The organism is Rhodococcus ruber (assembly GCF_016804345.1).
Taxonomy (GTDB): Bacteria; Actinomycetota; Actinomycetes; order Mycobacteriales; family Mycobacteriaceae; genus Rhodococcus; species Rhodococcus ruber.
The window spans coordinates 3673743-3730752 of record NZ_CP044211.1 but is presented as its reverse complement, the minus strand read 5'-3'; the positions used below and the strand labels follow the sequence as shown (position 1 = coordinate 3730752).

52 protein-coding genes, 3 tRNA genes and 1 pseudogene (2 of these 56 only partly in view) are annotated in these 57010 nt (G+C 71.1%); 38 read left to right on the top strand and 18 right to left on the bottom strand.

Annotation, left to right across the window (positions count from 1 at the left end):
* The 4 genes in view from F1734_RS17130 to F1734_RS17115 are tightly spaced (at most 56 nt apart) and all read left to right on the top strand, a layout consistent with a single transcriptional unit that may run on beyond the window.
* A protein-coding gene (locus F1734_RS17130; RefSeq protein WP_119700317.1) for a class I SAM-dependent methyltransferase crosses the window boundary here: on the top strand, positions 1–311 show its 3' portion. It extends 661 nt beyond the left edge of the window; the window shows 311 of its 972 coding nt (coding positions 662–972); its start codon lies beyond the left edge, outside the window; its stop codon occupies positions 309–311.
* A gap of 1 nt (position 312) precedes the next feature.
* The gene (locus tag F1734_RS17125; RefSeq protein ID WP_203010809.1) at positions 313–1470 is read left to right on the top strand and encodes a THUMP-like domain-containing protein; all 1158 of its coding nucleotides are present in this window, start codon (positions 313–315) and stop codon (positions 1468–1470) included.
* A 56-nt stretch (positions 1471–1526) separates the two neighbouring features.
* Positions 1527–1823 (top strand): ArsR/SmtB family transcription factor, encoded by a 297-nt coding sequence (locus F1734_RS17120; protein ID WP_017680832.1) that lies wholly within the window; start codon positions 1527–1529, stop codon positions 1821–1823.
* The gene (locus tag F1734_RS17115; RefSeq protein ID WP_010596602.1) at positions 1820–2200 is read left to right on the top strand and encodes a VOC family protein; all 381 of its coding nucleotides are present in this window, start codon (positions 1820–1822) and stop codon (positions 2198–2200) included. Before F1734_RS17120 ends, F1734_RS17115 begins: the two co-directional genes overlap by 4 nt.
* A gap of 28 nt (positions 2201–2228) precedes the next feature.
* On the opposite strand, the gene F1734_RS17110 is transcribed toward F1734_RS17115, so the two are convergent.
* Positions 2229–3530, bottom strand: a complete 1302-nt coding sequence (locus F1734_RS17110) for an outer membrane protein assembly factor BamB family protein (protein WP_010596601.1) — start codon at positions 3528–3530, stop codon at positions 2229–2231.
* Positions 3531–3627: 97 nt separating this feature from the next.
* Between F1734_RS17110 and F1734_RS17105 the strand changes: the two genes are divergently transcribed.
* Positions 3628–4389, top strand: a complete 762-nt coding sequence (locus F1734_RS17105; RefSeq protein ID WP_010596600.1) for an acyltransferase — start codon at positions 3628–3630, stop codon at positions 4387–4389.
* A gap of 14 nt (positions 4390–4403) precedes the next feature.
* Entirely contained in the window at positions 4404–5894 is a 1491-nt protein-coding gene (locus F1734_RS17100) for an amidase (RefSeq protein ID WP_203010808.1), read from the top strand.
* A 12-nt stretch (positions 5895–5906) separates the two neighbouring features.
* On the opposite strand, the gene F1734_RS17095 is transcribed toward F1734_RS17100, so the two are convergent.
* From F1734_RS17095 to F1734_RS17085, 3 genes are read right to left on the bottom strand one after another with little or no spacing between them, the layout of a single operon-like run.
* Positions 5907–7151, bottom strand: a complete 1245-nt coding sequence (locus F1734_RS17095) for a glycosyltransferase family 4 protein (RefSeq protein WP_010596598.1) — start codon at positions 7149–7151, stop codon at positions 5907–5909.
* Positions 7148–8698: a 1,4-alpha-glucan branching protein domain-containing protein gene (locus tag F1734_RS17090; protein WP_203010807.1), complete on the bottom strand. Its 1551-nt coding sequence runs from the start codon at positions 8696–8698 to the stop codon at positions 7148–7150. The genes F1734_RS17095 and F1734_RS17090 overlap by 4 nt, the downstream gene beginning before the upstream one ends.
* Entirely contained in the window at positions 8695–9474 is a 780-nt protein-coding gene (locus F1734_RS17085) for a class I SAM-dependent methyltransferase (protein ID WP_228287200.1), read from the bottom strand. Before F1734_RS17085 ends, F1734_RS17090 begins: the two co-directional genes overlap by 4 nt.
* 230 nt (positions 9475–9704) lie before the next feature.
* Between F1734_RS17085 and F1734_RS17080 the strand changes: the two genes are divergently transcribed.
* From F1734_RS17080 to F1734_RS17040, 9 genes are all read left to right on the top strand, one after another.
* Positions 9705–10490 carry an electron transfer flavoprotein subunit beta/FixA family protein gene (locus F1734_RS17080; protein ID WP_010596595.1) on the top strand — a complete coding sequence of 262 codons (786 nt, stop codon included), beginning with the start codon at positions 9705–9707 and terminating at the stop codon, positions 10488–10490.
* Positions 10491–10536: 46 nt separating this feature from the next.
* Positions 10537–11493 (top strand): electron transfer flavoprotein subunit alpha/FixB family protein, encoded by a 957-nt coding sequence (locus tag F1734_RS17075; protein WP_010596594.1) that lies wholly within the window; start codon positions 10537–10539, stop codon positions 11491–11493.
* A gap of 137 nt (positions 11494–11630) precedes the next feature.
* On the top strand, positions 11631–12470 hold the full coding sequence (locus tag F1734_RS17070; RefSeq protein WP_010596593.1) for a GNAT family N-acetyltransferase: 840 nt from the start codon (positions 11631–11633) through the stop codon (positions 12468–12470).
* A 19-nt stretch (positions 12471–12489) separates the two neighbouring features.
* Complete coding sequence (locus F1734_RS17065; RefSeq protein WP_203010806.1) at positions 12490–13368, top strand: lysophospholipid acyltransferase family protein; 879 nt, start codon at positions 12490–12492, stop codon at positions 13366–13368.
* A 42-nt stretch (positions 13369–13410) separates the two neighbouring features.
* Positions 13411–14637: a cysteine desulfurase family protein gene (locus F1734_RS17060; RefSeq protein WP_010596591.1), complete on the top strand. Its 1227-nt coding sequence runs from the start codon at positions 13411–13413 to the stop codon at positions 14635–14637.
* A gap of 5 nt (positions 14638–14642) precedes the next feature.
* Complete coding sequence (mnmA, locus tag F1734_RS17055) at positions 14643–15734, top strand: tRNA 2-thiouridine(34) synthase MnmA (RefSeq protein ID WP_119699864.1); 1092 nt, start codon at positions 14643–14645, stop codon at positions 15732–15734.
* Positions 15731–16783: a methionine synthase gene (locus tag F1734_RS17050; RefSeq protein WP_048770789.1), complete on the top strand. Its 1053-nt coding sequence runs from the start codon at positions 15731–15733 to the stop codon at positions 16781–16783. Before mnmA ends, F1734_RS17050 begins: the two co-directional genes overlap by 4 nt.
* A gap of 10 nt (positions 16784–16793) precedes the next feature.
* The gene (gene ligA / locus F1734_RS17045; protein WP_026137779.1) at positions 16794–18917 is read left to right on the top strand and encodes an NAD-dependent DNA ligase LigA; all 2124 of its coding nucleotides are present in this window, start codon (positions 16794–16796) and stop codon (positions 18915–18917) included.
* Between the two features lie 79 nt (positions 18918–18996).
* Positions 18997–19485, top strand: coding sequence for a GNAT family N-acetyltransferase (locus F1734_RS17040; protein ID WP_010596586.1), 489 nt, complete (start codon positions 18997–18999; stop codon positions 19483–19485).
* 9 nt (positions 19486–19494) lie between these two features.
* Here F1734_RS17040 and F1734_RS17035 read toward each other — a convergent pair whose 3' ends face one another.
* Positions 19495–20145 (bottom strand): ACT domain-containing protein, encoded by a 651-nt coding sequence (locus F1734_RS17035; protein WP_010596585.1) that lies wholly within the window; start codon positions 20143–20145, stop codon positions 19495–19497.
* Between the two features lie 290 nt (positions 20146–20435).
* Between F1734_RS17035 and gatC the strand changes: the two genes are divergently transcribed.
* Positions 20436–20735, top strand: a complete 300-nt coding sequence (gene gatC, locus F1734_RS17030) for an Asp-tRNA(Asn)/Glu-tRNA(Gln) amidotransferase subunit GatC (RefSeq protein ID WP_003936975.1) — start codon at positions 20436–20438, stop codon at positions 20733–20735.
* Entirely contained in the window at positions 20732–22207 is a 1476-nt protein-coding gene (gene gatA / locus F1734_RS17025) for an Asp-tRNA(Asn)/Glu-tRNA(Gln) amidotransferase subunit GatA (protein WP_017680823.1), read from the top strand. The genes gatC and gatA overlap by 4 nt, the downstream gene beginning before the upstream one ends.
* Positions 22208–22235: 28 nt before the next feature.
* On the opposite strand, the gene F1734_RS17020 is transcribed toward gatA, so the two are convergent.
* The gene (locus F1734_RS17020; protein WP_010596582.1) at positions 22236–23561 is read right to left on the bottom strand and encodes an alpha/beta-hydrolase family protein; all 1326 of its coding nucleotides are present in this window, start codon (positions 23559–23561) and stop codon (positions 22236–22238) included.
* The gene (locus F1734_RS17015; protein ID WP_225222834.1) at positions 23546–24124 is read right to left on the bottom strand and encodes a hypothetical protein; all 579 of its coding nucleotides are present in this window, start codon (positions 24122–24124) and stop codon (positions 23546–23548) included. Before F1734_RS17015 ends, F1734_RS17020 begins: the two co-directional genes overlap by 16 nt.
* A gap of 104 nt (positions 24125–24228) precedes the next feature.
* Between F1734_RS17015 and F1734_RS17010 the strand changes: the two are divergent.
* The 4 genes and pseudogenes from F1734_RS17010 to gatB all read left to right on the top strand — a co-directional run bounded on the left by F1734_RS17010 (position 24229) and on the right by gatB (position 28814).
* Positions 24229–25442, top strand: a pseudogene (locus F1734_RS17010) (sensor histidine kinase).
* A gap of 9 nt (positions 25443–25451) precedes the next feature.
* Positions 25452–26126 carry a response regulator gene (locus F1734_RS17005; RefSeq protein ID WP_010596579.1) on the top strand — a complete coding sequence of 225 codons (675 nt, stop codon included), beginning with the start codon at positions 25452–25454 and terminating at the stop codon, positions 26124–26126.
* A gap of 85 nt (positions 26127–26211) precedes the next feature.
* Entirely contained in the window at positions 26212–27243 is a 1032-nt protein-coding gene (locus tag F1734_RS17000) for a 6-phosphofructokinase (protein WP_010596578.1), read from the top strand.
* A gap of 59 nt (positions 27244–27302) precedes the next feature.
* Positions 27303–28814 carry an Asp-tRNA(Asn)/Glu-tRNA(Gln) amidotransferase subunit GatB gene (gatB, locus tag F1734_RS16995; protein WP_017682349.1) on the top strand — a complete coding sequence of 504 codons (1512 nt, stop codon included), beginning with the start codon at positions 27303–27305 and terminating at the stop codon, positions 28812–28814.
* 72 nt (positions 28815–28886) lie between these two features.
* On the opposite strand, the gene F1734_RS16990 is transcribed toward gatB, so the two are convergent.
* Positions 28887–29303 carry a VOC family protein gene (locus F1734_RS16990; RefSeq protein ID WP_010596576.1) on the bottom strand — a complete coding sequence of 139 codons (417 nt, stop codon included), beginning with the start codon at positions 29301–29303 and terminating at the stop codon, positions 28887–28889.
* Positions 29304–29580: 277 nt separating this feature from the next.
* Here F1734_RS16990 and F1734_RS16985 point away from each other — a divergent pair, with 277 nt between their 5' ends.
* Complete coding sequence (locus F1734_RS16985) at positions 29581–30531, top strand: linear amide C-N hydrolase (protein WP_203010805.1); 951 nt, start codon at positions 29581–29583, stop codon at positions 30529–30531.
* A gap of 24 nt (positions 30532–30555) precedes the next feature.
* Here the strand turns inward: F1734_RS16985 and F1734_RS16980 are convergent, their stop codons facing one another.
* Positions 30556–31668 (bottom strand): PQQ-dependent sugar dehydrogenase, encoded by a 1113-nt coding sequence (locus tag F1734_RS16980; protein ID WP_203011881.1) that lies wholly within the window; start codon positions 31666–31668, stop codon positions 30556–30558.
* A gap of 112 nt (positions 31669–31780) precedes the next feature.
* On the opposite strand from F1734_RS16980, the gene F1734_RS16975 reads away from it, so the two are divergent.
* Positions 31781–32572, top strand: a complete 792-nt coding sequence (locus F1734_RS16975; protein ID WP_040275066.1) for a DoxX family protein — start codon at positions 31781–31783, stop codon at positions 32570–32572.
* Between the two features lie 54 nt (positions 32573–32626).
* On the opposite strand, the gene ilvD is transcribed toward F1734_RS16975, so the two are convergent.
* Together ilvD and F1734_RS16965 are read right to left on the bottom strand one after the other, a co-directional pair.
* Positions 32627–34468 (bottom strand): dihydroxy-acid dehydratase, encoded by a 1842-nt coding sequence (gene ilvD / locus F1734_RS16970; RefSeq protein ID WP_010596572.1) that lies wholly within the window; start codon positions 34466–34468, stop codon positions 32627–32629.
* A gap of 121 nt (positions 34469–34589) precedes the next feature.
* The gene (locus F1734_RS16965; RefSeq protein WP_040275068.1) at positions 34590–35063 is read right to left on the bottom strand and encodes a PH domain-containing protein; all 474 of its coding nucleotides are present in this window, start codon (positions 35061–35063) and stop codon (positions 34590–34592) included.
* A gap of 266 nt (positions 35064–35329) precedes the next feature.
* On the opposite strand from F1734_RS16965, the gene F1734_RS16960 reads away from it, so the two are divergent.
* From F1734_RS16960 to F1734_RS16935, 6 genes are all read left to right on the top strand, one after another.
* Positions 35330–37276, top strand: coding sequence for an acetolactate synthase large subunit (locus F1734_RS16960; RefSeq protein WP_026137646.1), 1947 nt, complete (start codon positions 35330–35332; stop codon positions 37274–37276).
* Positions 37273–37776 (top strand): acetolactate synthase small subunit, encoded by a 504-nt coding sequence (gene ilvN, locus F1734_RS16955; RefSeq protein WP_010596569.1) that lies wholly within the window; start codon positions 37273–37275, stop codon positions 37774–37776. The genes F1734_RS16960 and ilvN overlap by 4 nt, the downstream gene beginning before the upstream one ends.
* Positions 37777–37826: 50 nt before the next feature.
* Positions 37827–38828, top strand: a complete 1002-nt coding sequence (gene ilvC, locus F1734_RS16950) for a ketol-acid reductoisomerase (RefSeq protein ID WP_029540232.1) — start codon at positions 37827–37829, stop codon at positions 38826–38828.
* A gap of 76 nt (positions 38829–38904) precedes the next feature.
* On the top strand, positions 38905–40683 hold the full coding sequence (locus F1734_RS16945) for a SulP family inorganic anion transporter (protein WP_010596567.1): 1779 nt from the start codon (positions 38905–38907) through the stop codon (positions 40681–40683).
* A 212-nt stretch (positions 40684–40895) separates the two neighbouring features.
* The gene (gene serA / locus F1734_RS16940) at positions 40896–42488 is read left to right on the top strand and encodes a phosphoglycerate dehydrogenase (RefSeq protein ID WP_010596566.1); all 1593 of its coding nucleotides are present in this window, start codon (positions 40896–40898) and stop codon (positions 42486–42488) included.
* A gap of 78 nt (positions 42489–42566) precedes the next feature.
* Complete coding sequence (locus tag F1734_RS16935; protein ID WP_010596565.1) at positions 42567–43577, top strand: 3-isopropylmalate dehydrogenase; 1011 nt, start codon at positions 42567–42569, stop codon at positions 43575–43577.
* A gap of 45 nt (positions 43578–43622) precedes the next feature.
* Here the strand turns inward: F1734_RS16935 and F1734_RS16930 are convergent, their stop codons facing one another.
* Positions 43623–44795, bottom strand: coding sequence for an MFS transporter (locus F1734_RS16930; RefSeq protein WP_203010804.1), 1173 nt, complete (start codon positions 44793–44795; stop codon positions 43623–43625).
* A gap of 114 nt (positions 44796–44909) precedes the next feature.
* Here F1734_RS16930 and F1734_RS16925 point away from each other — a divergent pair, with 114 nt between their 5' ends.
* From F1734_RS16925 to F1734_RS16905, 5 genes are all read left to right on the top strand, one after another.
* Positions 44910–45686, top strand: a complete 777-nt coding sequence (locus tag F1734_RS16925; protein ID WP_017680301.1) for a fumarylacetoacetate hydrolase family protein — start codon at positions 44910–44912, stop codon at positions 45684–45686.
* A 68-nt stretch (positions 45687–45754) separates the two neighbouring features.
* A complete protein-coding gene (gene gltX / locus F1734_RS16920; RefSeq protein WP_010596560.1) occupies positions 45755–47227 on the top strand; it encodes a glutamate--tRNA ligase in 1473 nt (490 codons plus the stop codon).
* 162 nt (positions 47228–47389) lie between these two features.
* A tRNA-Gln gene (locus F1734_RS16915) sits at positions 47390–47461 on the top strand.
* A gap of 92 nt (positions 47462–47553) precedes the next feature.
* Positions 47554–47629 (top strand) — tRNA-Glu (locus F1734_RS16910).
* Between the two features lie 59 nt (positions 47630–47688).
* Positions 47689–47764: transfer RNA gene (locus F1734_RS16905), tRNA-Glu, on the top strand.
* 56 nt (positions 47765–47820) lie between these two features.
* On the opposite strand, the gene F1734_RS16900 is transcribed toward F1734_RS16905, so the two are convergent.
* Genes F1734_RS16900 through F1734_RS16890 form a run of 3 tightly spaced genes read right to left on the bottom strand, consistent with a single transcriptional unit; the run spans position 47821 to position 49320 of the window.
* On the bottom strand, positions 47821–47988 hold the full coding sequence (locus tag F1734_RS16900; RefSeq protein WP_010596559.1) for a DUF5302 domain-containing protein: 168 nt from the start codon (positions 47986–47988) through the stop codon (positions 47821–47823).
* 46 nt (positions 47989–48034) lie between these two features.
* Complete coding sequence (locus F1734_RS16895; RefSeq protein WP_010596558.1) at positions 48035–48577, bottom strand: pyridoxamine 5'-phosphate oxidase family protein; 543 nt, start codon at positions 48575–48577, stop codon at positions 48035–48037.
* A 41-nt stretch (positions 48578–48618) separates the two neighbouring features.
* On the bottom strand, positions 48619–49320 hold the full coding sequence (locus F1734_RS16890; RefSeq protein WP_010596557.1) for an IclR family transcriptional regulator: 702 nt from the start codon (positions 49318–49320) through the stop codon (positions 48619–48621).
* Positions 49321–49449: 129 nt separating this feature from the next.
* Between F1734_RS16890 and leuC the strand changes: the two genes are divergently transcribed.
* The 3 genes from leuC (at position 49450) to F1734_RS16875 (ending at position 52398) form a co-directional block, all read left to right on the top strand.
* Positions 49450–50868 (top strand): 3-isopropylmalate dehydratase large subunit, encoded by a 1419-nt coding sequence (leuC, locus tag F1734_RS16885; protein ID WP_010596556.1) that lies wholly within the window; start codon positions 49450–49452, stop codon positions 50866–50868.
* 26 nt (positions 50869–50894) lie between these two features.
* Positions 50895–51491: a 3-isopropylmalate dehydratase small subunit gene (leuD, locus tag F1734_RS16880; RefSeq protein WP_017680306.1), complete on the top strand. Its 597-nt coding sequence runs from the start codon at positions 50895–50897 to the stop codon at positions 51489–51491.
* A gap of 169 nt (positions 51492–51660) precedes the next feature.
* On the top strand, positions 51661–52398 hold the full coding sequence (locus tag F1734_RS16875) for an HU family DNA-binding protein (RefSeq protein WP_048770802.1): 738 nt from the start codon (positions 51661–51663) through the stop codon (positions 52396–52398).
* A gap of 131 nt (positions 52399–52529) precedes the next feature.
* On the opposite strand, the gene F1734_RS16870 is transcribed toward F1734_RS16875, so the two are convergent.
* Genes F1734_RS16870 through cofC form a run of 3 tightly spaced genes read right to left on the bottom strand, consistent with a single transcriptional unit; the run spans position 52530 to position 56469 of the window.
* Positions 52530–53468, bottom strand: a complete 939-nt coding sequence (locus F1734_RS16870) for an NUDIX hydrolase (RefSeq protein ID WP_010594219.1) — start codon at positions 53466–53468, stop codon at positions 52530–52532.
* A gap of 8 nt (positions 53469–53476) precedes the next feature.
* On the bottom strand, positions 53477–55693 hold the full coding sequence (locus tag F1734_RS16865; protein WP_017680309.1) for an RNA degradosome polyphosphate kinase: 2217 nt from the start codon (positions 55691–55693) through the stop codon (positions 53477–53479).
* A gap of 50 nt (positions 55694–55743) precedes the next feature.
* The gene (gene cofC / locus F1734_RS16860) at positions 55744–56469 is read right to left on the bottom strand and encodes a 2-phospho-L-lactate guanylyltransferase (protein ID WP_203010803.1); all 726 of its coding nucleotides are present in this window, start codon (positions 56467–56469) and stop codon (positions 55744–55746) included.
* Positions 56470–56585: 116 nt separating this feature from the next.
* On the opposite strand from cofC, the gene F1734_RS16855 reads away from it, so the two are divergent.
* Positions 56586–57010, top strand: partial view of an NAD(P)H-dependent glycerol-3-phosphate dehydrogenase gene (locus F1734_RS16855; protein WP_010594222.1) — the 5' end (the start) only. 574 nt of this gene lie beyond the right edge of the window; the window shows 425 of its 999 coding nt (coding positions 1–425); the start codon lies at positions 56586–56588; its stop codon lies off the right edge, out of view.

The following is a 57010-nucleotide window of genomic DNA, read 5'->3' as shown; positions in this document are numbered from 1 at the left end:
CCTCGCGCGCCGCGGCGCTCGAGGCGGTCGTCGATCTGCACACCTTCGACCCGTCGGACCTGGAACGGATGGCGGCCTCGGCCGGCGCGGTGCAGGTGAAGGCCAGCAGCGAGGAGTTCGCGGCCGCGCTGCTGGGCTGGCCGGTCCGCACCTTCGAGGCCGCGGTGCCCGCGGAGAAGCTGGGCTGGGGCTGGGCGCGCTTCGCGTTCGGTGGGTGGCGGACGCTCAGCTGGGTGGACGAGAAGGTCCTCCGGCACGTCGTCCCGCGCAGCTTCTTCTACAACGTCATGATCACCGGCGTGAAGCCGTAGGGTGGGTTACGCGTTCACCCTCGCCGACGTCGCGTACCTGCGTTCGGCGCAGGGGGCGGCCGATCTCGCGGAGGTGGCCGCCCGGGAGCTGTCCACGCGCACGCGCCTGGTCGACATCGGCTGGGCGCGTACGCGTTTCGGCGACCGGGCCGCTCCGCTGATCGAGACGGTGCTGGTGCGCCGCAAGGCGGTCGCGAAGCTGCCCGCCGCGGGCGGTTGGCTGTCGACCGACGACGCTCTGCAACAGGCGACGCCGGCGCCCGTCGCCGCGCACCGGGCACGCCGGCTCTCCGGTCGGCGGGTCCACGACGTGACGTGCTCGATCGGGGCGGAACTCGCGGCCCTGACCGGGGTCGCCGAGATGGTGGTCGGCAGCGACCTCGACCCGGTTCGTCTCGCGATGGCCGAGCACAACGTTCCCGGAGTGGCGCTGGTCCGTGCCGACGCGCTGCGGCCGGTCACCCGTGGTACCACCGTGATCGCCGATCCGGCCCGTCGTTCCGAGGGCCGGCGCACCCACGATCCGGCAGCACTGATGCCGCCACTGCCCGACCTGCTCGACGCCTATGCCGGGCGCGACCTGGCCGTCAAGTGTGCCCCGGGGCTGGATTTCGATGCGCTGGACTGGCCGGGGGAGGTCGAGGTGGTCTCGCTCGACGGGGGTGTCCGTGAGGCGTGCCTGTACTCCCCGGGTCTCGCGGCGCCGGGTGTGCGGCGACGGGCGAGCGTGTTGCGTTCGGACGGTGCCGGGTTCGAGATCACCGACGCGCAGCCGGACGAGCTGCCCGAGAGGGAACCGGGAGAGTGGATCGTCGATCCGGACGGGGCGATCGTGCGTGCGGGACTGGTGCGGCACTACGCGGCGGCACACGGTCTGTGGCAACTCGATCCGCGCATCGCGTATCTCACCGGCGACGCACTCCCCGCGGGACTGCGTGGATTTCGCATCCTCGACCGGTTGAAGTACTCGGAAAAGTCTCTGCGGCAAACTCTTTCGTCGATGGACTGCGGGGCGGCGGAGATCCTCGTGCGGGGGGTCGACGTCGATCCGGCGGTGCTCCGGCCGCGGCTCAAGCTCCGCGGTTCGCGGTCGCTGAGCGTCGTGCTGACGCGGATCGGCCGTACCCCGACGGCATTCGTCTGCGAGCCCAGTCGCTGAGCGTGCCGGGCCCGATCCCGTGCGACCATTGATATGCAAGCAAAAACTTGCGTATCATGGGTGGTGTGGTCGACGTCTTCAAAGCGCTGGCGGATCCGACCCGCCGGGCCATCCTCGACGAGCTCGTCGAGCGGGACGGCCAGACGCTGTTCGAGCTGTGCACCCGGCTGATCTCGCGGCACGGCCTGGGTTCGTCCCGGCAGGCGATCTCGCAGCACCTGGCAATCCTCGAGGAGGCCGGTCTGGTCCGGACCCGCCGCGAGGGGCGATCGAAGTTCCACCACGTGGACGTTGCACCACTGCACGGCCTCGCCGACCGATGGACGGTCGCGCAGCGAAAGGAGTCGCAGTGAAGGTCACCCTCACCAGTGTGTTGGTCGACGACCAGGACAAGGCGCTCGCCTTCTACACCGAAGTCCTGGGCTTCGTGAAGAAGACCGAGGTCCCCCTGGGCGAGGCGCGGTGGCTCACCGTCGTCTCGCCGCAGCAACCGGACGGGCCGGAGGTGGTGCTCGAACCCGACGGGCATCCCGCCGTCCGCCCCTTCAAGGAGGCCCTCGTCGCCGACGGCATCCCGTTCACCTCGTTCGCGGTCGACGACGTGCACGCCGAGTACGAGCGGCTGCGCGGCCTCGGGGTGCGGTTCACCCAGGAGCCCCTCGAGATGGGCGGTGTCACCACCGCCGTATTCGACGACACCTGCGGCAATCTCATCCAGATCGCCGGCTGACCCGAATCGCCGTGCGCGGCGATTCGGGTCAGCGGAGCACGTACACCTCGCCCGGCAGGGTCGTCGTGACGAACTCACCGGACGGCCCGACCGCGGTGCCGACCGAGAAGCCGGCCGCGCCGGGCAGGGTTTCCGCGTCGAGCGTCTCCCCGCTCGCGGCGTCGAACACGAGCGCGGCCAACCCGTCGTCGGCGCGGGCCACCGTGTACCCGAGGCCGTCGGCGGTCAGGGCCGGCACCCCCAACTGGCGCACGTCGTCGCGGCGCCACACGATTTCGGCGGCCTCGCCGGTGTCGCGCAGCGCGACCAGGTCCCCGGTCCGGCCCCCCGGCGCGAGGACCAGCAGTCCCTCGGCGGACACCGCGGGGCCGGCGGAGGCCACGTACCCGAGGCCGTGACTCCACCGGGGTGCCCCGGTCCCGGCGTCGAGTGCCCACAGGGCCCCCTCGCCGTCGTGCACGTACACCGTTGCGCCGTCCGCGGACAGCACGGGACTGGTGGCCGCGCCGCCCGGCAGTTCCGTCTGCGACCATTCCTCGACCACGCGCGCATCGTCGCCGCCGGTGTAGCGCATCGACACGACGGCGGCCCGATCGGCGCCGGGCCGCCACAGGGTCACCAGAATCCGGCCGGTACCGAGATCGACCGCCGGGGTGGTGGCCACCGGGCAGTCCTCCGATCCGCCGAAGCAGGCGACCAGACCGTGGTCGTTCGGCAATCGAGGCACGTTCGTCCCGTCCGTCGCCGCGGGCGTGGGCACGAGGTCGAAGATCGGCGCCGCGTGCTTGCCGGTCTGTGGGTCGAGAACGTTGACCTGCCCGAAATGTGTGACGAACAACAGGTTTCCGTCACCGGTGAACTGTGCGGTTCCCGGCGTGCCGCTCACCGGAATGCGCCAGCGCCGCTGGCCGTGCTCGTTGAACGACACCATCGCGCCCTCTTCGCCGACGTAGATGTTGGCCATACCGTCGACGGCGGGAGTCACCCCGGCGACCCCCGGCGCAAGGCGGGTGCACCACCGCTTGCGGCCGGTGTCGATCTGGAACGAGACGAGGTTGCAGCCCACGGTGGTCGCGCCCGTGACGAAGATCTGCCCGTTGGCGGCGACGCTCGCAGGGGAGGTGACGGCGCCGCCGAGCGGGCGCGACCACGCGGGCGCGACGTCGCGCAGCCCGTCGGCCTGCGCGGTGCTGCTGTTGCGGGCGTCGGCGTACCGCCCCGGCCACGCCCCGGCGGCGAAGACGTCGACCGGGCCGCTGCTGCTGCCGCATCCGGTCAGCACCAATGCCGCCGAGGTCGTCAGCATCACCGTCCGCAGGGCAGCCCGCATCACTCATCTCCTCGCCGTGGCTCGAATGACCCGATGTGCCACACTATCGGGCCGGGTGGCGCACTCCGCGCACGAGGCGGACCGTACGCTGGCAACCATGACGAGCATGTGGGGCGCACCGTTGCGCACGAGGTGGCGCGGTTCCCGGCGGCGGGACCCGGACCAGGCCCGATTCCTCACCGTCGCCTCGCTGCGATGGGTGCTGGCGCACAAGGCGTACACGCCGTGGTACCTGGTGCGGTACTACCGTCTGGCCAAGTTCAGGCTCGCGAACCCGCACGTCGTCCTGCGGGGCATGGTGTTCCTCGGCAAGAACGTCGAGATCCACTCCACCCCGGAGCTGTCCAGGCTCGAGATCGGGCGGTGGGTGCACATCGGCGACGGCAACGCCATCCGCTGCCACGAGGGGTCGCTCCGCATCGGAGACAAGGTGGTCTTCGGCAAGGACAACGTCGTCAACACCTACCTCGACATCGAGATCGGCGCCTCGACGCTCGTCGCCGACTGGTGTTACATCTGCGACTTCGACCATCGCACCGAGGACATCACCTATCCGATCAAGGACCAGGGGATCGTCAAGGGCCCGGTGCGGATCGGACCCGACACCTGGATCGCGACGAAGGTCACGGTACTGCGCGGCACCCGCACCGGACGCGGCTGCGTCCTCGGTGCGCACGCGGTGGTCAAGGGCGACATCCCGGACTACAGCATCGCGGTCGGAGCGCCGGCCAAGGTGGTCAGGAACCGTCGCACGGACTGGGAGTCCGGGGCCGCCGACCGCGCCGCCTACGTCGCCGCGCTCGAGGACATCGCGCGCAAGAAGGCCGGCCGCGAACCGGCAGCGGAACCCGGATCCTGATCAGGGGTCCTGCGATGGACTACGCCGACTACCGCCACTACGACGCCGTGGGGCTCGCCGAGCTCGTCGCCGGTCGTGAGGTCACGCCACGCGAACTGCTCGACGCGGCCCTCGCCCGCCTCGAGGCAGTGGAACCGACGCTGAACACCGTCGTACGCCGGCTCGACGAGCAGGCGCGCCGCCGGGCCGACGAGCCGCTCGAGGGCCCGTTCGCGGGTGTTCCGTTCCTGGTCAAGGATCTGCTCCAGGACATCGCCGGGTTACCGACCGGCAGTGGGAGCCGGTCCCTGGCGACCCTGCCCGCCGCGCGCAACGCGGTGGTGGTCGATCGTTGGCTGAGTGCGGGACTCGTCGTGTTCGGTAAGACGAACACCCCGGAGTTCGGGACGAAGGGGGTCACCGAGCCCGTGGCGAACGGCCCGACCCGTAATCCGTGGAATCCCGCGCACACCCCGGGTGGGTCCTCCGGCGGATCGGCGGCGGCAGTCGCCGCCGGCGTGGTCCCGGCGGCCGGCGCGAACGACGGTGGCGGCTCGATCCGCATCCCTGCTGCCTGTTGCGGTCTGGTCGGCCTGAAGCCGGGCCGGGGCCTGGTGCCGAGCGGTCCCGCGGTGGACGAGGACCGGCACGGGGCGGTCAGCAACGGAGTCGTCACCCGGACGGTGCGCGACGCGGCGGTCATGCTTGACGTGCTGGCCGGCGCCGACCCGAACGGACCCTATCTCCCGGCGGTATCGCCGGAGTCGTATGCCTCCGCGGCGAGCGTCCCCCCGCGGGCGCTGCGCATCGGATTCGCGACGGAGTCCCCGATCGGCACGGGGGTCGATCCGGAGGCCGTCGCGGCGGTCGAAGACGCCGCGACGCTGCTCGGCGAGCTGGGCCACGTCGTCGAGCCCGCCGCGACGGGAATCGACGAGCGACGGCTGTCCACCGACTGGCTGACGATGTGGTTCGCCTGGCTCGCCGCCGACGTCCGGCAGGCGCGCCGGAGCACCGGGTGTGCGCCCGAGGCGTTCGAGCCGGACACGCGGTTCCTCGCCGCGCTCGGCGACTCCGTCCGGCCGTCGGACTATCTTGCGTCGCTGCGCCGGTGGAACGAGTACACGCAGCAGCTCGGCGCGTTCCACGAGCGGTACGACCTGCTGCTCACTCCGACCCTGGCGTATCCGCCGGCGCGCGTGGGGGAACTGGCCACACCGCCCGCGCTGCAGCGCGCCGCGCGCCTGATCGTGACGGCACGGCTCGGCCGTGCGGCGCGGTGGGCGGGGTTGATGGACCGCATCGTCGACGAGAACCTGGCCCGGACGCCGTACACCCAGCTCGCGAACATCACCGGGCGCCCGGCGATTTCGGTGCCACTGCACTGGACCGCGGCGGGATTGCCGCTGGGCGTGCAGTTTCTCGGGCCCTTGGGCTCGGAGGGACTGCTGCTCTCGCTCGCGGGTCAGCTCGAACAGGCCCGCCCCTGGGCGCACCGCGAACCCCCGCTGCTGCCGGCCCGGTGAGACGGGCCGGCGCTACCGGTCGGGGAGGGGGCGCTGGGGAATCGTCGGCCGTGAAAGCGGTTGGCGCACACGTCGTTTCGCTTCCGCGTACACCTGGGCGGTCTCGGCGGCCACCAACCGCCAGTCGAAGTCCTCCGTGAGACGCTCGCGCGCCGCCCGCGCCCGCATCTGGGCGGCCGCGGGATCGTCGAGGGTCCGCCGGACCGCCGATGCCAGCCCGGCGACGTCACCGGGGGCGAACGCGAGTCCGGTCTCGCCGTCGACCACCGCCTCCCCGAGGCCGCCCGCGGTCGATGCGACGAGCGGTGTCCCGGCGGCCGCGGCCTCGAGCGCGATGATCCCGAACGGCTCGTAGCGACTCGGCAGCACGATCGCGTCGGCGCGGTGCAGCCGGCCGAGCAACTCGGTGCGGTCGAGGTTGCCGACGAACGTCACCGACCGCGCGACGCGGTGCACACGCGCCTGCTCGCGCAGCCACTCGAACTGGGTGCCCTCCCCGGCGACGACGAGCGTGGTTCCGGGGTGCGTGCGCCGGATCCGGGGCAGGGCGGCGATCGCATCCTGCACCCCCTTCTCGTACTCGAGCCGGCCGACGAACAGCAGTTGCGGCGGCCCGGAGCGCGGCGCCCGCTCCCGGTAGGACCAGGCGGTGACGTCGATTCCGTTGCGGATCACCGTCGCCGGCGGCAGCTCCGGTCCGTAGAGCGCGACGACCTCCTCGTTCATCGAGGCCGAACACGTGATGAGCCGATCGGACTCGTTGGCGAGCCACCATTCGATCGAGTGCACCTGCCGGTTCATGCGGCTCGACAGCCAGCCGCTGTGCCGGCCCGCTTCGCTCGCGTGCAGGGTGGACACGAGCGGCACGTCGAAGTACTCGGCGAGCGCCACGGCCGGGTGTGCGACGAGCCAGTCGTGCGCGTGCACCACATCCGGGTACCAGCCGTCGCCGATTCCGCCCTTGGTCAGATTCAGGCCCGCCCGCACCATGGCATGGCCCATCGCAAGCGTCCAGGGCAGCATGTCCTCGCCGAACTCGAAGTGCGGCGGATCCTCGGCGACGGCCACGACGAGCACCCCCTCGGCGATGTGGCCGATCGTGGGATGGGTACCGGCATCCGTGCCGGACGGCCGGCGCGAGAGCACGACCACCTCGTGCCCGGCGGCGGCGAGTTCGGTGGCGAGGTGGTGCACGTGCCGGCCCAGGCCGCCCACGACGACCGGCGGGTACTCCCAGGAGACGATCAGTACCTTCACGACGGGGCTCCCATCCGATCGGGTAGGCGGCGGGCATCGAGCCCGGGAAACAGATTGTCCGCTCGGTTCCAGCCGGCGGCCAGCCGCGCCGCCGTCTCGTCGCGGCCGGCGGCGACCGCCGCGGCGATCTCCCGCAACGCGTGGGCATGCTTGTGGGCCCGGTCCCGCGCGTAGCCGGCGGCGGTGTCCTTGCTGACCATGAACGCCCAGTCGCTCGACACCGTCAGCAGCGCCTCGCGCAGCATCTGGTCGTGGACCCGGTTGCGCAGCGCGAGGCCCCGGGACCCGGCGCGGGCCTTGTCGAGGGTGTCGAGGGTGGTGCGCACGACCTCCTCGTCGAGCTGGACGAGATCGCGTACCTGCTCGCCGGCCCACACCCGCCAGTCCTTCCCGGATCCCCACGAGCTGTCGGGCAGTTCGACGGGGGCGCCCACGTACCCGCGGTCGCGTGCGTCGGCCAGGGTGCCCACCTCGATGCCCGCCGCCGGCAGTGCCCGCAGCAGTCGTTCCAGGAACAGGGGGCCCTCGTGCCACCAGTGGCCGAACAGTTCGGTGTCGAACGCGGCAACCACCAGGGCGTCGCGCCCGATGCGCTCGGACTCGCGGCGCAGTCGCCGGCGGATCGTGTCGACGAAGTCGGCCACGTGCCGGTCGACGGCCGCGGACGCCAGGTCGGGGTCGTAGGGTGCCTTGTCCTGGGGGGCGACGGTCCGCCCGGTGACCCGGGCGGGCTTGAGCCCGGTGTCGTGGCAGTAGGTGTGGAAGTCGCGGTAGGCGGCATGGCCCGGATAACCGGACTTCGGCGACCACACCCGGTAGGACACCTGCAGGTCCCGGCCGAAGGCGACGACGTCGGAGTCCCACACGGTCCGCCCGAGAGACGTGTCACCGCGCAGCGCGGGACCGTCCACCATGAAGTGCCCGACCCCGGCGGCGGCGTATCCGGTCTCCATGCCGGGGGTGAAGGCGCACTCGGGAGCCCAGATTCCCGGCGGCGTGTGCGCCCAGCGTGCGTGCGCGTCGGCCAGGCCCTCGGCGAGGGAGAATGCCCGCAGCCGAGGGTCGAGCAGCGGCTGGAACGGGTGGGCCAGAGGCCCGCCGAGCAACTCGACCGCGTCGGCGTCGAGGAGTTCGCGGAACACCGGCGATCCGCCGTGGCGCCAACGGGTTTCGAACTGTTCGAGGGCGGCGGTCGCCTGCCGGTGCTCACGGGCCCCGAGCGCGCGGTAGGACGGCTCCCGCATGCCCGCGGCCTCGTGGGCCCGCAACTGCCAGTTGCCCAGCCAGTGGTGCATGCCGGTCAGGCAGTGCGGATCGTCGAGCTGCGCGGCCAGCACGGGTGTCACCCCGAGGGTGACCAGGTGTGTGCGGCCCTCGGCGGCGAGCCGGCGCAGAACATCGGTCACCGGGAGATACGTTGCGGCCCAAGACTGATAGAGCCATTCCTCGCCGACCGGCCAGCGACCGTGGTGGGCGAGCCACGGCAGGTGCGAGTGCAGCACGAGCGCGAACAGTCCCGGTTCCCGCCGGGGGGCGGGAGTGGTCACCGCGCCGGATCCTTCACCGCGATCGCGACGAGATCGAGACTGGCGTCGATGTTCTCGGGCGCGAGAAGGAAGTCGTCGACTGTCACCGCGGCGACGTCCGCGGTCAGGTCCGCGGGCCAGGGCTCGCCGGCGAGAGCGCGCTCGATCTGGGCGTCGATGAAGGAGCCGCCGTGCTTGGCGTCGAGGGCGCGCAGCACGGGCCCGTGGTGCACCCCGGTGGTGAGCGCGACGCGGAAGCCGGCTCCCTCGAGGAGTTCGTTGAGTTCGGCGGCGTTCAGTTCCCGGGTGTGGAACGGGTTGAGCGGGGTGTCGCGGCCGGGGGAGAACGTGATGCGGTTGGGGGTGCTGATGAGCAGTTCGCCGCCGTCCCGGAGCACCCGGTGGCATTCGCGCAGGAACCCGGACTGGTCCCACAGGTGCTCGATGACCTGGAAGTTGACCACGACGTCCACGGACGCGTCGGCGAGCGGCAGCTCGACGAGGTTGGCGTGCCGCATGTCCACGCGCGGGTACCGGGCACGCACGTGCGCGACGGCACTCTCGTCGTAGTCGAGCCCGACGACGGCGGTCGCGACATCCGCGATCATGTCGGCGCCGTAGCCCTCGCCGGCGCCCGCCTCGAGCACGGTGCGGCCCGCACACCGGGGGAGCAGGTCGCGGTAGACCACCTCGTGGCGGCGGAACCAGTAGTTCTCCTCCGCGATGCCGGGAACGGTGCGTTCACCGGTGAGGGGCAGTCGAGGGGCGTCGCCGGCGGGGACGGTGGATTCGCTCACCGCCCAGACATTAGCCCCACCTTTGTCGACCTCGTCGTCGGTGGTCCAGATCACAGCCGTGCGGCTCCCTTCGTGTGGTTATGGTGAACGAGGTTCCCATCCAAGTTACCAGCGGGTAACTTAGCGTAAGGTAATCTATCGCACACCCCCGTGCGAAGCACGAGAGCTCGGTCAAGGCGTTGCGCCTCGCCGATCCAAGGAAGTCATACACAGGAGGTCGACGTAGACCCATGACGAACATCGTCGTTTTGATCAAGCAGGTCCCCGACACGTGGTCCGAGCGCAAGCTCAGCGACGGCGACTTCACGCTCGATCGCGAGGCCGCCGACGCGGTGCTCGACGAGATCAACGAGCGCGCCGTCGAGGAAGCCCTGCTCATCAAGGAGCGCGACGGCGGGGAGGTCACCGTGCTCACCGCCGGTCCGGACCGCGCCACCGACGCGATCCGCAAGGCGCTGTCCATGGGTGCCGACAAGGCAATCCACCTCAACGACCCGGCCATCCACGGCTCGGACTCGATCCAGACCGCGTACGCGCTCGCGGCGGCTCTCGGCCAGATCGAGGGCGTCGACCTGGTCATCGCCGGCAACGAGGCCACCGACGGCCGGATGGGTGCCGTGCCGGCGATCATCGCCGAGTACCTCGGCCTGCCGCAGCTGACCCACATGCGCAAGCTCAACGTCGCCGACGGCAAGGTCAGCGGCGAGCGCGAGACCGACGAGGGTGTCTTCACCCTCGAGGCCACGCTCCCGGCCATCGTCTCGGTCACCGAGAAGATCAACGAGCCCCGCTTCCCGTCCTTCAAGGGCATCATGGCTGCGAAGAAGAAGGAAGTTCAGGCCCTCACTCTCGCCGACATCGGGCTCGATCCCGAGATCTTCGGCGTGTCCAACGCCGGCAGCACCGTCACCGGTGTCAGCCCGAAGCCCCCGCGTACCGCTGGTGAGCGCGTCGCGGACGAGGGTGACGGCGGCAGCAAGATCGCCGCGTACCTCGTCGGCCAGAAGATCATCTGATCGCACCCACGCGACACAGCAGACATACCAAGGGAGAGAAAGAGCAATGGCAGAAGTACTCGTGCTCGTCGAGCACGCCGAGGGTGCGCTGAAGAAGGTCAGCACCGAGCTGATCACCGCCGCCCGTGCACTGGGTGAGCCCGCCGCGGTCGTGACCGGCCCGGCCGGCACCGCCGACAAGCTGCAGGACGCGCTCGCTGCCGCCGGCGCCGCCAAGGTCTACGCCGCCGAGTCCGACGACATCGACGGCTACCTGGTGACCCCGAAGGTCGACGTGCTGGCCTCGCTCGTGGAGTCCGCCAGCCCCGCCGCGGTGATCACCGCCGCCAGCGTCGAGGGCAAGGAGGTGTCGGGCCGCCTCGCCGCACGCATCGGTTCCGGCCTGCTCTGCGACGTCATCGACGTCAAGTCCGACGGTTCGGCCGTGCACTCGATCTTCGGTGGCGCGTACACCGTCGACGCCAAGGCCAACGGTGAGGTGCCGGTCGTCTCCGTGCGCCCCGGTGCCGTCGAGGCCCAGCCGCAGGCCGGTGCCGCCGAGCGGGTGGACGTCGAGGTTCCGGCGCAGGAGGAGAACGCGGTCAAGGTCACCGCGCGCAACCCGATCGTGGGTGGCGACCGTCCGGAGCTGACCGAGGCGTCGATCGTCGTCTCCGGCGGCCGCGGCGTCGGCAGCGCCGACAAGTTCACCGTCGTCGAGGAGCTTGCCGACTCGCTCGGTGCGGCCGTCGGTGCCTCCCGCGCCGCCGTCGACTCCGGCTACTACCCGGGCCAGTTCCAGGTCGGTCAGACCGGCAAGACCGTCTCGCCGCAGCTGTACGTGGCGCTGGGCATCTCCGGCGCCATCCAGCACCGGGCCGGCATGCAGACGTCGAAGACGATCGTCGCGGTCAACAAGGACGAAGAGGCCCCGATCTTCGAGATCGCGGACTACGGCGTCGTGGGCGATCTGTTCAACGTCGCTCCGCAGCTGACCGAGGAGATCAAGAAGCACAAGGGCTGATTCCCGAGGTCCTGCCACGGCCCCGCACCCGTCCGGGTGCGGGGCCGCGTGCGTGCCGGGGCATGTTCACCGGACGTGCACGGAGGCGACACCGTGCCGCCCCTGCCGCGACGTACCGGCTCGATACACATTGCGCCATGACCACTTTGCTGGCGCCGGCCCGGGACCCGCGGCCGGAGGCGATGCTGTCGGGGCCGCGCTATTCCCTTCTCGTGTCCGCCGACCGGGAACACCGCGAGGCCGCCCAGCGGCTGCGTTACCGGGTCTTCGCCGCAGAACCCGGGTTCCGTCTTCCCGCAGGCATGGCGCCGGGCATCGACGCCGACCGTTTCGACGAGTACTGCGACCACCTGCTGGTGCGCGAGAACCACACCGGCGCGGTGGTGGGCTGCTACCGGATGCTGCCGCCGGACGCCGCCCGCGCCGCCGGGGGCTACTACACCGCCACCGAATTCGATCTCACCGCCCTCGATCCCGACGGTCTGCGGGCGGTGGAGATGGGACGCGCCTGCGTCGACCCCGCCCACCGTTCCGGCTCGGTCCTGTCGCTGATGTGGGCCGGGATCCTGCGCTACCTGCAACTCACCGGGCACAACTGGGTGATGGGGTGCGTGTCGGTGCCGATACGCACCCACCCCGCCGACGTGCCCGGCGCCAACGTACGGGCGGTGCGCGACGTGCTGCTGGCCCGGCACGCGGTCGAAGCGGACCGGCGGGTGCTCCCCCGGAAACCCGTCGTCGTCGACGGCCGCGCCCTCGAGGACATCCCCCCGCCCGCCCGGCCGGTGCTGCCGCCGCTGCTGCGCGGATATCTGCGGCTCGGTGCCCGCATCTGTGGCGAGCCCGCCCACGACCCCGACTTCGGCGTGGCCGACTTCGTGGCGCTGCAGAGCCTCGCCGGTGCCGACGCGCGCTACCTCGACCGGCTGCGGACCGCCGCCGAGAACGCCGAGGCGGCCGCGGGAGCACGGGCGTGAACGCCGCCGGAGGGCGGCCGTGAACACGCGCGCCCACGCCTGGATGCCGGCCAGTCCCTGCGGCGCGGGCTGCCTCCTGGCCGATGCGGGACGCGTGAATTTCGTCACGGCCGCGGGCCGGTGGATGCTCGTCGTGGCGGTGCTGACGACCGCCCCGTTCCTGACGGCCGGCCGGCTCCTGCCCCGCTCCGGGCGCCTCGCCGCCCAGCGGGCGTTCGCCCACGTGCTGCTGCGGTGTGCCGGGCTGCGGCTGACGGTGACCGACCTGCGGGGCCGGGACGAGGAGGGCGGGGGCGTGCTCGTCGTCGCCCCGCACGTGTCCTGGACCGACGTGCTCGTCCTCACCGCCGTCGCGCCCGCGGGGTTCGTCGCCCGCAGCGACCTGCTGGAGTGGGGACTGCTCGGCGCGCTGGCCCGGCGGATGCGGGTCATTCCCATCGCGCGCGAACGCCTGCGCGAGCTACCCGTCGTGGTCGCACGAATCCGCGACCGACTCGCGGCGGGGGAGACGGTCGCGGCGTTCCCGGAGGGCACCACGTGGTGCGGCAGGGCGTACGGCGGATTCCGTCCGGCGCTGTTCCAGGCCGCGATCGACGCCCAGCGCCCGGTGCAACCGGTCGGGCTCCGGTACGCCGACGCCGCCGGGACGATCGCCACCGGCCCGGCGTTCGTCGGCGACGAGACGATCGGCGCCTCGTTGCGGCGGCTGCTGCGGCACCGGGGCGTCGTGGTGGAAGTGGTGCTCGCCCCGCTCGAGCGGCCCGGCTCCGATCGCCGCGACCTCGCCGCGCGGTGCGAACGGTCCGTGCGGCGGAACGACGACGGAGCCGAACTCGCCAGGCTCGGCCGCGCCGTCCACGACACCGCCGGCCGGGAGGAACTCCGGGCCGGACGGTGAGGGCGGCGGGCGCGGAGCCCGACCCGCTATCCTGGTCCGGTCATGACCTCGAACCCCGCCGGAGCCTCCGGCACCTCGAAGACCGTCTACCTCGATCACGCCGCGACCACGCCGATGCTGCCCGCGGCCGTGTCGGCGATGACGGAGGTCTTCGCGACGGTCGGCAACGCGTCCTCCCTGCACGGGTCGGGACGCGCGGCGCGCCGCCGCGTCGAGGAGGCCCGGGAGTCCGTCGCCGCGGACCTCGGCGCCCGTCCCTCGGAGGTCGTCTTCACCTCGGGGGGCACGGAGGGCGACAACCTCGCGGTCAAGGGCATCTACTGGGCGCGCCGCGACGCCGATCCGCGCCGTCGCCGGGTGATCGCGAGCGCCGTCGAGCATCACGCGGTGCTCGATGCCGTCGAATGGCTCGTCGCCCACGAGGATGCCGAGGTCACCTGGCTGCCCGTCGAGGCCGACGGGCGGGTCGAGCCGGATGCGCTGCGCCGGGCCCTGGCCGAGCACTCCGACGAGACGGCCCTCGTGTCGGTGATGTGGGCCAACAACGAGGTGGGCACCGTGATGCCCGTCGCCGAACTCGCCGCCGTCGCCGCCGAGTACGGGGTGCCGATGCACAGCGACGCCGTGCAGGCGGTGGGTCATCTGCCGGTGGACTTCGCCGCGAGCGGGCTCGCCGCCATGACGATCGCCGCGCACAAGTTCGGTGGTCCCCAGGGGGTCGGTGCCCTGCTGCTGGGCCGCCAGGTGCCGTGCGTGCCGCTGACGCACGGCGGAGGGCACGAGCGCGACGTCCGGTCGGGAACGCACGACACGGCCGGGATCGCCGGCATGGCCGCGGCGCTGCGCGAGGCGACGGCCCAACTCGGCGAACGCGCCGCCGTCCTCACGGCGCTGCGTGACGAGCTGATCGCCGGCGTGACGGGCGTGGTACCGGACGCGATCCTCAACGGCCCGCGCGGTGCGGACCGCCTGCCCGGCAACGCACACTTCACCTTCCCCGGCTGCGAGGGCGATTCGCTGCTCATGCTGCTGGATGCGGCCGGGATCGAGTGCTCGACCGGTTCGGCCTGCACCGCCGGCGTGGCCAGGCCCAGCCACGTGCTCGTCGCGATGGGTGCGGACCCCCGCACGGCCCGTGGGTCGTTGCGATTCTCGTTGGGCCACACGTCGACTCGCGCCGACGTGGAGGCCGTCGTGGCGGCGCTGCCGCAGGTGGTGGGACGGGCGCGGGCCGCCGGACTGGCCGGCGCCGGTAGTCGAGAGAGGTGACATCGATGAGGGTGCTCGCGGCAATGAGCGGTGGCGTGGACTCGGCGGTGGCCGCGGCCCGCGCGGTCGATGCCGGCCACGACGTCGTCGGCGTGCACCTGGCGCTGTCCACGGCGCCGGGGACTCTGCGGACCGGGTCGCGGGGCTGCTGCTCGAAGGAGGATGCGGGCGATGCCCGCCGGGCCGCCGACGTGCTCGGAATCCCGTTCTACGTCTGGGATTTCGCCGACCGGTTCAAGGAAGAGGTCATCGACGACTTCGTCGAGTCCTACGCCGCCGGCCACACCCCGAATCCGTGCCTGCGCTGCAACGAGAAGATCAAGTTCGCGGCCCTCGCCGACCGGGCCGTGGCACTCGGCTTCGACGCGGTCGCCACCGGCCACTATGCCCGGCTCGAGGACGGCGTCCTGCGACGCGCGGTCGACGCCGGCAAGGACCAGTCGTACGTGCTCGGCGTGCTGACGGCGGATCAGCTCGCGCGTGCGATGTTCCCAGTCGGGGACACCCCCAAGGAACGGATCCGCGCCGAAGCGGCCGAGCGGGGTCTCGCGGTGGCGGACAAGCCCGACAGCCACGACATCTGCTTCATCCCCTCCGGTGACACCCGCGCCTTCCTCGGCGCTCGCATCGGGGTCCGTCCCGGCCGGGTCGTCGACGCACGGTCCGGCGCAGTGCTCGCCGAACACGAAGGGGTGCACGGTTTCACGGTCGGGCAGCGCAAGGGGCTGGGCATCGCCGGCCCGGGCGCGGACGGCCGCCCCCGCTACGTCACCGCGATCGAGCCGGACACCGGCACCGTGAAGGTGGGCTCCGCGGAGGATCTGAAGGTGTGGACGATCCGCGCCGAGCGCGCGGTGTGGTCCAGTGGCACCGCGCCGGCCGGACCGCTCGAGTGCGTCGTGCAGGTGCGCGCCCACGGCGGTGTCGCGGCGGCCGTCGCCGAGACCGTCGGCACCGGTCTCGAGGTGACCCTGCGCGAACCCCTCACCGGCGTGGCCACCGGACAGGCCGTGGTGCTGTACCGGCCGGACGTGGCCGGCGACGTCGTCCTCGGCAGCGGCACCATCGCCGGCACCGGTACGGCGACGACCCGGTGAGCGCGGAATCCTGGTCCGGTGTCGCTACCGGCATCGGCTCGTGGCCCGGCGTCGACGCCCGGGAGTCGGCGGCGACCGTGCTCGGCGAGCTCGAGGCGCTGCCGCACCTGGTCGAGCTGCCGGCCCGGGGCCTCGGGGCCGATCTCGTCGGCCGTACCGGCGCGCTGCTGGTCGACCTGCATCTCGACACGTCCACCACCGGATATCGGCTCGGCGGTCGTCGCGGCGTGGTCGCGGCCCGCGCCGGCGATCTGCTGCGCCGAGACCTTGATGCACTCGAAGAAGCTTGGGAGACAGCGGGACTCGGACCGGGTCGGACTCTGAAGGTGCAGGCGGCCGGACCCTTCACCCTCGCCGCGCACACCGAGCTGGCCGGCGGCCGGCGCGTGCTCACCGACGCCGGTGCCGTGCGTGACCTCGCCGAGTCCCTCGGCGAGGGGCTGGCGCGGCACGCCGCGGAACTGACCCGTCGCCTCGGCGCCGACGTGGTGGTCCAGCTGGACGAGCCCGCGCTGCCCGCCGTCCTGGCCGGGACCCTGACCGGGCGCACGTCCCTCGAGTCGGTGCCCGCGCTCCCCGAGCCGGAGGCGCAGCACCTCCTCGAGACCGCACTGGCGGCGATCGGCCGGCCCGTCGCGGTGCACTGCTGCGCCCCGGGCGTGCCGACGGGGATGCTGCGTCGCAGCGGTGTCGACGCCGTCGCGCTCGACGTCGCGCAGCTCACCGCCGCCGACCTCGACGGAGTCGGTGAGCTGGTCGACGCCGGAACGACCCTCCTGCTCGGGCTGGTCCCCTCCACCGCGCCCGACGCCGCCGTCCCCACCTGGCGTGAGCTCGCCGGCCCCGCGACCGCGCTGATCGATCGGCTGGGCTTTCCCCGTGCCACCTTGCGTTCGGTCGGGGTCACCCCGCGTTGCGGCCTGGCCGGCGCCGATCCCGCGTGGGCGCGCCGGGCACTGCGCCTCGCCCGCGACATCGCCGCCGCGTTCACGGACGATCCCGACTCGCTCGGGTCCGCAGCGGCCGGGAACGTCGTATCGCTCGACTAGTCTTTCCGGCGTGAGTGAATCGACGGACGCGCCCACCCAAGCTCCGCCCGACGTGCGTGAGCGCTGGCAGCAACTCGCGGAGGAGGTGCGCGAGCACCAGTTCCGTTACTACGTGCGCGATGCGCCGATCATCTCCGACGGTGCCTTCGACCAGTTGCTCGGCGCGCTGAAGCAGCTCGAGGACGACTACCCGGACCTGCGCGTCCCCGATTCCCCCACCCAGCTCGTCGGGGGCGGCTTCGCCACCGACTTCACCGCCGTCGACCACCTCGAACGGATGCTCAGCCTCGACAACGTCTTCACCGAGGACGAGTTGCGGGCCTGGGTCTCCCGCGTGGAAGCCGAGACCGGCCCGGACCTGCACTACCTCTGCGAGGTGAAGATCGACGGCGTCGCGCTGAGCCTGGTGTACGAGGACGGCCGGCTGCGCCGGGCCGCCACCCGCGGCGACGGCCGCACCGGCGAGGAGGTCACGCTCAACGCTCTCACGATCGACGACATCCCCGAAAGACTCACCGCGACCGAGGAATTCCCGATTCCCCGCGTGCTCGAGGTGCGGGGCGAAGTGTACTTCCGGCTCGAGGACTTCCACGCGCTCAACGCCGCCCTCGTCGCCGAGGGCAAGGCCCCGTTCGCCAATCCGCGCAACACGGCGGCCGGATCGCTGCGGCAGAAGAACCCTGCGGTGACCGCGCGACGGCGCCTCGGGATGATCTGCCACGGGCTCGGCCACGTCGAGGGATTCGAGCCGGTGTCGCTGTCGCAGTCCTACGCCGCCCTCGCCGCCTGGGGGCTGCCCGTCTCCGGGCACACCGCCCGTGTCGTCGGCGTCGACGAGGTCCTCACCCGGATGCGGTACTGGGGTGAACACCGCCACGACGTCGAACACGAGATCGACGGGCTCGTGGTCAAGATCGACGAGGTGTCCCTGCAGCGGCGGCTCGGCAGCACCTCGCGCGCGCCCCGGTGGGCGATCGCCTACAAGTACCCGCCGGAGGAGGTGACCACGAAGTTGCTCGACATCCGCGTCAGCGTCGGCCGCACCGGCCGGGTCACCCCGTTCGCCTACATGGAACCGGTCACGGTCGCCGGATCGACCGTCTCCCTCGCCACGTTGCACAACGCGTCGGAGGTCGCACGCAAGGGGGTGCTGATCGGCGACACCGTGGTGCTCCGCAAGGCCGGTGACGTCATCCCCGAGGTGCTCGGACCGGTCGTGGACCTGCGTGACGGCACCGAACGCGAGTTCGTCATGCCCGCCGAATGCCCCGAGTGCGGGACACCGCTCGCCCCCGCCAAGGAGGGCGACGTGGACCTGCGCTGCCCCAACCAGCGGTACTGCCCGGCGCAGCTGCGCGAGCGGGTCTTCCACGTCGCGGGCCGCGGCGCGTTCGACATCGAGGCGCTCGGGTACGAGGCGGCCACCGCGCTGCTCGAGGCCGGGGTCATCGCCGACGAGGGCGACCTGTTCGACCTGACCGCCGACGACCTGCTGCGCACCTCGCTCTTCCGCACGAAGGCAGGGGCACTGTCCGCCAACGGCGCCCGCCTGCTCGCGAATCTTCGCGCGGCCAAGGACAAGCCGCTGTGGCGGGTGCTGGTCGCGCTGTCGATCCGGCACGTCGGCCCGACCGCCGCGCGGGCACTGGCCACCGAGTTCGGCAGCCTCGACCGGATCCGGGAGGCGTCCGTCGACGAGCTCGCCGCAGTGGAGGGGGTCGGACCGACCATCGCAGCGGCGCTGGGCGAATGGTTCGCGGTCGACTGGCACGTCGCGATCGTCGAGAAGTGGCGCGCGGCCGGGGTGCGCATGCTCGACGAGCGCGACGAATCCGTCGAACGCACACTCGAGGGTCTGTCGATCGTCGTCACCGGCTCGCTCGAGGGGTTCTCACGGGATCAGGCCAAGGAGGCGATCCTGCTCCGCGGTGGCAAGGCGGCCGGCTCGGTGTCGAAGAAGACCGCGTTCGTCGTCGTCGGGGACGCGCCGGGAACGAAGGCCGACAAGGCGGCCGAGCTGGGCGTCCCTGTCCTCGACGAGGAGGGGTTCCGCCGCCTGCTCGAGCTCGGCCCGGCCGGCGTCTCGGGTGGCACGGACGCGATCGAGGAGGAGTTCGGCGAGCTCGAGAGCTGACCGGCGGCCGGTGCCGGTGTGACGAGGATCGCGCGGGAACCGTTTGGGCGGAGGGGGTGGGCACTGCGATAGTCCTCGAGTGATCGAGATCAGACGCGTGAGCCCGGACGAGTACGACGCCGTCGGCGCCCTCACCGTCGACGTGTACGTCGGCGGCGGATTCGTCGAGCCCGACGACCCGTACGCCGAGCGTCTGCGCGACACCGCCACCCGCGACGAACACGCCGAGGTGGTGATCGCACTGGCCGACGGCGAGATCGTCGGGTCGGTGACGCTGGCCGAACCGGCATCACGCTTCGCGAACATCGCCGAGAAGGGCGAACTCGAGTTCCGGATGCTGGCCGTCGCGGCGTCGGCACGCGGGCGCGGGGTCGGGTCGGCGCTGGTGCGGCACGTCCTCGACACCGCGTACGACCGCGGTGATCGCGCGGTGGTGCTGTCCACCCAGCCGGACATGGTCGAGGCGCGCCGCATCTACGACCGCAACGGATTCGTCCCGGTCACCGAGCGGGACTGGGCGCCGGTCCCCGGCGTGGAGCTGACCACCCTGGTGCGCGAACTGGTCTGAGCCGTCCGCTCAGCCGAGGACGGTGCCGATGATGCCGGCCAGGTAGCCGAGCCGGGCCACCTCGGACGGGCGGAACTCCGGGCCGCCGGGCCGGCCGAGCATCAGTACCCGCCCGTGGGTGCCCAGCGGCGCCGCCGCCAGGGTAGTGTTCATCGTCCGCCACAGGTCGGGCACCCACTCGCCCTCGTGGTCGAGCAGCATCGGCTTCTCGAGCGGCATCCACGGCACGTCCGCCGGCCGGGTCTCGGGGGCACCGGAACTGCCCACCACCCGGTACGCGCCGTGCGGGCCGGTGTCCACGACGGTCGCCCAGCCGACGCGCAGCACCCGGGGTGCACCGTCGACGAGCACCTGCAACCGGTCGTGGCGGGCGGTGGCGACCTGGTCGATCAGCTCGAGTTCGCGGTGGGTGTCGAGGATTCCCGCATAGGGCCGGATCGAGTCCACCGTGACGCCCTCGAGGCGTTCGGCGGCCGTGATGAGCGTGTCCGGCAGCGAACCGGCATCGACGTCGACGACGAGATCGTCGATCGCGAAGCCGGCACCGCGCTCGACGACGTCGAGCGAGAGGATGTCCGCACCGACCGACCCGAGCGCAACGGCGAGTGAGCCGAGGCTGCCGGGACGATCGGGAAGCTGGACGCGTAACAGGTACGACACGAGCGTCCTTTCCCGGTTCCGAAGTCACGGCCGAGGCGGGCGGCCGGCGACGGACACCATCTTTTCACTCCCGCACCCCCGCCGGACGCCGGTCCCGCACGGCGGCACCGAGGCGAGCCGGGAAACCGCCGGTCACGCGCGCGTTGTCACACGAACGACACAGGTGTTTCTCCGAACTGCAACACGGCGGGCGGCCGGCGACGGTCCGGGGAACCGGCGAAACCGTGCCGTTCGGCACGCACTACCCTGGACGGCACGTTCGTTTCTTCATCGGAAAGGGGTCACCGAAGGTGCCTGCCATCTCCCGTGACGAGGTCGCGCACCTCGCCCGGTTGTCCCGGCTCGCGCTGACCGACGCCGAACTCGACGAGTTCGCCGGCCAGCTGGATACGATCCTCAGCCACGTCAAGGCTGTGTCGGAGGTGGCCGCGGACGATGTGGCGCCGATGGCCAACCCGAACGCGGTGACCAACGTGACCCGCCCCGACGAGGTGCACCCGGGTCTGACTCCGGAACAGGCGCTCGCCGCCGCCCCGCTGGTCGAGGACGGCCGCTTCTCCGTCCCGCAGATCCTGGGGGAGGGCGAATGAGCACCGATCTCACCCGGCTGTCCGCGGCCGATCTCGCCGAACGCATCCACTCCGGCGACCTGTCGTCGGTCGAGGTGACTCGTGCGCACCTCGACCGCATCGCCGAGGTCGACGGCGAGTACCACGCGTTCCTGCACGTGGCGAGCGACCAGGCGCTGGCCGCGGCGGCCGAGGTGGACCGCGCGGTCGCGGCGGGGGAGAGCCCGGCCTCGCCGCTCGCCGGTGTCCCGATCGCCCTCAAGGACGTGTTCACCACGACCGACATGCCCACCACGTGTGCCTCGAAGATCCTCGAGGGCTGGATGTCGCCGTACGACGCGACCCTGACGACGAAGCTGCGGCAGGCGGGCATCCCGATCCTGGGCAAGACCAACATGGACGAGTTCGCCATGGGCTCGTCCACCGAGAACTCGGCGTACGGACCCACCCGCAACCCGTGGGACACCACCCGTATCCCCGGTGGGTCCGGTGGCGGTTCGGCAGCCGCGCTGGCCTCCTATCAGGCACCGCTGGCCATCGGCACCGACACCGGCGGGTCGATCCGCCAGCCTGCCGCCGTCACCGCCACGGTCGGCACCAAGCCCACCTACGGCACGGTCTCCCGGTTCGGTCTCGTCGCCTGCGCCTCGTCGCTCGACCAGGGCGGCCCGTGCGGCCGCACCGTGCTCGACACGGCGTTGCTGCACGAGGTGATCGCCGGACACGACCCGCGCGACTCCACGTCGGTGGACGCACCCGTCCGGCCCGTCGTCGAGGCCGCCCGCCAGGGCGCGCAGGGCGACCTGAAGGGTCTGCGCATCGGGGTCGTCAAGGAACTGCACTCGGACAGCTACCAGCCGGGCGTGCTGGCGTCGTTCGACGCGGCCGTGGCCGAACTCACCGCGCTCGGCGCCGAGGTCGTCGAGGTCTCCTGCCCGCACTTCGAATACGCGCTCGCCTCGTACTACCTGATCCTGCCGTCCGAGGTCTCGTCCAATCTGGCCCGCTTCGACGCCATGCGCTACGGCCTGCGCGTCGACGACGGCACGATGAGCGCCGAGCAGGTCATGGCCGCCACCCGGGCCGCCGGGTTCGGCAAGGAGGTCAAGCGCCGCATCATGATCGGCACCTACGCGTTGTCCTCCGGCTACTACGAGGCCTACTACGGGCAGGCGCTCAAGGTCCGCACCCTCATCGCGCGGGACTTCGAGAAGGCGTACGAGCAGGTCGACGTCCTCGTCTCGCCGACCAGCCCGTTCACCCCGTGGAAGATCGGCGAGAAGGTCGACGACCCGCTGGCGATGTACCTGTCGGATCTGTGCACGCTCCCGACCAACCTCGCCGGACACTGCGCGATGTCCGTTCCGTCCGGGCTGTCCGCCGACGACGGGCTGCCCGTCGGTCTGCAGATCATGGCCCCGGCGCTCGCCGACGAACGGCTCTACCGCGTCGGCGCCGCGTTCGAGGCCGCCCGCGGCCCGATCGTCGCCTGAGCCCGGGTCCCCGGTGCGACTGCCGCCGTCAGGGGCGGTCGCACCGGGCCTGGTCCGGGCCGTAGCGGTGCCCGTGACCCGGGGGCGCGTCCAGCGCCACCGGCAGATCCAGCGTCGCCTGCACGAAGCTGACCACCGGCAGCCACCGCGGCACGGGCGCGTCGCGTCGCGCACGGGACAGATCGGGCGGTGACCACAGCAGCGAGGGTCGCCACCACACCACCGGATCCGACGTGTTCGCGGTGACGGCCGCCCCGTCCGTGCGCACCGCGCCCGCCGGTGGGCCGGCCCAGATCGCCGCGCACGGACCCGTCGCCGTCGACGCCAGGGCGGCGCTGCCCCCGACCGCGCCGAGGCTCTGCCCGTACACGTGCACCTGCGGACGCCGGACCGGGTCCAGGGCATCGATGCGGGAACGCACCGACGTGAGCAGGGCGCGGGCCGACTCCGCGGCCGCGTCCCGGTCGAACAGGAACGTCACCCAGCTGGGTGCGGACGAGTACTGCTGCGCGACGAGCGCGACGTCGCCGCCGAACAGCGCGGCGAACCCCCGCACCGCGCCGGGGTCGACCCACCCCGAACCGGTGGGCACCACCACTACGACGTGGGCGCGTGCGAACCCGCCCGCGCGCTCGAGCTCGCGGACGGCCAGCGCTGCGCGCGACCGGACGTCCGGGGCGGATCCGAGCCCCACGTACGTGCGGATCGCTCGAGCGTCGGCGCTCACGAAACGGCGGCCCTCGTCGCCCAGTGACTGCCATGCCACCAGCGACGACGGGCTCCCGGCCGCGGTGGCGGCGACGGGCGCCGTGTCCGGGTACGCCGGCCCGGCCCCGACGGGAGCAACCGCGACGACCGCTCCCAGCGTCACCGCGGCGGCCGTGGCGACGCCCGCGCGGACGTCCGCCCGCCGCCGCCACGCCTCCGGAACCCGGCCGAGCACCCGTGTCGCGCCGAGTATGCACGAGGAGCACACGCACACGACGATCCAGTGCCCCGTCCCCGTCGGGGGCCGCCCCATCGCGGCCCGCAACCCGTCCTGCCACTGCGCCGCCGCGAGAACCGTCCACCCCAGCGCGACGGCCGCGGCGAGCAGCGCCACCGCCCGCGCCACCGGGCGCGCGGATCCCGCGTTCCGCCGGCGGCACAGGCCGGCGGCTCCCGCCGCGGCTGCGGCGGCGCATCCCGAGACCGCGGCCTGCGCCAGGGCCGGACGGGGCAGCAGCGACGGCGCGAGCGAGACCCACACCGCCACCGTCACCGCCACGGTCGCCGCCACCCGCGGGCAGCGCCGTGCGAGGACGTCGAACCCCGCGCCGGGGGACGTCGCGCGCCCGCTCATCGGGGCGTCCATCGCGCCGCCGCAACCAGCGCCCACACCGCGGCCGCGTACGGAAGCGGTGACTCGGGGACCGGGGCCCCGTCGCCTTGCCGCCACGAATTCACCCGCACTGCAAACGAAGCCACAGTCGCAGTGACGCCGCACCAGTCGTCGCCGGGCGCCGTCGCGCGGCACGCCTCGTGCAGCTGCCGGCTCAGCCGGGCGTCCAGGCCGCGCCGCGCCTGCGGACCCGGTTCGTGTCCCGACGACCGCGCGTACCGCAACAGGTCGTATCCGAGATCGTGCTCCCGGCAGGGCGTTTCGAAGAAGTCCGGCAGGGGGACGGGGGAGGAGCAGCCGCCGAGCGGGTCCACCAGGATCCCGTCCTCGGTGACCGGTCGATAGTGCATCGCCGGCTCGAAGCCGTCCGGGAAGGCGTCGAGCGCCGCCCCGGTGTCGCCCTCGGACAGTGCCGCCACTGTCGCAATCACGGCGCCCGGATCCGGCTGCGCGGGCGGAGCGGGCTGTGCCCACGCGGTTCCCAGACACAGCGCTGCGGCCGTGCCCAGAAGTGCTGTCATCGGTGGTCTGCGCATGTGGCGGACGTTAGGGACGGCGGGGACTGCCGGAGATCCCGCGACGGAGCGGTCCGGCCACGAGCGTCTACCGCCACGGGGCCAGGCGGCTCTCACTCCCCGGTATGACGACAGTGCCCACGCCCCGGACCTACCGTGGTGCCGTGCGCTGGACGAGAGAACACGGCCGCGGCCGTCGGTGGACGATCGCGATCGTGGCGGTGACCCTGATCCTGTATGCGGTCGCGTGGCCCACCCTGCACCTCACCCACGAGGTGCCCGTCGCGCTGATGCCCGTCGTCGCGGCGCTCGCGGCCTGGCCGTTCGTGGCGATCCGGACCGATCCCGCCCTCGGCTGGGCGGTTTCGGCCGGGGCCGCGCTGGCGATCCCCCGCGCCTTCGACCTCGCCCCCGGCTACGACTACCCCTGGCAGGTGGTGCACATCCTCGTGCTGTGCGCGCTTCTCGTCGCGGTGAGCATGCGCGCTCCCCTGCAGGTCGCCGGGCTCGTGTGGGCGGCCACCGTGGTGCTGTTCTTCACCCACGTGCCGGGGCAGAACGGCTGGGGGTGGGCACTCGGCCTGAGCGCGATGGCGGTGTTCGGCTGCTCGTGCGGTGGCTCGTGCTGTCCCGCCGCCAGCTTGCCCGGCAGGAGGAGCTCAGCGAACTCGAACGGGCCCGCCGGGCGATCCTCGAGGAGAAGGCCCGCATCGCCCGAGACCTGCACGACATCGTCGCGCACCACATGTCCCTCGTCGTGGTCCAGGCGCAGAGCGCCCCGTACCGTCTGCCGGACGTTTCCGAGCCGGTGCGCGCCGAATTCGACTCCATCGGGGCGACCGCGCGCGAGGCGCTGAACGAGGTGCGCGGCATGCTCGGGGTGCTCCGGAGCGAGAACCTCCCCGACGACAGGGCCGCCGGCGACGAACGGGCGCAGGACCCGCAGCCCGGCCTGGACCGGCTCGGGGACCTGTTCGAGGGGGCGCGCCGCGCCGGCATGGTCCTGTCCACCGCGGAGAACGGTGACCCGTCCGGCGTCTCGGACGCCACGGCCCTGACGGTGTACCGCATCCTGCAGGAATCGCTCGCCAATGCCGCCCGCCACGCCTCCGGTGCGCCGGTGCGGGTCCGCGTGGGCTACGGGCCGGACGAGGTGAGCGTGACCGTGTGCAACGGCCCCGGGCGGGCGGGGCCCGGGTCGGGGGACCGCAGCGGCGGGAACGGCATCCGCGGCATGGTCGACCGGGCCCTGGCGGTCGGAGGCCACCTCGTCGCCCATCCCGCCCCGGGCGGTGGTTTCGAGGTGCGCGCGCAGCTGCCGCGCGTCCAGGCCGCCTAGGCTGAGGCCGTGACGGACCCGACCCCCATCACCGTGTTGATCGCCGACGACCAGGCCATGGTTCGGCAGGGCTTCGGCGCGCTGCTCGCTGCCCAACCCGACATCAGCGTGGTCGGCGACGCTCCGGACGGCCGGCGGGCCGTCGCAGAGGCGGCCCGCCTGCGACCCGACGTGGTCCTGATGGACGTCCGGATGCCGGAGATGAACGGACTCGACGCGGCCCGGCACATCCTCGCCGGGCGGATCGATCCGCCGACGCGGGTCCTGATGCTCACCACGTTCGACATCGACGACTACGTCTACGAGGCACTGAGCCTCGGCGCCAGCGGGTTCCTGCTCAAGGACGCGCCCGCCGAGGAACTGATCCGGGCGGTCCGCGTCGTCGCCGACGGCCAGGCGCTACTCGCCCCGACCGTCACCCGCCGCCTCATCGCGGACGTCACCCGCCGGCGATCGCCGCGCCGCGGCCGCGAGCGGGCACTCGACGCGCTCACCCCGCGCGAACGTGAGGTGCTCGAGCTGATCGCGCGTGGACTGTCGAACCAGGAGATCGCCGCTCACCTGTTCGTCGCCGAGCAGACGGTCAAGACGCACGTGGGGAAGGTGTTCGGGAAGTTGCACCTGCGGGACCGGGCACAGGCGGTGGTGCTGGCATACGAGTCCGGACTGGTCGTGCCCGGGTGAGCGACGCCCGCGATCGGGATGCCGCGGGCGCCGGGCCGGGGCAGTATTGCCGGGAGGACCACCGACAACCTGCACGGAGGAACGAATGACGCGCATCGGCATTCTCACCAGCGGCGGGGACTGCCCCGGCCTGAACGCGGTGATCCGCGGAGCGGTCCTCAAGGGGAGGACCGTCTACGACCAGGAGTTCGTCGGGTTCCTCGACGGCTGGCGCGGATTGGTGGAAGGCGATGCGATCCCCTTGGACCGCAGCAAGGTCCGCGGATTGTCGCATCAGGGTGGCACCATCCTGGGCACCAGCCGGTTCGGCCCCTACCAGGGGCCGGACGGCGGCGCCGAGAACATCGCCCGCACACTCGAGCGCATGGGCGTCGACGCCGTGATCGCCATCGGCGGCGAGGGCACGGCCGCCGCCTCCAAGCGGTTGTTCGAGGAGGGCATCCGGATCGTCGGGGTGCCCAAGACGATCGACAACGATCTCGGCCAGACGGACTACACCTTCGGCTTCGACACCGCCGTCGAGATCGCCACCGAGGCGATCGACCGGCTGCGCACCACCGGCAACTCGCACAAGCGCTGCATGGTCCTCGAGGTGATGGGCCGGGAGGCAGGATGGATCGCGCTGCACTCCGGCACGGCCGGGGGCGCCCACGCCATCCTCATCCCCGAACAACCCGAGAGCATCGAGCAGATCTGCGAGTGGGTCACCAGCGTCCGGGACCGCGGCCGCGCCCCGATGGTGGTGGTCGCGGAGGGATTCACCCTGCCGGACATGGCCGAGGCGTACTCCGACAAGGGACGCGACGAGTTCGACCGGCCGCGGCTCGGCGGCATCGCCGACGTCCTCGCCCCGATGATCGAGGAACGGACAGGCATCCAGACCCGTGCCACGATCCTCGGCTACATCCAGCGGGGCGGCGTGCCCACGGCCTTCGATCGGGTACTCGCCACCCGCCTGGGTATGGCGGTCACCGATCTCGTCGCCGACGAGGAGTGGGGCCACATGGTGGCGCTGCACGGAACCGACATCGTCCGGGTCGGTTTCGACGAGGCGCTCGCCAACCACAAGCGGGTGCCGAAGGACCGCTACGAGGAGATGCGCATCATCTTCGGGTGAGCTCACGCCGGGCGTGAGCGCCGGATCGCCGGATGTCGGCACCGTCTAAAATCGAGCCCATGACTGCCGCCATGTCCGATGATCTGCTCGCCTACGACGAGGTGCTCGCGAAGTTCGAGCCCGTGATGGGCATGGAGGTGCACGTCGAGCTGCACACCGCCACCAAGATGTTCTGCCCGTGCCCGACCACGTTCGGAGCCGAACCGAACACCCAGGTGTGCCCGGTGTGCCTCGGTCTGCCCGGTTCGCTGCCCGTGGTCAACCAGGCGGCGGTGGAGTCGGCGATCCGCATCGGGCTGGCGCTGAACTGCTCGATCACGCCGTGGGGCCGGTTCGCGCGGAAGAACTACTTCTACCCGGACCAGCCGAAGAACTACCAGATCTCGCAGTACGACGAGCCGATCGCCACGGACGGCCACCTGGACGTGGTCCTCGACGACGGCACCACGTGGCGCGTGGACATCGAGCGCGCGCACATGGAGGAGGACACCGGCAAGTCGCTGCACGTGGGTGGCGCCACGGGCCGCATCCACGGGGCGAGCCACTCGCTGCTCGACTACAACCGGGCCGGGGTGCCGCTCATCGAGATCGTCACCAAGCCGATCGTCGGTGCCGGCGAGCGCGCCCCCGAGGTCGCCCGCGCCTACGTCACCGCGCTGCGGGACCTGCTGAAGGCCCTCGACGTGTCCGACGTGCGCATGGACCAGGGCTCGATGCGGTGCGATGCCAACGTCTCGCTCAATCCGATCGGAGCGGCGGAGTTCGGCACGCGGACCGAGACGAAGAACGTCAACTCCCTGAAGTCGGTCGAGGTCGCCGTGCGGTACGAGATGCGCCGCCAGGCCGCGGTTCTGACCGCGGGCGGCACCGTGGTGCAGGAGACCCGGCACTTCCAGGAGGCGGACGGCACCACCTCCCCGGGCCGGCGCAAGGAGACGGCGGAGGACTACCGCTACTTCCCGGAACCGGACCTCGAACCGATCGCTCCGAGCACGGAGTGGGTCGAGGAACTGCGCGCCACCCTGCCCGAGCTGCCGTGGCTGCGGCGCGCCCGGATCCAGGCCGAGTGGGGCATCTCCGACGAGGAGATGCGTGACCTCGTCAACGCCGGCGCCCTGGACCTGATCATCGCCACCACCGAGGCCGGTGCCCCGGCCTCGGAGTCGCGGTCCTGGTGGGTCGCCTACCTTGCGCAGCAGGCCAACAGCCGCGGCGTCGAACTCGTCGAGCTGCCCATCACCCCGGTGCAGGTCGCAGAGGTGATCGCCCTCGTCGCCGACGGCACGCTCACCAACAAGCTCGCCCGCAAGGTCGTCGACTACGTGCTCGCCGGAGAGGGCGACCCGAAGCAGATCCTCGCTGCCCACCCCGAGTTGGTGGTCGTGCGCGACGACTCGCTGATCAAGTCGGAGGTGGAGAAGGCGCTGGCCGCCAACCCCGACATCGCCGACAAGATCCGCAGCGGCAAGGTCCAGGCGGCCGGCAAGATCGTCGGCGACGTGATGAAGGCTACCCGTGGTCAGGCCGACCCGGCCCTGGTCAAGGAGCTCGTGCTCGCCGCCTGCAGCTGAGTTCTTTCAGGACATGTTCTTCCACGAGAGAGGATGGCCCGCCGGGACGGCAGGCCACCCTCTCTCGTGTGTCTACTGCGATTCGCCGGCGATGTTCACCATCCACTGGATGCCGAACCTGTCGGTGCACATGCCGAACTGGTCGCCCCACGGTGCTCGCTCGAGCGGCATGGCAACGGTTCCGCCGTCGCTCAGCTTGTCCCAGTAGCCACGCAGCTCGGCCTCGTCGTCGCCGCTGAGCGAGATCGAGATGTTGTCTCCCGGGTTGTGGCTCATCTGGTTGGGGGTGTCCGCCGCCATCAGGACGAGACCGTTCGGGCTCGCCAGCATCGAATGCATGATCTTGTCCTGTTCGGACGGGTCGTCGCTCGCGTGCATCTCCGCGAACGTGCTCAGGTCCAGTTCTCCGCCGAACACGGATCGGTAGAACTCCATGGCCTGGCGGGCATTGTCGCGAAAGCTGATGTACGGATTCAGGCGTGTGGTCATGCGGGCCCCTCCCTCGGGCGTGCCACTGCTTCGGACCGATCGGCGACATTGTTGCACCGTCGCGGGCTGAGCGGGGAAGTGTGACGGAAGCAGTTGCCACACAGTGGAAGTCGAGTGATTCGGATCGTCGGGGGTGCGGGTCCTCCGCGAAAGTGCTGAGATTCGACCGAAACGTCCGTATCGTCACTGTCGTCGCGGGGAGCGGGTCGACGCTCGCGGCGCACGGGCGGCCGGTTTTCCCGTCGGACATCGTGGAGGATCAATGTGCACTCGGGCAATGTGGACCGGAAGCGGGCACGGCGTTCTCGTCGGCCGGAACATGGACTGGCGCGAGGAGATGGACACGAACCTGTGGTCGCTGCCGCGCGGGGCCGACCGGATCGGGCACGACCGTGATCCCGACCCCATGGCCTGGACGGCCCGCTACGGCAGCCTGGTGGCCACCGTCTGGGACAACGCCACGAGCGACGGGATCAACGAGGCCGGTCTGGCCGCCCACGTGCTGTGGCTCGCGGAAGCCGATTTCGGGGAACGGAACCCGGATGTTCCCGCGCTCGCGGTGTCCCTGTGGCCGCAGATCTTCCTGGACCTGTGCGGGACCGTCGACGAGTGTCTCGCGCTGATGGCCGACCGGCCCTTCCAGGTCCGTCCGCTGATCGAACCGCGGTCCCAGCGTCCCGCAACCGTGCATCTCGCCCTCGAGGACGCGAACGGCGACTCCCTGATCCTCGAGCACATCGGGGGAACGCTGCGGGTACACCACGGCCGCGCACACACCGTGATGACGAACTCGCCGCCGTACGACGAGCAGATCGAACTCCGGAAGAACTTCACCGGCTTCGGGGGATCCGAGCCGCTGCCGGGTACGACGGAAGCGTCCGACCGCTTCGTCCGGGCAAGCTACTATCTCGGCCGGCTGCCCGCCGTGGCGACGCCGACCCGTGCGTATGCGGCGCTGCTGAGCGTCATGCGCAACGTCGCGCAACCGTTCGGCGAGCCCGATCCGCAACGGCCGAACATCTCGATGACGATCTGGCGCACGCTGACGGACCTGACCGAGGGACTGTACATGTTCGAGTCGTCGTTCAGCCCGAACATCGTGTGGACCCGGTCGGCCGACCTGGACTTCTCGACCTGCCGCAGGCTCGACCTGTCGAAACCGGGTCTGCTGGGCAACGTGAGCGGCGCGTTCACCGACGCGGCCGAGCCGCCCTTCACGCTGTCGTGAAGGACCCGTGCCGAACGGTTCCGGCTAGTCGAAGCCGCCGCCCCCCGCGGGGAACTGGATCAGCACGACCCGATCGTCGTTCGGGCCCGGTTCGCCGCCGGACTTGTTGACGGTGGACACCCACAGCTGCCCGTCGCCACCCACCGCCGCGCCGCCGAGCCGGCCGTAGCGGTCCTGCACGGCCGTCACGGGCGCGGCCGTCACCGCCCCGGTTCCGGGGTCGACGGCAACCACCGCCACCGCCTTGCCGTCCGTCAGCGACACCGCGACGGCGTCCGCGCCGGCCGCGCATCCGGCCACGCCCGGACGCTCGGGCCACGTCCACGCCGGGGATGCACTCACCGCGCCGTCCACGTCGACACGCTGCAGCCGGTCCTCGAGGACGGTGCGGTCGGTGATCCACAGGTTTCCGGCGGGGTCCCGGCACACGTCACCCGCCGTCCCGATCCCGGACAGCACGACCGACGGCGTGGCAGCCGCACCCGGCGCCGGCACGGGCATGCGCAGCAGCTTCCCGGCGAGCGACCCCGGATCAGCCGCCGCGGCCGCATCTCCGGCGTTGCCGGTCAGCACCACCAGGTCGGTGGGGGAGGTGAACTCGAGCGCGCCCGCGTTCCCGCTCGCCCCCCGCGGGATCCCGGTGAACACGGGCTTGGGGACGTCGCCCGCGGCGAGCCGCACGACGCGGTTGTCGGTCGGGGTGGTGATGTAGGCGTAGAGCAGCCGATCCTCGTCGTAGGTCGGCGACAGCGCGAGATCGAGCAGCCCGCCGTCGCCGGATCCGTCGACCGGCACGGTCGCCACCTCCACCGGCTCCGTCTGCGGCGCCACCCACAGGATCCGGCCCGTGCGCCGCTCCGCGACGAGAGCGGAACCGCCGTCGGGCAGGGTGACCAGTCCGCCGGTGGTATCGAGACAGGTGGCGACCACCGCGGGATCGGGGTCCTGACACGGGCCCGGCGGTGTGGGCGGTGCGCCCGTCGTCGTGGTTGCCGTCGGGGGTTCGAGCGGTTCGAGTTCGGCGCCCGCGTCGAAACTCGGTTCCGGGGTGAACGGCGTGGTGGTTGCGTCGTCGAACCGGGCGCACGACGTGGTGAGGGCGAGCAGACCCACGATCGACGCGACCGTCGTTCGCATCCGTCGCGACCCACCGACTCTCGCGCGCCTCGTCATGTCCATGACGTTACCGGGGCGGCGCGCCCCGCCTCGGTTCCCGGGTCGGCCCACCCGGTCGACCTACCCTGGTTCGGTGACCGACAAGGCGAAAGACCACATCCCGGAGCCGACGCCGCAGGATGCCGCGGAGCCGGTGTCGAGTCCCTACGACGAACCCACGCTGGAGTTGCGGCGCCCTCGTTCGTCGATGCTCGAATCCGACGACGACCTCGACCTCGACAACTCCGCCTTCGACCGGCCGGCGCAGTACGGCTACGAGGACTCCGGCGTCGCGCCGACCGAGCAGCTGTACCGGTACGAGCCCGGCGGCGCGACCGCGGCCGCCGGCGACGCGGAGGCGGGGGTGTCGACCGGTCCGGCCGAGGCGCGGCGCGGCACCCTGGACCTGGGGCTGCTCGTGCTGCGGCTCGTCGTCGGCGGCACGATGGTGGTGCACGGGCTGCAGAAGCTGACCGGTTTGTGGGGCGGTCCCGGCATGGACGGGTTCGAGGCGATGCTCGCCGACGCCGGCTACCAGCGTCCGGCCCTGCTCGCGGTGCTCGGCGCGGTGGGGGAGGTCGCGGCCGGAGCGCTGCTGATCCTCGGGCTGCTCACCCCGCTGGCCGCCGCCGCAGTGCTGGCGATCATGATCAACGCGTGGCTGTTCCGGCAGTCCGCCGAGCCGGGACTGCAGTACTTCGCGCCCGCCGGGGTCGAGTACGAGACCCTGCTCGCGGCCACTGCGGCCGTGATCGTCCTGACCGGTCCGGGCCGCATCGCGATCGACGGCACCCGCGGCTGGGCGACCCGGCCGTTCATCGGCTCCTTCGTCGCACTGCTGCTCGGCGTCGCCGCCGGGGTCTGCCTCTGGCTGTTCGGCCGCTGACGCGGCCGGTGTGTCCTTCGGGCGGCCAGGGCAGCCCGAAGGACAGACCGGTGCCTACGGCACCTTCCGGACGGCCCCCTTGTCGGCCGAGGTGGCCAACGCGGCGTAGGCGCGCAGGGCGGTGGTGACCGTGCGCTGCCGGTCGACGGGCTGCCACGGCCGCTCCGACGCCTCCATCTTGGCGCGCCGCTCGGCGAGAACGGCGTCGTCGACGAGGACCTCGAGGGTGCGCGAGGGAACGTCGATCCGGATCCGGTCGCCGTTCTCGAGCAGACCGATGACCCCACCGGACGCAGCTTCGGGCGAGATGTGCCCGATCGACAGCCCGGAGGTGCCACCGGAGAAGCGGCCGTCGGTGATCAGGGCGCACTGCTTGCCCAGGCCCGCGCCCTTGAGGAACGCGGTGGGGTGCAGCATCTCCTGCATGCCGGGGCCGCCCGCGGGTCCCTCGTAGCGGACCACCACCACGTCACCGGGCTGCACCTTCTTGCCGAGGATCATCGAGACGGCCTCCTCCTGCGACTCGACGACGAGCGCCGGGCCCTCGAAGGTGAACAGATCCTCGTCGATGCCGGCGGTCTTGAGGATCGCACCGTCCGGGGCGAGGTTGCCGCGCAGGACGACGAGTCCGCCCTCGACGGTGTAGGCGTGCTCGACGTCCCGGATGCAGCCGCCTGCGGCGTCGGTGTCCAGCGACGACCAGCGGTTGTCGGTGGAGAAGGGCTCGGTGGTGCGGACGCCGCCGGGAGCCGCGTGGAACAGCTCGACGGCCTCGTCGGAGGCCTTGCCGGAACGGATGTCCCACGTGTCGAGCCACTCGTCGAAGCTCGCGGTGTGGACGGTGGTCACGTCCGTCTCGAGCAGGCCGCCCCGGCGCAGCTCACCGAGGATCGCCGGGATGCCGCCGGCCCGGTGGACGTCCTCCATGTGGTAGTCCGAGTTGGGGGAGACCTTCGACAGGCACGGCACCTTGCGGCTGATCGCGTCGATCGTGGTGAGGTCGAAGTCGACCTCGCCCTCCTGCGCGGCGGCGAGCGTGTGCAGCACGGTGTTGGTCGAGCCGCCCATCGCGACGTCGAGCGCCATGGCGTTCCGGAACGCGGCGGGGGAGGCGATGTTGCGCGGCAGGACCGACTCGTCCTCGTCCCGGTACCAGCGCAGCGCCGCCTCGACGACCGTGGTCCCGGCCCGCTCGAACAGCGCGCGGCGTGCGGAGTGGGTGGCCAGCGTCGAGCCGTTGCCGGGCAGTGCCAGTCCGAGCGCCTCGGTCAGGCAGTTCATCGAGTTCGCGGTGAACATGCCCGAGCACGACCCGCACGTCGGGCAGGCGCTGCGCTCGACCTCGTCGAGGCCCTCGTCGGTGACGGCGTCGTTGGCCGACGCCGAGATCGCCGTGATCAGGTCGGTGGGGGCCTGTGCGACACCGCCGACGACCACCGCCTTGCCGGCCTCCATCGGACCGCCCGAGACGAACACCGTCGGGATGTTCAGGCGCATCGCAGCGTTGAGCATGCCCGGGGTGATCTTGTCGCAGTTGGAGATGCACACCAGCGCGTCGGCGGTGTGCGCGTTGACCATGTATTCCACCGAATCGGCGATGATCTCGCGGCTGGGCAGGGAGTACAGCATGCCGCCGTGACCCATGGCGATGCCGTCGTCGACGGCGATGGTGTGGAACTCGCGCGGTACACCGCCCGCGGCCCGGACCGCCTCGGCGACGATGTCGCCGACGTCCTTGAGGTGGACATGGCCGGGCACGAACTGCGTGTAGGAGTTCGCAATCGCGACGATCGGTTTGCCGAAGTCGGAGTCGGTCATGCCGGTGGCGCGCCACAGGGCGCGGGCCCCGGCGGCATTGCGTCCGGCGGTGGTGGTGCGTGACCTCAACGGGGGCATCGGATTCCTCGGGGGCTAGGGCTCTTCGGGCTGCATGCTGCGCGGGCGCGGCGACACCGGGGGCCGGGCTCCCCCGGGCGGGGCGGGAGCGGGCCTGGGCGACGTCGAATCTACCCGTGTGCTATTTCGACTCGACGTCCGCGTCCGGCTCGGTGTCCGCGGCCTGTTCCCGTGCCTGCGCGTCGTGCGCGGCGGCGTACGGGTCGGTGATGCGCCCGCCGCTGCCCGCGGCGAGCTGGGGGAGGCGGCCGAACGTGACGACCGGGAGGGGTACCTCGGTGCCGTCGGTGCGGCGCGCGCGTGCCCAGCCCCGCTTGGGGAACCGCAGCCCGTCGAGCTCGTCCCACGCGAGCGTCCGGGTGGAGAACGCGGATCGGGCCGTGATGCCCTCGGGGCCGACGACGGTGCGCACCCGCAGCACCCACGCGGCGACGAGGAACGGGATCACCACCATCCAGCCGAACGCGGCGGGCCAGGCCAGCGCCGGAGAGGCCACTCCGAGCAGCACGAACCCGCACGCGAGCAGGGCGAGCCGGGAAATCTGGATGACCTGCGGCTGCTGTTCCGCCGTATGGGATGATGGGCGTGGTGGCACGGGCTGCTGTGGAGATGACACCTCACCATCTTCCCATTGCAGCCGAGGCATCTCACATTCTGGGACAGGTGACCGAACCAAGTTGACTGTCGGACGTTCGCGCGCCTACCGTCGAGCGCGTGAATCAGAATGGGTTGCTCGTAATCGGCCGGCGCGTCGTCGCCTGAGCCGCTTCTCGCAACTCGCCCACGACGCGCCACCCTCGTACAGCAGATGCTGCTGACGGGGGTTTTTTGTTGCCCGGAGCCAGAACCAGAGGAATCGCAGTGAGCGCACCAACCGCAAGGCCTCAACCGTCGCCGCGCAAGCCCGGGGCTGCGGCCCCGTCGCCCGCGGCCGCGGCCGCCCAGCCCGGTACCCGACGCCAGGTCGCCCCCGAGCGGGTCACCGGCGCCCAGTCGGTGGTCCGAGCCCTCGAGGAGCTCGACGTCGACACGGTCTTCGGCATTCCGGGCGGTGCGATCCTTCCCGTCTACGATCCGCTGTTCGACTCGCAGAAGGTCCGGCACGTGCTGGTCCGCCACGAGCAGGGCGCGGGCCACGCCGCGACCGGATACGCCCAGGCCTCCGGCAAGGTCGGCGTGTGCATGGCCACCTCCGGCCCCGGCGCCACGAACCTCGTCACCCCGCTCGCCGACGCGCAGATGGACTCCGTTCCCGTCGTGGCGATCACGGGTCAGGTCGGCCGCGGTCTGATCGGCACCGACGCCTTCCAGGAGGCCGACATCTCGGGCATCACCATGCCCGTCACCAAGCACAACTTCCTCGTGACCGACGGAGCCGAGATCCCCCGCGTCCTCGCCGAGGCGTTCTACCTCGCCGCATCCGGCCGTCCGGGGGCCGTCCTGGTGGACATCCCGAAGGACATCCTGCAGGCCCAGACCACCTTCAGCTGGCCGCCGGAGATGCACCTGCCCGGCTACCGTCCCGTCACCAAGCCGCACGGCAAGCAGGTCCGTGAGGCCGCACGCCTGATCGCCGAGGCGAAGTCGCCCGTGCTGTACATCGGCGGCGGCGTGATCAAGGCGGAGGCCTCTCCGGAGCTGCTCGAGCTGGCCGAGCTCACCGGTATCCCGGTCGTCACGACTCTCATGGCCCGCGGCGCCTTCCCCGACACCCATCAGCTCAACTGCGGCATGCCCGGCATGCACGGCACCGTCGCGGCGGTCGCCGCCCTCCAGAAGTCCGATCTGCTGATCACGCTCGGTGCACGGTTCGACGACCGCGTCACCGGTCAGCTCGACTCGTTCGCGCCCGACGCGAAGGTCATCCACGCGGACATCGACCCGGCCGAGATCGGCAAGAACCGGCACGCCGACGTGCCGATCGTGGGTGACTGCAAGGAGGTGATCGTCGAGCTGATCGAGGCGATCCGGGCGGATCTCGCGACGGGTACCACGCTCGACTACGCCCAGTGGTGGGAGTACCTCGACGGGATCCGGCGCACCTACCCGCTCAGCTACGACCGGCCGGCCGACGGCATGCTCTCGCCGGAGTACGTGATCCAGATGGTCGGCAAGCTCGCCGGACCGGACGCGATCTACTGCGCCGGCGTCGGGCAGCACCAGATGTGGGCTGCGCAGTTCATCGACTACGAGAAGCCGCGCACCTGGCTCAACTCCGGTGGGCTGGGCACCATGGGCTACGCCGTGCCGGCGGCCATGGGCGCCAAGATGGGTGTGCCCGACGCCGAGGTGTGGGCCATCGACGGTGACGGCTGCTTCCAGATGACGAACCAGGAGCTGGCGACCTGCGCGGTCGAGGGTGTGCCGATCAAGGTCGCACTCATCAACAACGGCAACCTCGGCATGGTCCGGCAGTGGCAGACGCTGTTCTACGAGGAGCGGTACTCGAACACCGATCTGTCCACCCACACCCTGCGCATCCCCGACTTCGTCAAGCTGGCCGAGGCTCTCGGCTGTGTCGGCATCCGGGTCGAGCGCGAGGAGGACGTCGAGGAGGCGATCCGCCGGGCGCAGTCCATCGACGACCGTCCGGTCGTCATCGACTTCATCGTCGGTCAGGACGCCCAGGTGTGGCCGATGGTCGCCGCCGGCACCAGCAACGACGAGATCATGGCGGCGCGGGGCATCCGTCCGCTCTTCGACGAGGACGAGGCGGCCGCGGAGCCGGCCGTCATCCACGAGGCACTCGAGCACGAGCGGCACCCGGAACAGCGCGGTGCCGCAGCACCAGGAGAGGATCGTCAGTGAGCACCAGTCACACCCTCAGCGTTCTCGTCGAGGACAAGCCGGGCGTGCTGGCCCGCGTGGCGAGCCTGTTCTCCCGCCGCGGGTTCAACATCGAGTCCCTCGCGGTGGGCGGCACCGAGATCCCGGAGATCTCCCGCATGACGATCGTCGTGACCGTCGACGAGTTTCCGCTCGAGCAGGTGACCAAGCAGCTCAACAAGCTCGTGAACGTCATCAAGATCGTCGAGCAGGAAGAGGATGCCTCGGTCGCCCGCGAGCTGCTGCTGATCAAGGTGCGGGCGGACGCGAGCGTGCGCACGCAGGTCATCGAGACGGTGAATCTGTTCCGCGCCAAGGTGATCGACGTCTCGCCCGAATCGCTCACCATCGAGGCCACCGGTACCCGCTCCAAGCTCGACGCCCTGCTGCGGATGCTCGAGCCCTACGGCATCCGCGAGATCGTGCAGTCCGGGGTCGTCGCGGTCGGACGCGGTCCGAAGTCGATCACGGCCACCCGTTAGCCTGAACACACCCTTATTTGCTGAGAGAGGTAACAACTGTGGCAGTCGAGATGTTCTACGACGACGACGCCGATCTGTCGATCATCCAGGGCCGCAAGGTCGCGGTGATCGGCTACGGCAGCCAGGGACACGCGCACTCGCTGAGCCTGCGTGACTCGGGCGTCGAGGTGCGCATCGGCCTGAAGGAGGGCTCGAAGTCGCGGGCCAAGGCGGAGGAGGCGGGCCTGGCGGTCGGCACTCCGGCCGAGGTCTCCGAGTGGGCCGACGTCATCATGGTGCTGGCGCCCGACACCGCGCAGGCGTCGATCTTCACCGAGGACATCGCGCCGAATCTGAAGGACGGCGACGCGCTGTTCTTCGGCCACGGCCTGAACATCCACTTCGGTCTCATCGAGGCACCGGAGTTCGTCACGGTCGCGATGGTCGCCCCGAAGGGCCCCGGCCACCTGGTGCGCCGGCAGTTCGTCGACGGCAAGGGCGTGCCCGCGCTCATCGCCGTCCACCAGGACCCGAAGGGGGAGGGCCAGGCGCTGGCGCTGTCCTACGCCAAGGGTATCGGCGGCACCCGCGCCGGCGTCATCAAGACCACCTTCAAGGAGGAGACCGAGACCGACCTGTTCGGTGAGCAGGCCGTGCTCTGCGGTGGCACCGAGGAACTGGTCAAGACCGGTTTCGACGTCATGGTCGAGGCGGGCTACGCCCCGGAGATGGCGTACTTCGAGGTGCTGCACGAGCTCAAGCTCATCGTCGACCTCATGTACGAGGGTGGCATCGCCCGCATGAACTACTCGGTGTCCGACACCGCGGAGTTCGGTGGCTACCTCTCCGGCCCGCGTGTCATCGACGCCGGCACGAAGGAGCGCATGAAGGAGATCCTGAAGGACATCCAGGACGGCACCTTCGTCAAGCGTCTCGTCGCGAACGTCGAGGGCGGCAACAAGGAGCTCGAGGGCCTGCGTAAGCAGAACGCCGAGCACGGCATCGAGGTCGTCGGCAAGCAGCTGCGCGACCTGATGAGCTGGGTGGACCGGCCGATCACCGAGACCGCCTGATCGGATCCCGCCGCTTCGACGGCCCGGCACCGCTGTGGTGCCGGGCCGTCGGCGTTCCCGGGTGGATAATGCCGTGATGTCCTGGGGTCTGGGAAAGCTGCCGGGGGTCGCCGTTGCCCGCACCTACCGGCGGGAGTGGCTGCGCCCCGACCTCACCGCCGGTCTGGCGCTCACCGCGCTGCTCGTCCCCGCGGGCATGGGCTACGCGACGGCGGCCGGCCTGCCCGCCTACGCCGGGTTGTACGCCACGATCGTCCCGCTGCTGGTGTACGCCCTGCTGGGGCCGTCGAAAGTGCTTGTGCTCGGTCCCGATTCGGCCCTCGCGCCGCTCATCGCCGCGGCGGTGCTCCCGCTCGCCGCGACCGGCGATCCACAGGAGGCCCTGGCCCTCGCGGGAGTCCTGGCCCTGCTCGTGGGTGTGATCCTCGTCGCCGCCGGTTTCCTGCGGCTCGGCTTCGTCACCGAACTGCTGTCCAAACCGATCAGGCTCGGCTACCTCAACGGCATCGCGCTGGTCGTCGTGGTGGGGCAGCTGCCGACACTGTTCGGCTTCGCGATCGACGAACCGGGTCTGCCCCAGGACCTCGCCGCGATCGTCCGCGCGGTCGCCGCGGGTGACGTCGACCCCGTCGCCACCGCCGTCGGGGTGACGTCCCTGGTGGTGATCGTGGCGTTCCGCCTCCTGCGGGCGCGCATCCCGGGTGTCCTGGTCGCCGTGGCCGGAGCGTGTGGGGTGTCCGCGCTGCTGGGCCTGACGGAGCGGATCGCCATGGTCGGGGCGCTGCCCTCCGGGTTGCCGGCACCGTCCGTGGCCGCGGTGAGCTGGGCCGACGTGCTCGCGCTGCTCGGCCCGGCAGCCGGCATCGCGCTCATCGCGTTCGCGGACACGGGGGTGCTCTCGCGGACCTTCGCGGCCCGCCGCGGCGACGACGTGGACGGCAGTACCGAGATGAAGGCCATCGGCGCCGCCAATGTCGCGACCGGTCTGTTCGGGGGATTCCCCATCTCGGCCAGCTCGTCCCGCACGCCCGTCGCCGAGCAGAACGGCGCCCGCACCCAGCTCGTCGGGGTGGTCGGCGCCGTCGCTGTCCTGCTGTTCGTGCTGCTCGCCCCCGGCGTGACCGCCTATCTGCCCGAGGCGACGCTCGCAGCGGTCGTCCTGGTCGCGGCCTCGGCGCTCATCGACGTGCGCGGGGTGGTCCGCATGTGGCGGATGAGCCGGATCGAGGCCGGCCTCGCGGCGGCGGCCTTCCTCGGGGTGGCGCTCGTCGGAGTTCTGGAGGGGATCCTCGTCGCTATCGGCCTCTCGTTCGTCGCCGTCGTGGGGCACGCATGGTCGCCGTACCGCACCGAGCTCGTCGAGCTCACCCGTGTCGCGGGCTTCCACGACATCAACCGTCACCCCGAAGGGCATCGCATCCCCGGTCTGCTGCTGGTGCGGTTCGACGCCCCCCTGTTCTTCGCCAACGGTTCGATCTTCGACGACTACGTCCGCTCGCTGGTCGCGCAGTCGCCCGAGCCGGTCGAATGGGTCGTGATCGCTGCCGAACCGATCACCGGTCTCGACACCACCGCCGTCGACGAACTCGTCGACCTGGACCGATACCTCGCAGGCAGGAAGATCCGCCTGGCCTTCGCCGCCATGAAGGGGCCCATCAAGGACCGGCTCGTACAGTTCGGGGTGGGGGACCGGTTCACCCCCGACCGCTTCTATCCCACTGTGCGGACAGCGGTCGTCGCCTTCCGGCACCGCGCGTCGTCGCCGTCCCCGGAACCCGCGCCGCGCGGTAACCCCGATCACACCGCGGGTCGCGTGTCGAAGTCGCTGCCGCGCAAGAGGAATCGTCGGCGCTGAGCTCCCGCACCCGGTACCGGCCGGCGCGTGCCGCCGACCGGGCGCTGCCCCGGCCGGCACGCCCGTCGCGAAATCCACTGCGCCTCGCAGGGTGGCGGTCCGGAAGAGACACGTACGCACTAAACTGAGCCGGGTCACGGCTGCTTCGCGCACCTCGGGGTGCGGCGCCGTCGACGACCCGTCAGACAAACCAACCACAGGGGAGTTCGCACGTGAGCCAGAATGGCCGTCCCGTTGTCCTGATCGCCGACAAGCTGGCGCAGTCGACCGTCGATGCGCTCGGTGACGGCGTCGAGGTGCGCTGGGTCGACGGCCCGGACCGTCCCGCGCTGCTCGCGGCGGTGCCCGAGGCGGACGCCCTGCTGGTCCGTTCGGCGACCACGGTCGACGCCGAGGTCCTCGCCGCCGCCACGAAGCTGAAGATCGTCGGTCGCGCCGGCGTCGGCCTCGACAACGTCGACATCCCGGCCGCCACCGAACGCGGTGTGATGGTCGTCAACGCTCCGACGTCCAACATCCATTCGGCCGCCGAGCACGCCGTGGCGCTGTTGATGGCCACGGCCCGGCAGATCCCCGCCGCCGACCGCACGCTGCGTGAGCGCACCTGGAAGCGGTCGAGCTTCAACGGCACCGAGATCCTGGGCAAGACCGTCGGCGTGGTCGGCCTGGGCCGGATCGGACAGCTGTTCGCCCAGCGCCTCGCCGCCTTCGAGACCCACGTCATCGCCTACGACCCCTACCTGCCGCCGGCCCGTGCCGCCCAGCTGGGGATCGAACTGGTCGACATCGACGAGCTGATCGAGCGCGCCGACTTCATCTCCGTGCACCTGCCCAAGACCAAGGAGACGGCGGGGCTGATCAACGCCGAGCGGCTCGCGCGGGCCAAGGACGGCGTCATCATCGTCAACGCCGCCCGCGGTGGTCTCATCGACGAGGACGCCCTCCACGACGCCCTCGTCTCCGGCAAGGTTCGGGCCGCCGGCCTCGACGTCTTCCACTCCGAACCCTGCACGGACTCGAAGCTGTTCGACCTCGACAACACCGTCGTCACCCCGCACCTGGGCGCCTCCACGACCGAGGCCCAGGACCGCGCCGGCACCGACGTCGCCAAGAGCGTGCTGCTGGCTCTGGCCGGCGAGTTCGTCCCGGACGCCGTGAACGTCTCCGGCGGTCCGGTCGGCGAGGAGGTCGCACCGTGGCTCGAGCTCGTGCGCAAGCTCGGTCTCATCGCCGGCACGCTGTCGCCGGAGGCGGTGCAGAACGTGCAGGTCGTCGCCAGCGGTGAGCTGTCCGCGGAGAATGTCGAGATCCTGGGCCTCGCGGCACTGCGCGGTCTGTTCTCCGCCAGCAGTGACGAGCCGGTCACCTTCGTCAACGCCCCGGCCCTCGCCGAGCAGCGCGGCGTCAGTGTGGAGGTCGACAAGCACAGCGAGGCCTCCACGCACCGCAGCGCGGTGGAGGTCCGCGCCGTGGCCGCCGACGGACTCGTCACCACAGTCACCGGCGCGCTGACCGGCCTGCAGCAGATCGAGAAGATCGTCAACATCAACGGCCGCAGCTTCGACCTGCGTGCCGAGGGCCACAACCTCGTCGTCCACTACGAGGACCGGCCGGGCGTGCTCGGGGTCCTCGGCACGGTCCTCGGCAACGCCGGGATCGACATCCAGGCGGCGGCGCTGAGCCAGGACGTCGAAGGACCCGGCGCCACGGTGATCCTGCGGGTCGACCGGGTCGTCGGCGACGCCGAGGTCGCCCAGATCGTGGAGCAGCTCGACGCCCGCGTCGCGCAGGTCGACCTGTCCTGAACCACCCCGCTGTACCCGATGGCCGCGATCGTCGAACACGGTCGCGGCCGTCGTCGCGAAGAGGAAGAGAGTGTGTCCATGAAGCTAGCGGTCATTCCCGGTGACGGCATCGGTGTCGAGGTCACGGCAGAGGCCCTCAAGGTGCTCGGGACGCTCGTCCCCGACCTCGAGACCACCGAGTACGACCTCGGCGCCCGGCGGTACAACGCCACCGGGGAACTGCTCCCGGACGCCGACCTGGCGGCGATCCGCGCGCACGATGCGATCCTGCTCGGCGCCATCGGCGACCCCTCCGTCACCCCGGGCGTGCTCGAGCGGGGTCTGCTGCTGAACATGCGGTTCGCGCTCGATCACCATGTCAATCTGCGGCCGTCGCGGTTGTACCCCGGGGCGAGGTCCCCGCTCGCGGCCCAGCCGGAGATCGACTTCGTCGTGGTGCGGGAGGGCACCGAGGGCCCCTACACCGGCAACGGCGGTGCCATCCGCGTCGGAACCCCCCACGAGATCGCCACCGAGGTCTCGATCAACACCTGGTTCGGAGCCGAACGCGTCGTGCGGTACGCCTTCGAGCTCGCGCAGAGCCGCCGCAAGCACCTCACCCTGATCCACAAGACCAACGTGCTCTCCAACGCCGGTGCCATCTGGACGCGTGCGGTCGAGACGGTGGGCGCGCAGTACCCGGACGTCGAGACGGCCTACTGCCACATCGACGCCGCCACCATCTACATGGTCGACGACCCGGGCCGGTTCGACGTGATCGTGACCGACAACCTGTTCGGCGACATCGTCACCGATCTCGCCGGTGCGGTCACCGGGGGCATCGGACTGGCGGCCAGCGGCAACATCGATGCCTCCGGCACCAACCCGTCGATGTTCGAGCCGGTCCACGGCAGCGCCCCGGACATCGCGGGCAAGGGTATCGCCGACCCGACCGCGGCGATCCTGTCGGTCGCCCTGCTGCTACGCCACCTCGGCCGGCCGGACGAGGCGGCCCGGGTCGAGCGTGCGGTCGAGGCGGACCTCGCCGCCCGCGGCGCGGGTCCGATCGTGACCACGGAGGTCGGCGACCGCATCGCGGCCGCCCTCTGACCCCGTCCCGGTGCGGCCTCCCGGCGTCCGGGAGGCCGCACCGGCTCATTTGCGGGGGACCAGGGGCACCGCGGCGGCCGGGATCAGCGCGGCGAGCGCGAACGCCGCGGGAAAGCCGGCCAGTGCGATGAGCCCGCCGAACGCGGGACCCACGCACGCCGCGGCGACGAACTGGCCGGTGTTCTGGATGCCCAGCGCGCGGCCACCCCAGAACGGTCCCGCGATCTCGGCGACCGCGGTGAAGGCCAGGCCGTTCGGGGCCACCGTCGTCACCGAGGCCACGATCAGGAGCGCGACGGCGACGGCCGAGTCGGTGAGCGAGGCGGCCGCGAGCGCGGCCATGGACAGCACCACCGAGAGCGCCACGAGCCGCAGCGGCCGCAGGCGGCTGCCGACCCGGTCGGACCACCCGCCGGCGGCGACGCGACCCAGCGCACCGAGGAACTGCGCGGCGGTGATGACCAGGCCCGCGGCGGACTCGGTCCAGCCGCGCTCGGAGATCAGCCACACCAGCGCATAGGTCCACACCACGTACTGCGGCACCACCAGCAGGACCGACGCCGCGTGGATCCGTTGCAGCGACCGCCCGGCGCGGTAGGGGTTGTCGAGCAGGCCGAGTTCGGCGGCCCGGGCGCGTTCCGGCCGCGGTGGATCGACGATGCCGATCGCGCACGCTACCGCGGCGACGGCACACACCGCGGCGGCGAAGGCCAGGGCCGAGCCGATTCCGTGGTCGCGCGCGAGCGGAGGAATGGCCAGTGCGGCGACGGCGACGCCGAGCGGCAGCGACATCTGCCGGATCCCCATGGCGAGACCGCGCTGCTGCGGTGGGAACCAGCCGACGACGACGCGGCCGCTCGCGGCGTTGGCACTCGCCGCGGCGGCGCCGCCGAGGGCCAGCATGAGCGCGAGCATCGGCGCTGTCCCGCTGGCGGCGGCCGCGGCCGCGGCCGCCGCGGCCAGTGCGAGTCCGACGGCCAGGACCCGCCGCTCGCCGTACCGATCGGCCAGGGCACCCCATGCGACGAGACTGAAGACGACTCCGAATAACGGTGCGGCGGAAAGTGTTCCGGCCTGTGCAAGCGTGAGGCCCCAGTCCTCGTGCAGCGTGGGGATGAGGAAGGCGGCGCCGTTGACGAGGACTGCCTGAGCCGCCTGCGCGAACACGCCGAGCGCCAGGATGACCCAGCGCCGCGCGCCGATGTCCCGAACCGTCATGTCATCTCACTATCTGAAACAAGAATCCCGTAGAGTGAACTTCTGTGTGGGAGCCTATACCTGGGCGACGTGGTCCGCAGGGCTGCGGGCGGCGGCACGGATAGACTCCCCGGCATGCGCCTTGGTCGAATTGCCAGCCCGGACGGTGTCGCCTTCGTCAGCATCGAGGGGGAGGGGGACGCCGCGATCGCGAAGGAGATCGCCGAACATCCTTTCGGCACCCCGACCTTCACCGGCCGCAGCTGGCCGCTCGCCGACGTCAGGCTCCTGGCGCCGATCCTGGCGAGCAAGGTGGTCTGCGTCGGCCGCAACTACGCTGCCCACGCGGCCGAGTCCGGCAACGAGGTCCCCGACGAGCCGGTGATCTTCCTCAAGCCGAACACCTCCATCGTCGGCCCGGGGGCGCCGATCGTGCTCCCGCCGAGCAGCAACCTCGTCCACCACGAGGCCGAACTCGCCGTCGTCATCGGCCGCCCCTGCAAGGACGTTCCGGCCGCGAAGGCGCTCGACGTCGTCCTCGGCTACACGGTGGCCAACGACGTCTCGGCGCGTGACCATCAGCAGCAGGACGGACAGTGGACGCGGGCCAAGGGGCACGACACGTTCTGCCCCCTCGGGCCCTGGATCGAGACGAACATCGATCCCACGGATCTCGAGATCACCGCGCAGGTCGACGGACAGACGCGTCAGCGGAGCCGAACGTCGTTGATGGTGCACGACATTCCGAAGCTGATCGAGTGGGTCTCGGCGGTGATGACCCTGTTGCCGGGCGATGTGATCCTCACCGGCACCCCGGAGGGCGTCGGACCGCTCGTCGACGGCGACACCGTCTCGATCACCGTCGAGGGCATCGGCACGCTGACCAACCCGGTGACCGCCAAGCGCAGGTAGGCCGCGGCTTCGCGATCGGCCGGGACTAGCCTGGAGGGGTCTTTTCGATCCCTCGACCCGAGTGAGCCATGACCAACAGCGAAGTACGCGTTCGTTTCTGTCCGTCCCCGACCGGAACCCCGCACGTGGGCCTCGTGCGCACCGCCCTGTTCAACTGGGCTTTCGCCCGTCACCACGGCGGCACCTTCGTGTTCCGCATCGAGGACACCGACGCCGCCCGCGACACCGAGGAGTCGTACCGGGCCATCCTCGACGCGCTCCGGTGGCTCGGGCTCGACTGGGACGAGGGCCCCGAGGTGGGCGGCCCGTACGAGCCGTACCGGCAGTCGCAGCGGCGAGACCTGCACCTCGACGTCGTCGCCCGGCTGCTCGACGCGGGCGAGGCGTACGAGTCGTTCTCCACGCCGGAAGAGGTCGAGGCGCGCCACCGCGCTGCCGGCCGCGACCCGAAGCTCGGCTACGACAACTACGACCGTGACCTGACCGCCGAGCAGCGGCAGGCGTACCGCGAGGAGGGGCGCAAGCCCGTCGTGCGCCTGCGCATGCCCGATCACGACCTGACCTGGAACGATCTGGTCCGCGGTGAGACCACGTTCAAGGCCGGCACCGTGCCCGATTTCGCACTGACCCGCGGCAACGGCATCCCGCTCTACACCCTGGTCAACCCCGTGGACGATGCCCTCATGCGGATCACCCACGTGCTGCGGGGCGAAGACCTGCTCTCGTCGACGCCGCGCCAGCTCGCCCTCTACGAGGCGCTGCAGCGCATCGGCGTGACCGATTTCACGCCCGAGTTCGGTCACCTGCCGTTCGTGATGGGTCAGGGCAACAAGAAGCTCTCCAAGCGCGACCCCGAGTCCAACCTGTTCATCCACCGCGACCGCGGCTTCATCGCCGAGGGCCTGCTCAACTACCTCGCGCTCCTCGGCTGGGGGCTGGCCGACGACCGTGACGTCTTCTCGCTCGACGAGATGGTGGCCGCGTTCGACATCGCCAAGGTGAACTCGAATCCGGCGCGGTTCGACCAGAAGAAGGCCGACGCCATCAACGCCGAGCACATCCGCCTGCTCGAGCCGGGCGACTTCACGGCACGGCTGAAGTCGTTCCTCGTGGAGCACGGCCGTATCACCGCGGACGTCGACGACGCCCGGTTCGCGGAGGCGGCCGAGCTGGTCCAGACCCGCATCGTGGTGCTGTCGGACGCGTGGGACCTGCTGAAGTTCCTCTACGTCGACGAGGCCGACTTCGTCCTCGACGAGGCGGCCGCAGCCAAGAACCTCGGTCCCGACGCCGCGCCCGTGCTCGATGCGACGATCGCTGCGGCCGGTGGCGTGGCCGAGTGGAAGGCGGCGTCCCTCGAGGAGGCCCTCAAGGCCGCGCTGATCGACGAGCTCGGCCTCAAGCCTCGCAAGGCCTTCGCGCCGGTGCGCGTGGCCCTCACGGGCTCGCACATCAGTCCGCCGCTGTACGAGTCCATGGAACTGCTCGGCCGGGACGTCTCGCTGGCGCGTCTGCGTGCCGCCCGCGCCCGCATCGCCTGAGCCGGTCCGGGCCCGGCGGCGGGATCGCCCGTGGCCGGGCCGGGCCGGATTTACCCGGCCTGACCAGGCGATTTGTAATTGGGGGCACCGATGGTGCTAACCTTCTTCTCGGTTCGGAACGGAGGCCGCACCGCCGCGAGGCGGGTCTCCGGAACAAGCCATTGGGGTATGGTGTAATTGGCAACACAGCTGATTCTGGTTCAGCCATTCTAGGTTCGAGTCCTGGTACCCCAGCGTCTGCCCGGTGATTTTGTCACCGAGCCTCGGCCGGTTAAGCTGGCTGAGCCTCCGCCGCAAGGTGGGGGAGTACCGGAGAAGAAGTTCCTGGCCCCGTCGTCTAGCGGCCTAGGACGCCGCCCTCTCAAGGCGGTAGCGCGGGTTCAAATCCCGTCGGGGCTACCACGGAAGGCCCTTCGATCGCGAGTTCGAAGGGTGTTCTTCTCCGAGCAGTGAAAGTTCCTGGCCCCGTCGTCTAGCGGCCTAGGACGCCGCCCTCTCAAGGCGGTAGCGCGGGTTCAAATCCCGTCGGGGCTACCAAACGAAGGTCCCTGCCGATCCACGGATCGGCAGGGACCTTCGTCGTTCTGCGCTCGTCAACCACTCTTGCGCCGGAAATTGCGGCGGTGGTCGGCGCTGCCGTGCGGCGCCTGCGCCTTGGCCCTCCCGTCGAGATGGTCCGTGCCGCGGCGGGCGTGCTGATTCTTGCGTTCGAGGGCTGCGCGGAACTGCTCCGCGATCCGCTCCTCGTTCGGCTCGTGCATCGCTGTCTCCCTTCCCCACCCGGTACTCGGCCGGGCCATCGGGAATCTAACCCGGCAGCCCTGCGTCTGTCGCGCGGTTTTCCAGCGATTCGAACAGGTACGGCGCGGTGCTGCCGCCGATCGGCATGGCCGCCAGTCCCAGCTTGCGGTGATCCCAGGACCGGGTTCGTTCCGCGACGACGCGCACCGCGACACGCTTGTGCATCATCTGCTCGATCGCGGGACGCACGTCCTCGGTGTACGGGCCCGTGTAGCGCTCCCACACGCTCCGGCACACGCGGAACAGCACGTCCCGGTCCTCGACCACCTCGGCATGCCCCTCCAGGGAGACTCCGCGCAGCGTGTCGTACGTGTGGCCGTCCTCGACGAGCGCGCTGATCCGGTTGTCGCGCCGCAGATTGACCGCCTTCTGCGACTTCAGCTTCGTCTCGAACCACATCTCGCCGTCGAGCACGGCGTACCACATCGCGACGAGGTGGGGGAGGCCGCCGGGGCCGACGGTGGCCATCGTCGCGACGCGGCTGCGGCCGAGGAAGTCGCCGATCTCGGCGTCGGACATCGTGATCTGTGCGCGCTGGTGGGTTCCCATCCGTGCACTGTGGCACAGGAGCCGGCGGATGCGACAGCCTTCTAGAGCCGCTTGTGCAGGGCGTCGGCGGCCGCGAGCAGGTCCGCGGCCCACCGCGCTCCGGGCCGGCGGCCCATCCGGTCGACGGGTCCCGAGACGGAGATGGCGGCGACGACCGAACCGGAGGCATCGCGCACCGGTGCGGCCACCGAGGCGACGCCGGGTTCGCGTTCGGCGACGCTCTGCGCCCAGCCCCGGCGACGCACCTCGGCGAGCACCCGCTCGCCGAATGCGGCCTCCGGCAGGATCGCCCGCTGCGTCGCGGCGTCGGCCCAGGCGAGCAGGACCCGCGCGCCGGACCCGGCAGTCATCGGCAGTCTCGCACCCACGAGGACGGTGTCGCGCAGACCTGTCGGTGGTTCGAGTGCGGCGACGCATACCCGGTGCGTGCCCTCCCGCCGGTACAACTGCACGCTCTCCCCGGTGATCTCGCGCAGCCGCGGGAGAACGAGCGAGGCCGCATCGACGAGCGGGTCACCCGCGCCCGCGGACAGTTCGGCCAGGCCGGGGCCCGGTCGCCACTGGCCGTCGCCGTCGCGCGCGAGCAGCCGGTGCACTTCGAGCCCGACCGCGAGGCGGTGGGCAGTGGCGCGGGGTAGTCCGGTGCGAGCGCACAGTTCGGTGAGGTTGCACGGTTGCCGAGCCACCGCGTGGAGGACCGCCATGGCTTTGTCCAGCACTCCGATCCCGCTATGCTGTCTCATAGGTCGATACCTCCGTCTCGCATAATGGGAAGCATAGCCCACGCGGAAACCGGCGGGGACGACAGTATTCGCGGCCCGGGGCAGCCCGAGAACGGGAACCGCGTTCGTCACGTACGACAGGTGGAGAAGATGGCTGGAAAGACTCTGGCGGAGAAGGTGTGGGACCAGCACGTGGTCGTGCGCGGTACGGGAGAGGGGGCGGCACGGCAGCCGGACCTGATCTACATCGATCTGCATCTCGTGCACGAGGTCACGAGCCCGCAGGCGTTCGACGGACTGCGGCTGGCGAATCGGCCCGTGCGGCGCCCGGACCTGACCATCGCGACCGAGGACCACAACGTGCCCACGGTCGACATCGACAAGCCCATCGCCGACCCCGTCTCGCGCACCCAGGTCGAGACGTTGCGCCGCAACTGTGAGGAGTTCGGCATCCGGCTGCATCCGATGGGGGACGTGGAGCAGGGCATCGTCCACGTCGTCGGACCACAGCTCGGACTGACGCAGCCGGGCACGACGGTGGTGTGCGGCGACAGTCATACCTCCACCCACGGCGCCTTCGGTGCCCTGGCGATGGGTATCGGCACCAGCGAGGTCGAGCATGTGCTGGCGACCCAGACGCTTTCGCTGCGCCCGTTCAAGACGATGGCGATCACCGTCGACGGCGAACTGCCCCCCGGCGTCTCGAGCAAGGACCTGATCCTCGCCGTCATCGCCGAGATCGGCACCGGCGGCGGCCAGGGCTACGTGCTCGAGTACCGCGGCGAGGCCATCCGGAAGCTGTCGATGGAAGCGCGGATGACCATCTGCAACATGTCCATCGAGGCGGGCGCCCGGGCCGGGATGATCGCACCGGACGAGATCACCTACGAGTTCCTGAAGGGCCGCCCGCACGCCCCGCAGGGCGCGGACTGGGACGCCGCGGTGGCGGCGTGGGAGCAGTTGAAGACCGACGAGGATGCGGTTTTCGACGCCGAGGTCCGCATCGACGGGTCGGCTCTGACGCCCTTCGTCACGTGGGGCACCAACCCGGGGCAGGGCGCGCCCCTCGGTGCGTCGGTGCCCGATCCGGCGGCGATGGCGGACGAGAGCGAGCGCCTCGCGGCCGAGAAGGCACTGCGGTACATGGGACTCGAACCCGGGACGCCGCTGCGGGAGGTGCCCGTCGACACCGTCTTCGTCGGGTCGTGCACCAACGGCCGGATCGAGGATCTGCGGGCCGTCGCCGACGTCCTGCAGGGCCGCACGGTCGCCGACGGTGTCCGCATGCTCGTCGTGCCCGGATCGATGCGCGTTCGTGCCCAAGCCGAAGCCGAAGGTCTCGGTGAGATATTCACGGCCGCAGGGGCGGAATGGCGTCAGGCCGGCTGCTCGATGTGCCTGGGCATGAATCCGGACCAGTTGGCACCGGGTGAGCGCTGCGCTTCGACCTCGAACCGGAACTTCGAAGGCCGCCAAGGCAAGGGCGGACGCACCCACCTCGTCTCGCCTCAGGTCGCGGCGGCGACTGCGGTGCGCGGCACTCTCTCCGCTCCGGCGGATCTGGACTAGGTCACGGAACCGAAGGAGAATTTTCGATGGAAGCCTTCACCACTCACAAGGGAATCGGCGTCCCGCTGCGCCGGTCGAACGTCGACACCGATCAGATCATCCCTGCGGTGTACCTGAAGCGAGTCACTCGAACCGGATTCGAGGACGGGCTGTTCGCCGCGTGGCGCACGGATCCGTCCTTCGTGCTGAACACCCCGCCGTTCGACCGGGGCAGCGTCCTGGTGGCCGGCCCGGACTTCGGCACCGGGTCCTCGCGCGAGCACGCCGTGTGGGCGCTGTCCGACTACGGTTTCCGCGTCGTCATCTCGTCCCGCTTCGCCGACATCTTCCGGGGCAACGCCGGCAAGGCCGGATTGCTGGCCGCGCAGGTCGAACAACCGGACGTCGAATTGCTCTGGAAGCTCATCGAACAGCAGCCGGGGCTGGAGCTCGAGGTCGATCTCGGCGCTCGTACCGTGACCGCCGGAACCACCGTGGTGCCGTTCAGCATTGACGACTACACCCGGTGGCGGCTGTTGGAGGGTCTCGACGACATCGGACTCACGTTGCGCCAGGTAGAGGCGATTTCCGAGTACGAAAACGCAAGGCCTTCTTGGAAACCACGAACCCTTCCGGCGCCCTGATCGAGCCCTCGAATCGAGCCTCGGCGGGCCGGATCCGACTGCACGTCCGGATCCGGCCCGCCGGCAATTTGCATGAGAATTGGCGTGGCACATAGACTCTTGCCCGTTTGCGGGTCTACCGTGGACTCGAGTCGGTCTGACGGTGGACCGTAATGTGCGGAGGAATGCAATGAACAAGGCAGAGCTGATCGATGTTCTGACCGAGAAACTCGGTTCGGACAGGCGCACAGCAACGGCGGCCGTGGAGCACATGGTCGACGCGATCGTGCGTGCAGTGCACTCGGGCAAGAGCGTCACCATCACCGGATTCGGTGTCTTCGAGCAGCGCCGCCGCGCAGCCCGGGTCGCGCGCAACCCGCGTACGGGTGAGACCGTGAAGGTCAAGCCGACGTCGGTGCCGGCCTTCCGCCCCGGCGCTCAGTTCAAGGCGGTCATCGCCGGTTCGCAGAAGCTCCCCGCGACGGGTCCGGCCGTCAAGCGCGGCGCGGCTGCGGCGGCCAAGAAGACCGCGGCGGCGAAGAAGACCGCCGCCAAGAAGACCGCGGCGGCGAAGAAGACCGCCGCCAAGGCCGCTCCGGCGAAGAAGACCACGGCGGCCAAGGCTCCGGCCAAGACCACCGCGGCGAAGAAGACCACCGCGGCGAAGAAGACCACGGCGGCCAAGGCTCCGGCCAAGACCACCGCGGCGAAGAAGACCACCGCGGCGAAGAAGACCACGGCGGCCAAGGCTCCGGCCAAGACCACCGCGGCGAAGAAGACCACCGCGGCGAAGAAGACCACGGCGGCCAAGGCTCCGGCCAAGACCACCGCGGCGAAGAAGACCACCGCGGCCAAGAAGACCACCGCGGCGAAGAAGACCACGGCGGCCAAGAAGGCACCGGCCCGCAAGGCCGCCGCCAAGAAGTAGCCGTTCCGGCACGGCGCGGGTCCGGAAGACCGTCGCCGAGAAGGGGCGCCGCCGAGAGCGGCGCTACCGCCCGGATCCCGTCCGTTCGGCGGCCATCGGGGGAGATCTCCCCGATGGCCGCCGACGCGCGTTCAGGCGGCGCCGGGGGGCAGTGGGCTGTCGATGTGGTCCACTGCGACGAGCCGGTCGCCGGCCAGCGACAGGACCCAGGTGCTGCCCTTCCGGTTACGCGTGTTCGGCGCGACCACCCCGTCGTGCTCGGCCCACCATCGCACGAGGTCCGGAATCACCTTGCCCTGGCTGCAGATCACCGGCACGCCACCGCGCTGGGCGAGCTCGAGTGCCCGCTTGCGTCCGAGTTGCGGATCGGCGCCGTATTCCTCCTCCGTCAGGGAGGGCTCGACGGCGACCTCGACCCCGAGCCGGTCCGCGAGCGGTTGCACCGTCTGCACACAGCGCGCCCGGTCCGCGGCGACCACGCTGTCGGCGCCGAACGCGAGCAGTTGAGGCACGAGGGCTTGGGCCTGGGCGCGGCCCGCCGCGTCGAGGGGCCGGTCCCGATCGTCGCCGCGGTGGTTCTTGCGGCTGCCGGCCTTCGCGTGCCGCACGATCAGCACCGTCGCCGTGTCCGGCGGCAGGGCCTGGAAGCGCCGCAGCACCGTGTGGTCCATCGGGTACGACAGGGCCGCGTAGGCGTCGTCGGGTGCGAGCCAGCGCAGTTCGTCGACCTCGTCGTTCGGGACGAACCGGCCGCTGCATGCCGCGGCGGCCCAGTAGTCCACTCGCTTGAGCTTCCGGTGACCCGGAACCGGGTAGGTGACCTTGCCGAGAGACCGGCCGAGGCGCGCGGAAATCCCGGTCTCCTCCTCGATCTCGCGTACGGCGGCGACGACGGGAGTCTCGCCGGGATCGAGCTTGCCCTTGGGGAAGGACCAGTCGTCGTAGCGCGGCCGGTGCACGACGGCGATCTCGATACGGTTCCGGGCGGTCGGGTTCCTTCGCCACAGGACGGCCCCGGCGGCGAAGATGTTGGCTCGCATTGCGTTGTCGGAAACGGGGGACACCGACATCCTTCCGATCAGGAGCTGCGGCTGCGCATGAGCTCTTCTTGGTGGTCGCGGGCGGCGGTTCCCGGTGCCGGCGACGCGAGCCAGGTGCCGTCGGCCCGCAACGTCCAGCACCGGGTCGCCGGATCGAGCGCCGACTCGAAGATCGAGTCGAGTTGCGCAGCCAGCCGGGGATCCTTCACCTGGGCCATCACCTCCACCCGGCGGTCGAGGTTGCGATGCATCATGTCTGCGCTGCCGATCCAGATCTCGTCGGCCGCCCGGAAATGCAGGACGCGCGAATGCTCCAGGAATCTTCCGAGAATGGATCGCACCGTGATGTTCTCACTGAGCCCCGGCACTCCGGGCTTGAGCGCGCAGATGCCGCGCACGACGATCTCGACCGGTACCCCGGCGCGGGAGGCACGGTACAGCGCGTCGATGACCTGTTCGTCGACGAGCGCATTGGCCTTCAGGCGGATCCCGGCGTCGCGTCCGGCCTGGTGGTGCTCGATCTCGGTGTCGATCCGTTCGATGATGCCCGACCGCACGCCGTGCGGGGCGACGAGCAGGTTGCGGTACTTCGCCTTCCGCGAGTACCCGGTGAGAGTGTTGAACAGGTCGGTCAGGTCCGCGCCGATCTCCGGTGCCGCGGTGAGCAGACCGACATCCTCGTACAGACGCGCAGTCTTCGGGTTGTAGTTGCCGGTGCCGATGTGGCAGTAGCGGCGGATGAGCGAGCCCTCGCGGCGGACCACGAGGCACGTCTTGCAGTGGGTCTTGAGACCCACCAGGCCGTACACCACGTGCACGCCGGCCTGCTCCAGCTTGCGGGCCCACTTGATGTTCGCCTGTTCGTCGAAGCGTGCCTTGATCTCCACCAGCGCCACCACCTGCTTGCCGGCCTCCGCCGCGGCGATCAACGCGTTGACGATGGGGGAGTCGCCCGAGGTGCGGTAGAGGGTCTGCTTGATGGCGAGCACCTGGCTGTCGGCTGCGGCCTGCTCGATGAACCGCTGCACGCTGGTGGAGAAGGAATCGTAGGGGTGGTGCACCAGCACGTCGCCCTCGCGCAGCGTCGAGAACACGCTCTTGGGGGTCTCGCGCTCGCCGAAAGCGGGGTGGGTGGCCGGCACGAACGGCCGGTCCTTCAGATCGGGCCGGTCGACGTCGTGCACCTGCCACAGACTCGACAGGTCCAGCAGTCCCGGCAGCTGCACCACGTCGGCGGGATCGACGTCCAACTCGCGCAGCAACAGTTCGAGCATGTGCTCGGTCATGTCGTCGGCGACCTCGAGGCGCACCGGGGAACCGAAACGGCGACGGGCGAGTTCCCGCTCGAGTGCCTGCAGGAGGTCCTCGTCGCGGTCCTCCTCGACCTCGAAGTCGGCGTTGCGGGTGACCCGGAAGGCGTGGTGCTCGACGATCTCCATCCCCGGGAACAGCACGTCGAGGTGTGCCGCGATGAGTTCTTCGAGCGGAAGGAATGCGTCGATCTCGTCCGGTGAGCCGTCCCGCCGGACCCGCACGAAGCGATCGACGTTGTCGGGCACCTTGACCCGAGCGAAGTGCTCGCCGGCGGACTGGCGATCCTTCACGGTGACAGCGAGGTTGAGGCTCAGCCCGCTGATGTACGGGAACGGGTGCGCCGGATCGACCGCGAGCGGGGTCAGAACCGGGAACACCTGCTCGGCGAAGTGAGCGGTCAGGCGCTGCTTCTCGTCGTCCGCCAGATCGTCCCACCGGATGATCGAAATGCCTTCGGCAGTCAGAGCGGGCAGGACCGAGTCGAGGAAGACGAGGGCGTGGCGGCGCGCGATCTCCTGGGTGCTGCGCGCGATGAGCGCGAGTTGCGCTCGTGGCGACAGCCCGTCGGCGGAGCGGACCGACAAGCCGGTCTCGGCGCGACGCTTGAGGCCGGCGACGCGCACCATGTAGAACTCGTCGAGATTCGAAGCGAAGATGGCGAGGAACTTGGCGCGTTCGAGCAGCGGCAGCGACGTGTCCTCGGCCAGCGCGAGCACCCGCGCGTTGAAGTCGAGCCAGCTCAGTTCGCGGTTGAGGTAGCGGTCCGGGGGCAGACCGTCGGCGACGGCCTGCAGCGTCGTGGCGGCGGGCGGGGCGCTCGGCGCCGAGGCCGAACGGGTAGCGGTCGCACCGTCGAGGCCGCCTCCTCCGTCGCCGGATGCCCCGGCGAACCCGGGAGGGTCGGTGTCGATGCGCTGGTCCGTGGAATCGCCGTGTTTCACACGTCGATCATCCCTCAGTTTCGGAACGGCGGACAATCCGTCGGCGTCCGTCACCCGAAGTCGGGATGACGAACAGGCATCGGCCATCCGATCCGTCCGAGCGCCGACGCCGTCGCGGGCCCGACGCCCTGCACCGTCGCGGCCTCGAGGTCGGCGACGGTGTCGACGTCGAGCCGCAGCCCGGGCCAGTCCCCGGGTAGGGGGCGGGCGCCCGCCCGCACGTGACGGTGCGCCGAATCGGGACCGAACAGCGGGACGAGGGGTCCGGGCGTGCAGTTCAGCAGCGCCGAGGTGCCGGTGCCGGTGTGGTCCACGACGACCGCCCGGCCGGCCTCGCGTGCCGCGGACAGCGCCGCGGACAACTCGGCGGGCCGCAGCGCCGGCAGGTCCGCGTGCAGCGCGATCAGATCCACGCCCGGCTCGCGGCAGCGCACCCGGTGGGCGGCGGCGGCGAGCGCTGCGTTCAGTGGATCGACGGAGGCGGGATCGACGGAGGCGGGATCGACGGGGGCGGGATCGACGGATGCGCCGGCCGTGCAAGCCGCCGGGGGATCGGCGAGTGTGTGCGCGCCCGCGCCGAGGGCGAGCGCGGCGACGTCGGCGTCGGTGGTGATGACGGTGACGGCGAGCCCCTCGACCGCCAGCGCCGCGTGCAGGGTGTCGGCGAGCATCGCGAGCACCAGGGCGGCTCGGTCGCCGGGGTCGAGGACGTGCGCGAGCCGCGACTTCGCCAGGCCGAGGGCCTTGACGGGAATCAGCGCGTGCGCGGTGGTCATGGTCGTCGATTCTGCCAGTCGGCGGCGACGGCGGTCGCGGGCGCGGGCGGTGGGCGATACTGGAGCAGCCGCGGCGCTGGTCTGCGGACGGGATCGGACACGAGTAAGGGGACTGCGTGAGCAAGGCTGCGGTGTTGGGAGCGGGGTCGTGGGGGACGGCCTTCGCCAAGGTGCTGGCGGAGGCCGGAACGGACGTGACGATCTGGGCGCGGCGTGCGGAGGTGGCCGAGGCCATCGCCACCCGGCACGAGAACCCGGACTACCTGCCCGGCGTCGAACTGCCCGCCACGGTGCGCGCCACCGCGGATCATCGCGTCGCTCTCGACGGAGTGGACTTCCTCGTCCTCGCGGTGCCGTCGCAGACGTTGCGCGCGAATCTCGGGGCGTGGCGCGACGACATCGGTCCCGACGCGACCCTGTTGAGCCTGGCGAAGGGCATCGAGAGCGGCACCCTCATGCGGATGAGCCAGGTGATCGCTCAGGTGACCGGCGCCGAGCACGACCGCATCGCGGTGCTGTCCGGACCGAATCTCGCCCGTGA

What these genes read in the sequence shown, in the direction of transcription:
- F1734_RS17080 (WP_010596595.1), top strand. Translation starts at nt 9,705, where the DNA reads ATGACGAACATCGTCGTTTTGATCAAGCAGGTCCCCGACACGTGGTCC.
- leuC (WP_010596556.1), top strand. Translation starts at nt 49,450, where the DNA reads ATGGCTGGAAAGACTCTGGCGGAGAAGGTGTGGGACCAGCACGTGGTC.
- F1734_RS17000 (WP_010596578.1), top strand. Translation starts at nt 26,212, where the DNA reads ATGACGCGCATCGGCATTCTCACCAGCGGCGGGGACTGCCCCGGCCTG.
- F1734_RS17060 (WP_010596591.1), top strand. Translation starts at nt 13,411, where the DNA reads ATGACCTCGAACCCCGCCGGAGCCTCCGGCACCTCGAAGACCGTCTAC.
- F1734_RS16935 (WP_010596565.1), top strand. Translation starts at nt 42,567, where the DNA reads ATGAAGCTAGCGGTCATTCCCGGTGACGGCATCGGTGTCGAGGTCACG.
- F1734_RS17015 (WP_225222834.1), bottom strand. Translation starts at nt 24,124, where the DNA reads ATGCGCAGACCACCGATGACAGCACTTCTGGGCACGGCCGCAGCGCTG.
- F1734_RS16985 (WP_203010805.1), top strand. Translation starts at nt 29,581, where the DNA reads ATGTGGACCGGAAGCGGGCACGGCGTTCTCGTCGGCCGGAACATGGAC.
- F1734_RS16900 (WP_010596559.1), bottom strand. Translation starts at nt 47,988, where the DNA reads ATGCACGAGCCGAACGAGGAGCGGATCGCGGAGCAGTTCCGCGCAGCC.
- ilvC (WP_029540232.1), top strand. Translation starts at nt 37,827, where the DNA reads ATGTTCTACGACGACGACGCCGATCTGTCGATCATCCAGGGCCGCAAG.
- F1734_RS17070 (WP_010596593.1), top strand. Translation starts at nt 11,631, where the DNA reads ATGACCACTTTGCTGGCGCCGGCCCGGGACCCGCGGCCGGAGGCGATG.
- F1734_RS17100 (WP_203010808.1), top strand. Translation starts at nt 4,404, where the DNA reads ATGGACTACGCCGACTACCGCCACTACGACGCCGTGGGGCTCGCCGAG.
- gatA (WP_017680823.1), top strand. Translation starts at nt 20,732, where the DNA reads ATGAGCACCGATCTCACCCGGCTGTCCGCGGCCGATCTCGCCGAACGC.
- ilvD (WP_010596572.1), bottom strand. Translation starts at nt 34,468, where the DNA reads ATGCCCCCGTTGAGGTCACGCACCACCACCGCCGGACGCAATGCCGCC.
- F1734_RS17105 (WP_010596600.1), top strand. Translation starts at nt 3,628, where the DNA reads ATGACGAGCATGTGGGGCGCACCGTTGCGCACGAGGTGGCGCGGTTCC.
- F1734_RS16945 (WP_010596567.1), top strand. Translation starts at nt 38,905, where the DNA reads ATGTCCTGGGGTCTGGGAAAGCTGCCGGGGGTCGCCGTTGCCCGCACC.
- gatB (WP_017682349.1), top strand. Translation starts at nt 27,303, where the DNA reads ATGACTGCCGCCATGTCCGATGATCTGCTCGCCTACGACGAGGTGCTC.
- leuD (WP_017680306.1), top strand. Translation starts at nt 50,895, where the DNA reads ATGGAAGCCTTCACCACTCACAAGGGAATCGGCGTCCCGCTGCGCCGG.
- F1734_RS16875 (WP_048770802.1), top strand. Translation starts at nt 51,661, where the DNA reads ATGAACAAGGCAGAGCTGATCGATGTTCTGACCGAGAAACTCGGTTCG.
- F1734_RS17020 (WP_010596582.1), bottom strand. Translation starts at nt 23,561, where the DNA reads ATGGACGCCCCGATGAGCGGGCGCGCGACGTCCCCCGGCGCGGGGTTC.
- F1734_RS16925 (WP_017680301.1), top strand. Translation starts at nt 44,910, where the DNA reads ATGCGCCTTGGTCGAATTGCCAGCCCGGACGGTGTCGCCTTCGTCAGC.
- cofC (WP_203010803.1), bottom strand. Translation starts at nt 56,469, where the DNA reads ATGACCACCGCGCACGCGCTGATTCCCGTCAAGGCCCTCGGCCTGGCG.
- F1734_RS16990 (WP_010596576.1), bottom strand. Translation starts at nt 29,303, where the DNA reads ATGACCACACGCCTGAATCCGTACATCAGCTTTCGCGACAATGCCCGC.
- gltX (WP_010596560.1), top strand. Translation starts at nt 45,755, where the DNA reads ATGACCAACAGCGAAGTACGCGTTCGTTTCTGTCCGTCCCCGACCGGA.
- F1734_RS16890 (WP_010596557.1), bottom strand. Translation starts at nt 49,320, where the DNA reads ATGAGACAGCATAGCGGGATCGGAGTGCTGGACAAAGCCATGGCGGTC.
- F1734_RS17075 (WP_010596594.1), top strand. Translation starts at nt 10,537, where the DNA reads ATGGCAGAAGTACTCGTGCTCGTCGAGCACGCCGAGGGTGCGCTGAAG.
- F1734_RS16870 (WP_010594219.1), bottom strand. Translation starts at nt 53,468, where the DNA reads ATGTCGGTGTCCCCCGTTTCCGACAACGCAATGCGAGCCAACATCTTC.
- F1734_RS17120 (WP_017680832.1), top strand. Translation starts at nt 1,527, where the DNA reads ATGGGTGGTGTGGTCGACGTCTTCAAAGCGCTGGCGGATCCGACCCGC.
- F1734_RS16895 (WP_010596558.1), bottom strand. Translation starts at nt 48,577, where the DNA reads ATGGGAACCCACCAGCGCGCACAGATCACGATGTCCGACGCCGAGATC.
- F1734_RS17110 (WP_010596601.1), bottom strand. Translation starts at nt 3,530, where the DNA reads ATGCGGGCTGCCCTGCGGACGGTGATGCTGACGACCTCGGCGGCATTG.
- mnmA (WP_119699864.1), top strand. Translation starts at nt 14,643, where the DNA reads ATGAGGGTGCTCGCGGCAATGAGCGGTGGCGTGGACTCGGCGGTGGCC.
- F1734_RS16980 (WP_203011881.1), bottom strand. Translation starts at nt 31,668, where the DNA reads ATGCGAACGACGGTCGCGTCGATCGTGGGTCTGCTCGCCCTCACCACG.
- F1734_RS16930 (WP_203010804.1), bottom strand. Translation starts at nt 44,795, where the DNA reads ATGACGGTTCGGGACATCGGCGCGCGGCGCTGGGTCATCCTGGCGCTC.